The organism is Streptomyces sp. NBC_00223 (assembly GCF_036199905.1).
GTDB lineage: Bacteria > Actinomycetota > Actinomycetes > Streptomycetales > Streptomycetaceae > Actinacidiphila.
Genome location: NZ_CP108109.1, coordinates 1 through 57,671, shown reverse-complemented (window position 1 = coordinate 57,671; position 57,671 = coordinate 1). Strand labels below are relative to the sequence as shown.

The 57,671-nt window shown below is 72.7% G+C and carries 49 protein-coding genes (1 of these 49 running past the window's edge); 24 read left to right on the top strand and 25 right to left on the bottom strand.

Annotated features, from left to right (window positions below):
• The 4 genes from OHA30_RS00245 to OHA30_RS00230 form a co-directional block, all read right to left on the bottom strand.
• Positions 1 to 104, bottom strand: partial view of a NeuD/PglB/VioB family sugar acetyltransferase gene (locus tag OHA30_RS00245; protein WP_328911701.1) — the 5' portion only. It extends 790 nt beyond the left edge of the window; only the first 104 of its 894 coding nucleotides appear in the window; it begins with the start codon at positions 102 to 104; its stop codon lies off the left edge, out of view.
• On the bottom strand, positions 101 to 1,270 hold the full coding sequence (locus OHA30_RS00240) for a DegT/DnrJ/EryC1/StrS family aminotransferase (RefSeq protein WP_328911700.1): 1,170 nt from the start codon (positions 1,268 to 1,270) through the stop codon (positions 101 to 103). Before OHA30_RS00240 ends, OHA30_RS00245 begins: the two co-directional genes overlap by 4 nt.
• On the bottom strand, positions 1,267 to 2,301 hold the full coding sequence (locus OHA30_RS00235; RefSeq protein WP_328911699.1) for an NAD-dependent epimerase/dehydratase family protein: 1,035 nt from the start codon (positions 2,299 to 2,301) through the stop codon (positions 1,267 to 1,269). Before OHA30_RS00235 ends, OHA30_RS00240 begins: the two co-directional genes overlap by 4 nt.
• Positions 2,302 to 2,380: 79 nt before the next feature.
• The gene (locus OHA30_RS00230) at positions 2,381 to 3,457 is read right to left on the bottom strand and encodes a Gfo/Idh/MocA family protein (RefSeq protein ID WP_328911698.1); all 1,077 of its coding nucleotides are present in this window, start codon (positions 3,455 to 3,457) and stop codon (positions 2,381 to 2,383) included.
• 468 nt (positions 3,458 to 3,925) lie between these two features.
• Here OHA30_RS00230 and OHA30_RS00225 point away from each other — a divergent pair, with 468 nt between their 5' ends.
• The 5 genes from OHA30_RS00225 (at position 3,926) to OHA30_RS00205 (ending at position 8,621) form a co-directional block, all read left to right on the top strand.
• Complete coding sequence (locus tag OHA30_RS00225) at positions 3,926 to 4,819, top strand: glycosyltransferase family 2 protein (protein WP_328911697.1); 894 nt, start codon at positions 3,926 to 3,928, stop codon at positions 4,817 to 4,819.
• 343 nt (positions 4,820 to 5,162) lie between these two features.
• Entirely contained in the window at positions 5,163 to 6,470 is a 1,308-nt protein-coding gene (locus tag OHA30_RS00220; RefSeq protein WP_328911696.1) for an MFS transporter, read from the top strand.
• A 41-nt stretch (positions 6,471 to 6,511) separates the two neighbouring features.
• On the top strand, positions 6,512 to 7,534 hold the full coding sequence (locus OHA30_RS00215) for a TolB-like translocation protein (RefSeq protein ID WP_328911695.1): 1,023 nt from the start codon (positions 6,512 to 6,514) through the stop codon (positions 7,532 to 7,534).
• Positions 7,535 to 7,674: 140 nt separating this feature from the next.
• Positions 7,675 to 8,166 (top strand): peptidylprolyl isomerase, encoded by a 492-nt coding sequence (locus OHA30_RS00210; protein WP_328911694.1) that lies wholly within the window; start codon positions 7,675 to 7,677, stop codon positions 8,164 to 8,166.
• Between the two features lie 170 nt (positions 8,167 to 8,336).
• Positions 8,337 to 8,621: a hypothetical protein gene (locus OHA30_RS00205; RefSeq protein WP_328911693.1), complete on the top strand. Its 285-nt coding sequence runs from the start codon at positions 8,337 to 8,339 to the stop codon at positions 8,619 to 8,621.
• 35 nt (positions 8,622 to 8,656) lie between these two features.
• On the opposite strand, the gene OHA30_RS00200 is transcribed toward OHA30_RS00205, so the two are convergent.
• Complete coding sequence (locus tag OHA30_RS00200) at positions 8,657 to 9,913, bottom strand: MFS transporter (protein ID WP_405786014.1); 1,257 nt, start codon at positions 9,911 to 9,913, stop codon at positions 8,657 to 8,659.
• Positions 9,914 to 9,984: 71 nt separating this feature from the next.
• Here OHA30_RS00200 and OHA30_RS00195 point away from each other — a divergent pair, with 71 nt between their 5' ends.
• A complete protein-coding gene (locus tag OHA30_RS00195) occupies positions 9,985 to 10,755 on the top strand; it encodes a DeoR/GlpR family DNA-binding transcription regulator (protein WP_328911692.1) in 771 nt (256 codons plus the stop codon).
• A 21-nt stretch (positions 10,756 to 10,776) separates the two neighbouring features.
• Here the strand turns inward: OHA30_RS00195 and OHA30_RS00190 are convergent, their stop codons facing one another.
• Together OHA30_RS00190 and OHA30_RS00185 are read right to left on the bottom strand one after the other, a co-directional pair.
• The gene (locus tag OHA30_RS00190; protein WP_328911691.1) at positions 10,777 to 12,045 is read right to left on the bottom strand and encodes a hypothetical protein; all 1,269 of its coding nucleotides are present in this window, start codon (positions 12,043 to 12,045) and stop codon (positions 10,777 to 10,779) included.
• A complete protein-coding gene (locus OHA30_RS00185) occupies positions 12,035 to 14,020 on the bottom strand; it encodes a hypothetical protein (RefSeq protein ID WP_328911690.1) in 1,986 nt (661 codons plus the stop codon). Before OHA30_RS00185 ends, OHA30_RS00190 begins: the two co-directional genes overlap by 11 nt.
• Before the next feature lie 1,622 nt (positions 14,021 to 15,642).
• Between OHA30_RS00185 and OHA30_RS00180 the strand changes: the two genes are divergently transcribed.
• From OHA30_RS00180 to OHA30_RS00155, 6 genes are all read left to right on the top strand, one after another.
• Positions 15,643 to 16,632: an ABC transporter substrate-binding protein gene (locus OHA30_RS00180; protein ID WP_328911689.1), complete on the top strand. Its 990-nt coding sequence runs from the start codon at positions 15,643 to 15,645 to the stop codon at positions 16,630 to 16,632.
• A gap of 204 nt (positions 16,633 to 16,836) precedes the next feature.
• On the top strand, positions 16,837 to 17,772 hold the full coding sequence (locus tag OHA30_RS00175) for an ABC transporter permease (protein ID WP_405786182.1): 936 nt from the start codon (positions 16,837 to 16,839) through the stop codon (positions 17,770 to 17,772).
• Positions 17,769 to 18,557 (top strand): ABC transporter permease, encoded by a 789-nt coding sequence (locus tag OHA30_RS00170; protein ID WP_328911687.1) that lies wholly within the window; start codon positions 17,769 to 17,771, stop codon positions 18,555 to 18,557. Before OHA30_RS00175 ends, OHA30_RS00170 begins: the two co-directional genes overlap by 4 nt.
• A complete protein-coding gene (locus OHA30_RS00165; protein ID WP_328911686.1) occupies positions 18,554 to 19,411 on the top strand; it encodes an ABC transporter ATP-binding protein in 858 nt (285 codons plus the stop codon). Before OHA30_RS00170 ends, OHA30_RS00165 begins: the two co-directional genes overlap by 4 nt.
• Positions 19,408 to 20,283, top strand: coding sequence for a creatininase family protein (locus OHA30_RS00160; protein ID WP_328911685.1), 876 nt, complete (start codon positions 19,408 to 19,410; stop codon positions 20,281 to 20,283). Before OHA30_RS00165 ends, OHA30_RS00160 begins: the two co-directional genes overlap by 4 nt.
• Before the next feature lie 120 nt (positions 20,284 to 20,403).
• Positions 20,404 to 21,141 (top strand): FadR/GntR family transcriptional regulator, encoded by a 738-nt coding sequence (locus OHA30_RS00155; protein WP_328911684.1) that lies wholly within the window; start codon positions 20,404 to 20,406, stop codon positions 21,139 to 21,141.
• Positions 21,142 to 21,229: 88 nt separating this feature from the next.
• Here OHA30_RS00155 and OHA30_RS00150 read toward each other — a convergent pair whose 3' ends face one another.
• Positions 21,230 to 21,415 carry an e9imm peptide gene (locus OHA30_RS00150; RefSeq protein WP_328911683.1) on the bottom strand — a complete coding sequence of 62 codons (186 nt, stop codon included), beginning with the start codon at positions 21,413 to 21,415 and terminating at the stop codon, positions 21,230 to 21,232.
• 224 nt (positions 21,416 to 21,639) lie between these two features.
• Between OHA30_RS00150 and OHA30_RS00145 the strand changes: the two genes are divergently transcribed.
• Both OHA30_RS00145 and OHA30_RS00140 read left to right on the top strand, forming a co-directional pair.
• Positions 21,640 to 22,281, top strand: coding sequence for a YoaK family protein (locus OHA30_RS00145; protein ID WP_328911682.1), 642 nt, complete (start codon positions 21,640 to 21,642; stop codon positions 22,279 to 22,281).
• A 174-nt stretch (positions 22,282 to 22,455) separates the two neighbouring features.
• Positions 22,456 to 23,916 (top strand): hypothetical protein, encoded by a 1,461-nt coding sequence (locus OHA30_RS00140; protein ID WP_328911681.1) that lies wholly within the window; start codon positions 22,456 to 22,458, stop codon positions 23,914 to 23,916.
• A gap of 76 nt (positions 23,917 to 23,992) precedes the next feature.
• Here the strand turns inward: OHA30_RS00140 and OHA30_RS00135 are convergent, their stop codons facing one another.
• Positions 23,993 to 24,148, bottom strand: coding sequence for a hypothetical protein (locus OHA30_RS00135; protein WP_328911680.1), 156 nt, complete (start codon positions 24,146 to 24,148; stop codon positions 23,993 to 23,995).
• A 54-nt stretch (positions 24,149 to 24,202) separates the two neighbouring features.
• Between OHA30_RS00135 and OHA30_RS00130 the strand changes: the two genes are divergently transcribed.
• On the top strand, positions 24,203 to 25,330 hold the full coding sequence (locus OHA30_RS00130; protein WP_328911679.1) for a PP2C family protein-serine/threonine phosphatase: 1,128 nt from the start codon (positions 24,203 to 24,205) through the stop codon (positions 25,328 to 25,330).
• A gap of 174 nt (positions 25,331 to 25,504) precedes the next feature.
• Here OHA30_RS00130 and OHA30_RS00125 read toward each other — a convergent pair whose 3' ends face one another.
• The 8 genes from OHA30_RS00125 to OHA30_RS00090 all read right to left on the bottom strand — a co-directional run bounded on the left by OHA30_RS00125 (position 25,505) and on the right by OHA30_RS00090 (position 32,052).
• Entirely contained in the window at positions 25,505 to 26,059 is a 555-nt protein-coding gene (locus OHA30_RS00125; protein WP_328911678.1) for a hypothetical protein, read from the bottom strand.
• Positions 26,060 to 26,486: 427 nt separating this feature from the next.
• On the bottom strand, positions 26,487 to 27,080 hold the full coding sequence (locus tag OHA30_RS00120; protein ID WP_328911677.1) for an isochorismatase family protein: 594 nt from the start codon (positions 27,078 to 27,080) through the stop codon (positions 26,487 to 26,489).
• A 17-nt stretch (positions 27,081 to 27,097) separates the two neighbouring features.
• The gene (locus OHA30_RS00115) at positions 27,098 to 27,355 is read right to left on the bottom strand and encodes a hypothetical protein (protein ID WP_328911676.1); all 258 of its coding nucleotides are present in this window, start codon (positions 27,353 to 27,355) and stop codon (positions 27,098 to 27,100) included.
• 349 nt (positions 27,356 to 27,704) lie between these two features.
• The gene (locus tag OHA30_RS00110) at positions 27,705 to 28,142 is read right to left on the bottom strand and encodes a hypothetical protein (protein WP_328911675.1); all 438 of its coding nucleotides are present in this window, start codon (positions 28,140 to 28,142) and stop codon (positions 27,705 to 27,707) included.
• Positions 28,143 to 28,263: 121 nt separating this feature from the next.
• Complete coding sequence (locus OHA30_RS00105; protein ID WP_328911674.1) at positions 28,264 to 29,364, bottom strand: FAD-dependent oxidoreductase; 1,101 nt, start codon at positions 29,362 to 29,364, stop codon at positions 28,264 to 28,266.
• Positions 29,365 to 29,519: 155 nt separating this feature from the next.
• Entirely contained in the window at positions 29,520 to 29,765 is a 246-nt protein-coding gene (locus tag OHA30_RS00100; protein ID WP_328911673.1) for a hypothetical protein, read from the bottom strand.
• Complete coding sequence (locus tag OHA30_RS00095; RefSeq protein ID WP_328911672.1) at positions 29,749 to 30,003, bottom strand: DUF6400 family protein; 255 nt, start codon at positions 30,001 to 30,003, stop codon at positions 29,749 to 29,751. Before OHA30_RS00095 ends, OHA30_RS00100 begins: the two co-directional genes overlap by 17 nt.
• A 471-nt stretch (positions 30,004 to 30,474) precedes the next feature.
• Positions 30,475 to 32,052: an SDR family oxidoreductase gene (locus OHA30_RS00090; RefSeq protein WP_328911671.1), complete on the bottom strand. Its 1,578-nt coding sequence runs from the start codon at positions 32,050 to 32,052 to the stop codon at positions 30,475 to 30,477.
• Positions 32,053 to 32,212: 160 nt separating this feature from the next.
• Between OHA30_RS00090 and OHA30_RS00085 the strand changes: the two genes are divergently transcribed.
• The 3 genes from OHA30_RS00085 to OHA30_RS00075 all read left to right on the top strand — a co-directional run bounded on the left by OHA30_RS00085 (position 32,213) and on the right by OHA30_RS00075 (position 35,622).
• Positions 32,213 to 32,890 (top strand): class I SAM-dependent DNA methyltransferase, encoded by a 678-nt coding sequence (locus OHA30_RS00085; RefSeq protein ID WP_328911670.1) that lies wholly within the window; start codon positions 32,213 to 32,215, stop codon positions 32,888 to 32,890.
• Between the two features lie 441 nt (positions 32,891 to 33,331).
• Positions 33,332 to 33,976: a hypothetical protein gene (locus OHA30_RS00080; RefSeq protein ID WP_328911669.1), complete on the top strand. Its 645-nt coding sequence runs from the start codon at positions 33,332 to 33,334 to the stop codon at positions 33,974 to 33,976.
• A gap of 399 nt (positions 33,977 to 34,375) precedes the next feature.
• Positions 34,376 to 35,622 (top strand): IS3 family transposase gene (locus OHA30_RS00075; protein ID WP_328911668.1). Its coding sequence is split into 2 segments (ribosomal slippage): positions 34,376 to 34,658 and positions 34,658 to 35,622, totalling 1,248 coding nucleotides; the frame shifts between segments, so codons are not numbered across the junction.
• 312 nt (positions 35,623 to 35,934) lie between these two features.
• Here OHA30_RS00075 and OHA30_RS00070 read toward each other — a convergent pair.
• From OHA30_RS00070 to OHA30_RS00050, 5 genes are all read right to left on the bottom strand, one after another.
• On the bottom strand, positions 35,935 to 37,065 hold the full coding sequence (locus OHA30_RS00070; protein ID WP_328911667.1) for an endonuclease domain-containing protein: 1,131 nt from the start codon (positions 37,063 to 37,065) through the stop codon (positions 35,935 to 35,937).
• Positions 37,066 to 37,154: 89 nt separating this feature from the next.
• Positions 37,155 to 37,898: a hypothetical protein gene (locus OHA30_RS00065; protein ID WP_328911666.1), complete on the bottom strand. Its 744-nt coding sequence runs from the start codon at positions 37,896 to 37,898 to the stop codon at positions 37,155 to 37,157.
• A 523-nt stretch (positions 37,899 to 38,421) separates the two neighbouring features.
• Positions 38,422 to 38,577, bottom strand: coding sequence for a hypothetical protein (locus tag OHA30_RS00060; RefSeq protein WP_328911665.1), 156 nt, complete (start codon positions 38,575 to 38,577; stop codon positions 38,422 to 38,424).
• Positions 38,578 to 38,614: 37 nt separating this feature from the next.
• Positions 38,615 to 39,559, bottom strand: coding sequence for a DDE-type integrase/transposase/recombinase (locus OHA30_RS00055; RefSeq protein ID WP_328911664.1), 945 nt, complete (start codon positions 39,557 to 39,559; stop codon positions 38,615 to 38,617).
• 62 nt (positions 39,560 to 39,621) lie between these two features.
• A complete protein-coding gene (locus tag OHA30_RS00050; RefSeq protein WP_328911663.1) occupies positions 39,622 to 40,002 on the bottom strand; it encodes a hypothetical protein in 381 nt (126 codons plus the stop codon).
• A gap of 508 nt (positions 40,003 to 40,510) precedes the next feature.
• Between OHA30_RS00050 and OHA30_RS00045 the strand changes: the two genes are divergently transcribed.
• The 3 genes from OHA30_RS00045 (at position 40,511) to OHA30_RS00035 (ending at position 45,894) form a co-directional block, all read left to right on the top strand.
• Positions 40,511 to 41,008: a hypothetical protein gene (locus tag OHA30_RS00045; RefSeq protein ID WP_328911662.1), complete on the top strand. Its 498-nt coding sequence runs from the start codon at positions 40,511 to 40,513 to the stop codon at positions 41,006 to 41,008.
• A 329-nt stretch (positions 41,009 to 41,337) separates the two neighbouring features.
• Positions 41,338 to 44,886 carry a DEAD/DEAH box helicase gene (locus tag OHA30_RS00040; RefSeq protein ID WP_328911661.1) on the top strand — a complete coding sequence of 1,183 codons (3,549 nt, stop codon included), beginning with the start codon at positions 41,338 to 41,340 and terminating at the stop codon, positions 44,884 to 44,886.
• 354 nt (positions 44,887 to 45,240) lie between these two features.
• The gene (locus OHA30_RS00035; RefSeq protein WP_328911660.1) at positions 45,241 to 45,894 is read left to right on the top strand and encodes an ATP-binding protein; all 654 of its coding nucleotides are present in this window, start codon (positions 45,241 to 45,243) and stop codon (positions 45,892 to 45,894) included.
• A 65-nt stretch (positions 45,895 to 45,959) separates the two neighbouring features.
• Here the strand turns inward: OHA30_RS00035 and OHA30_RS00030 are convergent, their stop codons facing one another.
• Positions 45,960 to 46,565: a hypothetical protein gene (locus tag OHA30_RS00030; RefSeq protein ID WP_328911659.1), complete on the bottom strand. Its 606-nt coding sequence runs from the start codon at positions 46,563 to 46,565 to the stop codon at positions 45,960 to 45,962.
• Positions 46,566 to 47,538: 973 nt separating this feature from the next.
• On the opposite strand from OHA30_RS00030, the gene OHA30_RS00025 reads away from it, so the two are divergent.
• From OHA30_RS00025 to OHA30_RS00015, 3 genes are read left to right on the top strand one after another with little or no spacing between them, the layout of a single operon-like run.
• Positions 47,539 to 48,174 (top strand): hypothetical protein, encoded by a 636-nt coding sequence (locus tag OHA30_RS00025; RefSeq protein ID WP_328911658.1) that lies wholly within the window; start codon positions 47,539 to 47,541, stop codon positions 48,172 to 48,174.
• A 14-nt stretch (positions 48,175 to 48,188) separates the two neighbouring features.
• The gene (locus OHA30_RS00020; protein WP_328911657.1) at positions 48,189 to 50,657 is read left to right on the top strand and encodes a helix-turn-helix domain-containing protein; all 2,469 of its coding nucleotides are present in this window, start codon (positions 48,189 to 48,191) and stop codon (positions 50,655 to 50,657) included.
• The gene (locus OHA30_RS00015) at positions 50,657 to 51,205 is read left to right on the top strand and encodes a hypothetical protein (RefSeq protein WP_328911656.1); all 549 of its coding nucleotides are present in this window, start codon (positions 50,657 to 50,659) and stop codon (positions 51,203 to 51,205) included. Before OHA30_RS00020 ends, OHA30_RS00015 begins: the two co-directional genes overlap by 1 nt.
• Before the next feature lie 856 nt (positions 51,206 to 52,061).
• On the opposite strand, the gene OHA30_RS00010 is transcribed toward OHA30_RS00015, so the two are convergent.
• Positions 52,062 to 54,179, bottom strand: a complete 2,118-nt coding sequence (locus OHA30_RS00010; RefSeq protein ID WP_328911655.1) for a hypothetical protein — start codon at positions 54,177 to 54,179, stop codon at positions 52,062 to 52,064.
• A gap of 528 nt (positions 54,180 to 54,707) precedes the next feature.
• The gene (locus OHA30_RS00005) at positions 54,708 to 57,173 is read right to left on the bottom strand and encodes a Helicase associated domain protein (protein WP_328911654.1); all 2,466 of its coding nucleotides are present in this window, start codon (positions 57,171 to 57,173) and stop codon (positions 54,708 to 54,710) included.
• Between the last annotated feature and the right edge of the window lie 498 nt (positions 57,174 to 57,671).

The following is a 57,671-nucleotide window of genomic DNA, read 5'->3' as shown; positions in this document are numbered from 1 at the left end:
GCGGCGGCCGCGGCCCGTACCGCCTGCGCGGTCTCGCGGGCGAAGCCGCCCGCGCCCACGATCACCAGGTCCCGGCCCGCGCCTGGTCTGCCGGAGCCGGTCACCGCGCCGCCTCTTCGCGCAGCGCGGCCACCACCCGGTCCTGCTGCGCCTCGATCATCGTGTGGAACAGCGGCAGGATCAGCGAGTCCCGGCTGATCCGCCCGGTCACCGGCAGCGGCGCGTGCGGATGCCCCCGGTAGGCCGGCTCCAGATGCGCGGCCATGATCCCGCGCCGCGCCGAGATCCCGGCCCGCGCCAGCGCGGCCAGCAACTCGTCCCTGCCCAGCGGGAAGTCCTCGGCGAGCAGCACCCAGTAGGACTGGAAGTTGCCCTGCCCGTACGCCGGGTCGCGCACCGGACGCAGTCCGGGTACGTCCCGCAGCAGGGCGTCGTAACGCGCCGCCAGCGCCCGGCGCCTGGCCACCATCTCGTCCAGCTTGCCCAACTGCACCAGACCGACGGCCGCCTGAATGTCCGTCATCCGGTAGTTGAAGCCGACCTCCAGATAGCTCTCCAGGACCGGCGTCGCGCTGGCGTGCCGCTGGGCCGCCGACGCGTTCATCCCGTGCTCGCGCAGTCTGCGCAGCCGCAGCGCCCAGTCGGCGTCGTCGGTGGTGAGCATCCCGCCCTCGCCGGTGGTGACGATCTTGCGGGGGTGGAAGGACCAGGCCGCGAGCAGCGCGCCCTGCCCGACCGACTTGCCGCCGACCGTGGCGCCGATCGCGCAGGCCGCGTCCTCGACCAGGGCCGTTCCCCAGTCGTCGCAGGCGGCCCGCAGCGCGTGCACGTCGGCGGGGACCCCGCCCTGGTGGACGGCGATCACCGCCTTCGTCCGCTCGGTCCGCACCGCGTCGACGGTCCGTACCGTCACATTGCCGGTCTCCTCGTCCACGTCCGCGAACACCGGCTCGGCGCCGACGTACCGTACGGCGTTGGCGGTCGCGATGAACGACAGCGAGGGGACCACCACCTCGTCGCCCGGCCCGAGGTCCAGCGCCACCAGCGCCAGGTGCAGCGCGGTGGTGCACGAACTGACCGCGATCGCGTGCCCGGCGCCCACCCGCTCGGCGAAGGCCCGCTCGAAGGCGGCGACCCGCGGCCCCTGCGCGACCCACCCGGACAGCACCGCGTCGGCCGCCGCCCGGGCCTCCTCCTCGCCCAGCCAGGGGATCATCACGGGGATACGGTCGGCGGGGTCGGCGGCGGGTGTCGTCTCCGGGGCGCTCATCGCGCGGCCCCCGCGTCCGTGACCTTCGGCCCGTCGGTCGCCTTCGCCGCTTCAGCCGCGTCCGCCGCCCGCTCGGCCCGCCACCAGTCGACCAGGTCCCGCAGCCCCGTCTCCAGGTCGATCTCCGCCCGGAAACCGAGGAGTTCGGCCGCCCGGCCGGTCTCCGCGAGCCGCCGGGTCACCCCGTTGACCGCCCGGGCCGGACCGTGCTCGGGGACCAGATCCGCGTCCATCGCCGCCAGCAGACCGAGCGCCAGATCGCGCAGCGAGGTCTCCGTACCGCTGGCGACGTTGAACACCTCGTCGGTCAGCTCCGACTCGGCGGCCAGCACATTGGCCCGCGCGATGTCCCGGACGTGCACGAAGTCCATGGTCTGGGTGCCGTCGCCGAGGATCAGCGGCGGCTGCCCGGCCGTGATCCGCTCCATCCAGCGGATCAGCACCTCCGTGTACAGACCGTGGATGTCCATCCGGGGCCCGTACACGTTGAAGTACCGCAGCGCCACGTAGTCCAGCCCGTACATGGCGTGGAAACTGCGCAGCATCCCTTCGTTGAATGCCTTCGCGGCCCCGTAGAACGTGTCGTTGTTGTACGGGTGGTGGCGCTCGGTGGTGGGGAAGGTCTCGGCCAGGCCGTAGACCGACGCCGACGAGGACGCGATCACCTTGCCCACGCCCTCGGCGGCCGCCGCCTCCAGCACGTTGAACGTGCCGTCGACCATCACCTCGTTGGCCAGCCGAGGTTCCTCCGCGCACTGGGTGATCCGGATCGCGGCGAGGTGGAAGACCAGCTCGGCCCCCTCGGTGACCTTCCGTACGGTGGCCGCGTCGCGGATGTCGCCCTCGACCACCTCCACCACACCGGGGCCGCGCTCCAGGGCCCGGGCCAGATTGGCCATCCGCCCCCGCACGAAGTTGTCCAGCACCACGATCCGGTGCGCGCCGCCGTCCACCAGCTGGTCGACCAGATTGGAGCCGATGGTGCCCGCCCCACCGGTGACCAGGATCTTCTTGCCTCGTACCGTGCTCAACGCCTCTGCCCCCACACCATCCGTCGTGATGTCCCGCACCTTCGGCCCACACCCTGCCGGTGAGCCGCCGCCCCGGCCGCTAACGGGCCGCGCGCAGCCCCACCACCGCGCCCCGGAACTCCAGGCTCCGCGACGCCGCCTCCAGAATGTCCAGCACCCGCAGCCCCGCCCGGCCGTCGGTCAGCGGCGCCCGCCGTTCGGTGATCGCGCTCGCGAACTCGTCGACCATGGAGGCCAGCGCCTCCTTCTCGCGCAGCGCGGGCGCCACCATGTCGCCGGACCGGTAGGAGATCAGCATCTCCCGCCGCTCGTTCGCGCCGATCTCCTGCGGCGCCGACAGGTCCACCCCGCGGTCGAAGACCGACAGCCGCTGCGCCGGGTTGAGGTCGTCCCAGATCAGCGTCCGCTTCGAGCCGCCGACCATCGTGGTGCGGACCTTCGTCGGGGACAGCCAGTTGACGTGCACGTGCGCGATGGCGCCCGTGTTGAGCTGGAGCGTCAGATACGACACACAGGCCCGCCCGGCGCCGATCGGGTCCGCGCCGTGCGCGGCCACGGCGACCGGCTCGACGCCCTCGGGCAGGATGAAGTCCAGGATCGACAGATCGTGGGGCGCCAGGTCCCACATCACGTCGATGTCCTTCTGCACCAGGCCCAGGTTGATCCGCACCGAGTCCACGAAGTGGATCTCCCCGAGCTCCCCGGAGTGCACCAGTTCCCTGATCCTGGCCACCGCAGGGGTGTAGCAGTAGGTGTGGTCGCACATCAGGGTCAGACCGCGCTCCTCGGCCTCGGCCACCAGCCGGGCGCCGTCCGCGTAGGACGCCGCCAGCGGCTTCTCGACCAGGACGTGCTTGCCCGCCCGTACCGCGGCCAGCGCCACCTCCAGATGCGTACCGGCCGGTGTCGCCACCGCCACCGCGTCCACCTCCGGGTCGGCGAGCACGGACGCGTAGTCCGAGGTCGCCTCGACCGTGGAGTAGGCGCCGAGGACCCGCCGGGCCCGCGCCTCGTCCAGGTCGCACAGCCGGCGCAGCCGGAACCGCGGGCTGGCCTGGAAGTTGCGGACGAGATTGGGCCCCCAGTAACCGGCCCCCACCACGGCGACCCCCAGGGTCTCCGCCGATCCCCCCTCAAGGGTGCTGCTCTGCGTCACGGTGTACGTCTCCCCTTCGCGTACGTCGGCCGGCCTGTCCGCACCTGGCGGAAGGCAGCCGCGCATCGCGCGGGCGTGACGACCCGTGCCATGACCATGCTTCCCCCCACCCCGGTGTCCCGCACGCCCCGCCCGGCCTTTCGGCGTTCCCCAACGCCCGGTTCCGGAGGAGCGGATGACTCGTCTGCGGTCCGCCCGGGCGGGTGTGCCGCCCGGACTCGCGCACACCGCGGCGCTCGCGCCGCGGTGCTGTGGTGCAGTGATCGTGCTTGCGGTACCGCCTGCGCTCGCGGCGGTCGGCCGTCGTGCCCCTGCTTCCCCTTGCCGTGTCAACTGGCCCTGGGAAGTGAGGCATTGCTCCGCGCAAACCGGTTCCGCGACGCCCAATCTAGACCACCGCGACCAGCCGGGGGGAGAGTTGGACGAAACACTCGGCGACGGCACCGTTTCCGGCCGCATACTCACCACGTGACGAGCATCGTGATACCGGCGCACAACGAGGAACGGGTCCTCGGCCGCCTCCTCGACGCCCTGTCGGCCGGGCCGCCGGACGGCGAGGACGCCCCCGACGTCGTGGTGGTGTGCAACGGCTGCACCGACGGCACCGCCCGGATCGCCCGCGCACACCCGGGAGTTCGGGTGGTGGAGATCCCCACCCCGTCCAAGCACCTCGCGATGCGCACCGGCGACGAGCACGCCCGCGGCTTCCCCCGGCTGTACGTGGACGCCGATGTCGTCCTCGGCCCGGCCGACGTACGGGCGCTGGCCGCCGCGGTCGACGGCCCCGGCCCGGTCCTCGCCGCCGCCCCCGCCCGTGAGCTGCCGCTGAAGGGCTGCGGCCGGCGGGTCCGCGCGTACTACCGGGTGTGGACGCGGCTGCCGGCCGTACGCGAGGGGCTGTTCGGCCGGGGCGTCATCGCGCTGTCCGAGGAGGGCCACGCCCGGATCGCCGCCCTGCCGCCGCTGATGGCCGACGACCTCGCCGCGTCGCTGGCCTTCGCGCCCGGCGAGCGGCGGGTGGTGGAGACGGCCCGGGTGGTCGTCCATCCGCCGCGCACCTGGCGGGATCTGATGAAGCGTCGGATACGGGCGGCCGTGTCGTCCGCGCAGGTCGAGCAGCACCAGGCGGCGCGGCCCCCGGCGTCGCCGGCGTCCGCGGCGTCCCCGGCGGGGGAGTTGCCGCCCTCGGCCCGTACCAGCACCGCCGACCTGCGGGCACTGCTGCGCCGGGAGCCCTGGCTGCTCCCGCACCTGGTGCTCTTCCTGGCCGCCGCCGTCCTCGCGCGCCGGGCCGCCGCGAAGGCCATCCGCGCCCAGGACTACGGGACGTGGCTGCGCGACGAGAGCAGCCGCGCGGACTGAGGACACCGGCCGTACGGGAGAGCACGGACCGCCCCGGCCCGTATCAACGCCGTCCCGTACGGCCCGAGTCGCGTGCCCGCTTGCTGCGGTCGGTGGGCGGGCGGCCCGCCGCACGGTGCCAACTGATCCCCGTTCAGCGCCAGTTGGTCCCGCCCCTTCGCCGCCGCATCCGGCCGATTGCAGCGGAAAGCGGCCGCGCCGCCGCTTATGCCCGCTACAGTGGCCCGCGCCCGATCGCGCACCTGTACGCACCCGGTCGCCGCCGCGCCGGCCCGTACCCCGACACCCCCGCCGTCAACTCCCGCGCCCTGTCCGGCGCGACCGGCCACTGGAGTCGCCGACCATGTACCTCGCGGACCGCGCCGCTCCCGACGGAGCCGGCACCCTCCCGGGCGCCGCGCGCGGACGGACCCGGGCGGTCTCCTCGGTCGTGCTGGCCCTGGGCGCGGTCAGCCTGATCACCGACATCTCCTCGGAGATGGTCACCGCCGTCCTGCCGCTCTACCTCGTCATCTCGCTCGGCCTCAGCCCGCTGGGGTTCGGCACCCTCGACGGCGTCTACAACGGCGTCAGCGCCCTGGTCCAGCTCACCGGCGGCCACCTCGCCGACCGGGTGCGCAACCACAAGCTCGTCGCCGGGCTCGGCTACGGCCTGTCCGCGCTCTGCAAACCCCTGCTGATGATCGTGCACAGCCTCGGCCCGCTCGGCGTGGTCCTCGCGCTGGAACGCACCGGCAAGGGACTGCGCACCTCCCCGCGCGACGCGCTGATATCCCTGTCCTCGCCGCCCGGGACCCGCGGCCGCGCCTTCGGCGTCCACCGGGCGATGGACACCACCGGCGCCGTACTCGGGCCGGTCACCGCCTTCCTGATCCTGCGGGCGGCCGCCGACGGCTACGACGCCGTCTTCGGCGTCAGCGCCTGCTTCGCCGTGCTCGGTGTGCTCGTCCTGGTGCTCTTCGTCCCCGGCAAGGCGCTCGTCGCCCAGCAGCGCCGGGCCGCGGCGGAAGGCGCCACCTCCGCCTCCGCCCCCGCCGAACCGGCCGCGGCCGAGCGCCCGGTCGACCTGCGCCAGGCGTTCGGGCTGCTGAGGCTGCCCCGGCTGCGCGCGCTCACCGCCTGCGCGGTGCTGCTCGGCCTGACCACCGTCAGCGACGCCTTCGTCTACCTGCTGCTCCAGCGCCGCGCGGACATCGGCGAGGAGTGGTTCCCGCTGCTGCCGCTGGGCACCGCCGCCGTCTTCCTGCTGCTGGCCGTGCCCGCGGGCGTACTGGCCGACCGGGTGGGGCGCCGCTGGGTGTTCCTGGCCGGCCACGCCGGACTGCTCGCGGCCTACGCCCTGCTGCTGTGGGGCCCGCGGACCGCCGCCCTGCCCTATCTGGTGCTGGCCCTGCACGGTGTCTTCTACGCCGCCACCGACGGGGTGCTGCCCGCCGCGGTCGCCGACGTCGTCCCGGAGAACCTGCGCGGCAGCGGCCTCGCCCTGGTCGGCACCGGGCAGGCGCTGGCCCGCTTCTGCTGCTCGCTCGCCTTCGGCGCCGCCTGGACGGTCTGGGGCGACGGCCGCGCCCTGTTCGGCTCCGCGGTCGGACTGCTGCTGTGCGCGGCGGCCGCCGGGATCGTGCTGCGGCCGGGCGGCGGCACCCGTTGACCCCGACCGGCACACCACCGCCCGACCCCGTGAGGACCCCGATGACACCCAAGCACCGCCTGCTCGTTCTCGTCGTGGCGGTCCTGCTGCTCGCGGGCGTGGGCACCGGATTCGTGCTCCACGCCGCCTACCGGGCCGCCGACAAGGACAAGCCCCGGGCCGGCGGCCCCGCGGTCGGCGCCGGACCGGTCACCCTCACCAGGACCGGGCAGCTCGCCTTCGTCAACTCGGCCCCCGGCCCGCACCGCACCGAGGTCGCCGCCGTGCCCGCCGCCGACCCCGGCGGCGCCCGGACCGCCGCCGACCTCAAGTGCGCCCGCTTCTACACCGCTTCGGGCACCGGAGTCTGCCTCCAGACCGGCCTCGGGGTCGTCTCCCAGACCAACCGGGCCGTCGTCCTCGACAAGGACCTGCGCGTCCTGCGCACCTTCCCGCTGGCAGGCACCCCCAGCCGCGCCCGGGTCTCGCCGAGCGGGCACCTCGCCGCCTGGACGGTGTTCGTCGGCGGCGAGTCGTACGGCGCCGCGTTCTTCTCCACCCGCACCTCGATCGTCGACACCCGCACCTGGAAGATCCTGCCCAACCTGGAGGACTTCGCCATCACCCTGGACGGCCGCCCCTACCACGCGGTGGACGACAACTTCTGGGGCGTCACCTTCGCGGACGACGACGACACCTTCTACGCCACCCTCGGCACCGCGGGCCGCACCTACCTCGTCCGCGGCTCCGTCGCCCACCGCAGCGTCACCTCACTCGGCGTACAGAACGTCGAATGCCCCTCGCTGTCCCCGGACGGCACGCGTATCGCCTTCAAGAAGCGCGTCCTGCACGGCGCCTCGCTCTGGCACGAGTACGTCCTCGACCTGCGGACCCTGCGCCAGACACCGCTGGCCGAGCACCGCAGCGTGGACGACCAGGCCGCCTGGATCGACAACCGCACCGTCGCCTACGCGCTGCCCAAGGAGGGCGACACCAAGAGCACCGACCTGTGGAGCGTGCCCGCCGACGGCTCGGGCGCCGCGCATCTGCTGATCCCCGACGCCTCCTCGCCCGCGCCGCTGTGAGCGCCCGGCCGGTGTGCCCGCCGCTGTGGGCGTCCCGCCGGTGCGCCCGCCGCCGTGCGGACCGGCTCCCGGCACCGTGACACGGCCCGAGGGGGAGGGGGTGCGGCGCGCGGCCCGGCGGGGGATGCCAGGATGGGTCCATGAGCAATGTGTATTTCGACATCACCATCGACGGCGCACCCGCCGGGCGGATCGTCTTCCGCCTGTTCGACGACGTGGTCCCCGAGACGGCGCGCAACTTCCGCGAGCTGGCCACCGGGGAGCAGGGCTTCGGCTACGCGGGTTCGGCGTTCCACCGGATCATCCCCGAGTTCATGCTCCAGGGCGGCGACTTCACCAGCGGCGACGGCCGCGGCGGCAAGAGCATCTACGGCAACAAGTTCAAGGACGAGAACTTCACGCTCAAGCACGACCGTCCGTTCCTGCTGTCCATGGCGAACGCGGGGCCGAACACCAACGGCTCGCAGTTCTTCATCACCACCGTGCTCACCCCGTGGCTCAACGGCAAGCACGTCGTGTTCGGCGAGGTCATCGAGGGCCAGGACCTGGTCAGGCAGATCGAGAGCAAGGGCTCCCACTCGGGCACGCCCGCCGCCAAGGTCGTCATCGCCGAGTCCGGCACCGTGAAGTAGCCACCCGCGCGACCGCTGTCCCGGGCCCTCCGCCGCACCCGCGGCGGGGGGCCCAGCGCGTTCCCGGCCGCCCTCCGCGGGCCGACACGCCGAGTAAATCGTGTGCCCGTTCGATCCCTCTCGGGCGAATCGTGCCCCCGTGGGAGACGGGAGAACGTAGGCTGATCTTTGTGATCAGTGGTGTTGCCGAGGGCCAGGAATGCGGCCGCTGTGCCGAGTTGGAGAACCGGTTCAGGGATCCCGCCACGCCCAATCCCGGCGCCTCACTGTATGTGTGGGCGACCCACCATCTGAACGATCACGGCACCGTCCCCGAACCGCGCCCGGGCTGCCCCGAGTGCGCGCGCTACTCGGCGAACCCCGGGGCCGTCCACGCCCGGGTGTGGGAACGCTGGGCGCGCGCCCACTTCATGTCCTGCCGGCTGGCCCCGGACTGGAAGCCGGGCGACACATAAGGGACGACGTCGCGGACGCGGCCGCGCGGTGGGCCCTACGGCGCCGCGTCGGCCGGGACCTCGCCGGCCGCGACCCCGTCCGCCGGTACGGCGCCGACCGCCGACGGGTCCGCCGCGGCGGGCGCGGCCAGCAGCCCGGTCGCGGTGACGGCGGTGATGACGCACAGCACGAGCGGCAGCAGGAAGGCCACATTGAGCGGGACCCCGCGGGTGAGCGCGCCGATGACGGCGGGCCCGGCGAGCATCCCCAGGTAGCCGAGCCCCGCCACCCGCGAGACATTGGCCCCCGCGCTGTCGGGGTCGGCGTGCCCGGCCGCGCTGAACAGCTGCGGCACCGTGCCGGAAAGACCGATGCCGAAGAGCGTCCACCCGGCCAGGGCGAGCGGAATCCACGGCGAGGCCACCACGGCCGCCATACCGACCGCCGCCACCGTGGTGCCCCAGCGGACCACGGCCGCCGGGCCGATCCGGGCCGCGATCCGGTCGGTGAGCAGCCGCCCGACGGTCATCGCGGTGGCGAAGGCGCCGTAGGCCAGCGCGGCGGTGGCGGCGGGCGCGTGCAGCACGTCCTTGAGCGCCAGCACACTCCAGTCGTTGGCGGTGCCCTCGCAGAGCATGACCATCATCGCCAGCGCGGCCAGCGCCCAGATCCGGCCGGGAGTACGCCGCCGGACCCGCTTGTGCGCCGCCGCCTCCGGTACGGGGTCCGCCGCGGCGGCCGGCTCGGGCCGCAGCAGCGCGGGCGCGGCCAGCGCGGCGACGGCGAGCCCGGCCAGCGCGGTGCCGCCCAGCGTCGCGGGCGCGCTCCACCCCCAGCTCAGGGTCCGGGCGCCGACCAGCGCGGCGGCCACCCCGCCGAGCGAGAACACGGCGTGGAAGGCGGACATCACCGGCCGCCGGTAGCCGCGTTCGACCTGCACGGCGTGGGCGTTCATACTCACGTCCAGGCAGCCGTTGCCGAAGCCCAGCACCAGCAGGGCCGCGCCCAGCGCCCACCCGCCGGTGGCCAGCCCCGGCAGCACCACGGCCGCCGCGCACAGCGCCGCGCTGACCGGGACGACCCGGGCCGGGCCGAAGCGGTCGGTGAGCGGCCCGGCCAGCTGCATGCCGGCGAAGGCACCTCCGCCCAGGAGCAGCAGCAGCGAGCCGAGGACGGCGTGGCTGACCCCGGCGCGCTGCTCGACGGTGGGGATGTGGACGATCCACATGCCCAGCACAAAGCCGTTGAGGGCGAAGTAGGCGAACGTGGCGGCCCGGGCGGCCCTCAGCGAGGTGAGCATGGGGTCGAACATAACAAACATCTTTACTGTTCGATATGGCCCTTCCTGAACAGCGCGGGTGCGCTGTGGTGTTCAATGGCGCCATGGTGAGCATCGAACGACACCGGCGGATCGCGGATGCCGTGCAGTCGGCGGGACGGATCGGGGTCGCCGAACTGGCGTCCCTGACCGGCGCCTCGGAGATGACCGTCCGCCGCGACCTGGAGACCCTGGCCGCGCAGGGCGTGCTCGAACGCTACCGGGGCGGCGCCCGCAGCCTGCTGCTGCGCGGCGAGGAACCGCCGTTCGCGCTGCGGGCGGGGGAGGGCCAGGAGGTCAAACGGCGGATCGCGGCCGAGGTCGCGGCGCTGATCGCGGACGGCGAGACGGTCGTCCTCGACGGCGGCACCACCTGCCTGGAGGTCGCCCGGCTGCTCGCCGACCGCAGGCTGACCGTCATGCCGCTGTCGCTGCACGCGGTCAACGCCCTGTCCGCCGCCGGCCCCCGGCTGCGGCTGCTGCTGCCCGGCGGCGAGGTCCGGCCCGGCGAACTGGGCGTGACCGGCCCGCTCGCCGAGGCGTCGCTGGGCGCGCTGCGCTTCGACACCGCCGTCGTGGGCTGCTGCGGCCTGACCGCCCAGGACGGGCTGACCGCCTACGACCTGGCCGAGGCGTCCGTCAAGCGCGCCGCGATCGCCTCGTCCCGCCGGGTGATCGCGGTGGCCGAGGCCGCGAAGCTCACCCGTACGGCACTGGCCTACGTCGCCGCGCCCACCGCGCTGCACACCGTGGTCACCGACACGGACGCCCCCGCGGAGCAGACCGGCGCCCTGGCGGCACTCGGCGTGCGGGTGATCCGGGCACCGGCGGAATGACCGTACGGCGGCCCGCCCCGGTCACAGCGCCCTGTTGCCGCGCAGCACCCGGTCGGCGAGCGTGTCCGCGTCACCGGGCCTGAGCAGCGAGCCGTAACCGGTGTCCGCCCACGGGCTGTGGCCCGGCGGCAGCTCGTAGTACGGGACCGGGTGGCCGCCGGGACCGCTGTCGGTGAGCGTTTCCGGCGCGCGGCGCGCACGAACGGCCTGCCCGCAGGCGGCGCAGACCGCCACGTCGAGCTGGTCGCGGCGGCCCAGCGGCCGCCAGGAGACCCGGCGGGCGGCCCGGCCGTGCAGCGGGTCGAAGAAGCACAGCGGCAGCGCGCCGGCCCGCCCGTCCAGCGCGTCCCGGCCCTCCACCACCAGCGCCAGCACCCCGGCCAGGTCCGGGATCTCGCGCGCGGTGTCCAGCACCTTGCCCGCCGCCGCGTAGGCGTCCAGCGCCCGGCCGAGCCCGGGCGTGGCCTTCACCTCGGCGTTCTCGATCGCCTCGCCCAGCGCGATGACCTGCGCCTGCGCCCGGTGCCGCAGTTCACCGAGGTCGGCGGTCCTGGCGGCGGCGAACACGGCCTGCGGGAAGACGAACGGCGACGGCGCACGCCTGCGCCGCACCAGCCAGGTGCCGCCCGCGGCCAGCACCACCACACCCGCCGCGACGCCCGCCAGGACCGGCCACAGCGCCGAGCCGCCGGAGGACGCCGCCCGCTCCGTGGCGGGCGTGACGCCGGAGTGCAGGTCGGCCGTCGCGTCCTGGTAGACCTTCGACCCGTCGCCCTCGGCGATCAGGTCGACCGCCTTGTCGGCCCGGTCGGCCAGACCGGCGTCCTTCATCGAGTCCAGGAACTCCACCGCCGCCACCGCGTCGCGCGCCTGGTGCTCCTCGCCCGGCCACTCGTGCCCGTAGAGCCCGTCGCCCCACTCGGCCATGGTGACCACGATCAGGTCGTGCAGACCGCTGCGCTCGTGGACGATGTCGGCGAGCACCGCCGGGTCCCCGTCGAACGCGTCGCCCTTGACCAGCGGGACCAGCGCCACCTCGATCGGCAGCCCGGTCCGCCCGATCCGCCGCGCCAGCTCCTTCTGCCGGGCGGCGGGCAGAGCGCCCGCGTAGGCCGGGTCGACATAGACCGGCGAGGTCCGCAGCGCGTCGGCGATCTTCCGGCCCGCGCTCGCGGCGGGACCGGTGACGGGGCTGTCGGCGGCGGCGGGCAGCGCCGCCAGGGCGGTGAGGACGAGTGCGGCGACCAGCGCGGCCGCCGCGGCGATCGGAGCCTTGCGGTCACTGGACACGGGCGTTTTCCCTTGTAGCGGTGATGAGCCGGGTGATTCCGTCGCGCACGGCCGGCAGCGGTCCCGCGGCCTTCTCGTACGGGATCGCGCCGCCGCCCGGGCCCGGCAGCACCAGGCGCAGCGCGTCGGCCTGCCCGGGGGCGCGGCGGATCTCCGACCGGCAGGAGGCGCAGACGTGTTCACGGCGTACGGACCCCACGTCGCGCCGGGCGGTCGCGGGTCCGTGCAGCGGGTTGAGCCCGCAGCAGTCCTCGTAGCCATGACCGGACAGCGCCGCCAGGCCCGCCTGGGCCAGTACGATCGCGGCCGCCAGATCGGCCGCCGTCACCGCCTCGCCCGGCCGGCCGTCGGGTCCGCGGTCGACGAGCAGCATCGCGGTGTCCAGACAGTCCCAGACCCGCAGCCGGGTGGCCTCGTCCGGCGTCGCCTCGGCGAACCGGGCGCCCAGGGTGTCCAGTTCGTGCTGCGCGCCGCGCCGCAGCCGGCCCAGGCCCGGGTCCGGCGGGGCGTGACCGGGTTCCCGGGCACGCCGCCTGCCGTTCCCGACCAGGGCCGCACAGCCCAGCACGGCGGCCAGCAGGCCCCACAGCACGCCCGCCGCCAGCGCGCCGATCAGCAGTCCGGGCCAGAAGTCCCCGCTGTACAGGGCCGGCAGCCGGTGGTCGTCCAGGGCCTCGGGCGCGGTCCGCGGGCCCTGGGCGGGCGTCTGCGCGGTCGGCACCGACTTCAGATACGTCATCAGGTCGTCGAGCCGTGCGCCGAGGCGGCGGTCGTCGGCGGGGTGGGAGGTGTCGTCGTCGCGTATCGCGGCGGGCAGACCGAACGTCAGCCGGCTGTCGTCCAGCCGTACCCCGTAGCCGAACAGATCGACGGAACCGGTCAGCGGGTCGGCGATCACATAGACGCCGTCCTCGCCGAGCCTGTGGTGCAGCGCGGTGACGAAGGCGCCGGTGTCGCCCGCCGACTCGTCGTCGCTCAGCTGCGGGACGACCGCGATCCGCACCGGGCCGGGGGCGAAGGCGGCGATCCTGCCGCCCAGTTCGGCCACCCGGGCCGCGTCCAGGCGCTGGGGGCTCTCCGGGTCGGTGTAGATGTCGGTGCGCGCCAGCCCGGCCGCCACCCGGTCGACACGGGTGGTCAGATCCGCGCGGGTGGGTACGGGCGCGGCGCTGTCCAGCTTCTGGTCGAAGACGCGGGGCGCGCCGACCGCGATCACGGCGGCCAGCACCACGGCTGCGCCGATCTCGACCGGCCGCAGCAGGGGCGGCCGCGGCGGGACCTTGCCGGTGTCCGCGCGGGGGCGGGCGCGCCGGCGCCGCACGTACGGGCTGACCAGCAGGAGCAGCAGCGGCGTGCCCAGTAGCAGGATCCCGGTCAGGAACGACTGGTTCTCCCGGTCGGTGGACGACGGATAGAACGCGGCGGGGCCGTCGCCGCTGTACCCGTACTTCTTGCGCAGGGCGTCGGCGCGCGCGGCGGCCTTCTCCGCGCCCCCGGCGACGGCGTCGACGAACTCCTGGAAGGCGCGGACCGGGCCCGCGTCGTAGGGCAGCGCGTACAGCGCGACGGCCTTGGCGTCCTCGGCGGGCGCGCGGACCCCGAAGGCCCGCGCGTCCACGACGCCGATCGCCCCCACCAGCACATACAGCCCGTCGCGCCCGAGCCGGTCGTGGACCGCGCCGAGCAGCGTGCCGCCCGGCACGCCCTGGTCGGGCAGCACGAGCACGTACGTGGGCACACCCGTCCGCTTCGCCAGCGCGGCGAACCGCGACGCGGTGGAGCGCGGGACGGTACGGGGCAGCTGGTCGGTCACGTACACCGGGTCGTGCCGCAGGAAGTCGGCCAACCGCGCCGACTGCGGCGCCGGCCCGGGCTCGTCCGCGGCGGCGGGCCCGGCGAGCAGCAGGATCGCCACGAGGGCGGTGAGTACGGCGGCGGTACGCCGACGCCGGCCGCGCGCGATGTTCACGTCCATGTGGTGCCTCCCCGTGCCGGACGTCCCCGCACGGGACTCTACTGCTCCGCTTCCCCCCACCCGCGGCGGGTGCGGCCGTCTGTGACACAGGGGGCCGCCGCACGCAGCGGCTGCCCCCGAGCACGGGAGCCACCCGGCGTACGCGTCCGCCCGCCCACACGCCGAACTCCGGCGCGGGAGCCCGCGCCTGGGCCTTCGGCCGAACTCCGGCCGTGGCGCGACGTGCGGCCGCCCGGGCGTGGGATGTCGGCGGCTCCAGCGGTGAGCGCGTCCGCTCCGGCCGACGGTCGCGGGGCCGTGCCGCCGCCGGCGGAGTCGCGCGAGGCCGCCCGTTCACGGGATCGTCGCCAGTCGGCCGGGGAGCCCGCACTCCGGCACTCGGTTCGCCCAACAGCCTTCGGCCGTGCCCCCATTCGCGGAGGGTCGCGCGGTGGCCGCCCGTGCGGGGGGCGCTGCCGGTCGGGACTCGGAGCTTGGGGTGCCGGGCCTGTTGTCCGCGCAGGTGCGCGTCTGTCGGCCGGTGGCGATATGCCGCCCCGCCGCTCGGGGACCGCCCGATTGCGGGACCGTTTCCGTTCGGCCGGGGGAGCCCAACGGCCTTCGGCCGTGCCCCGGTTGGCGGGCTCGGGCGTGGCCACGCGGCGCGGAAAGTCGGTGGTCCGGCGCGGGCGTGGGGGCGAGCCGCCCGTAATCCAGTAGGTGCGCCTGCGGTCCGGTTGCGGGCGCGGGACATCGGCGGCGCGGGGCTGGGGTGTTCTGCCGGGGGGACCGTACTCGTGGGCCCGGCGCGGGCAACGGGCTTGGTGCGTACGGCTGTTCGTCAGTGGCGCGGGGGCGCTCGGCCTCGGGTCCGTGCGCGTCGGCCGGCGCAGCCGGGAAGTGTGGCTTGTTTCCCCCCGTTTGCGGGGCCGTGCGTGGCCGCCCGCTGCGGGACACTTCCGGTCCGGCGGAGGGATTCGGCCGCCCCCGGCCGCGCGGGCCGACCGGGGCCGAGGGGCAACTCGGCGTCGGCGGGAGGGAATTAGTTGCTATCAATGTATTGATTACAACCGTTCGCGTGTTCCATACTCCAACCACCGGCGCACCGCGCCGGGTCAGGACGTACTGGAACGAACGCGTCGCACCGCCACGCCGCGGGCCGTCAGGCCGGCCCGAGCGGGGCGCGGCCGTCGCCCGGCCGCGGTGAGCCAGGAGGGGAAGCGCCATGGGCGCGTGGACGATCGGGACGGCCGTGGGCGCACTGCCGGGCAGAGCGCGGCGCCGCCGCCACGGCGGCCGGCTCACGGGCGCGGCGACCGTACGCCCGCCCGGAGGTTCACCCCGGCGACGCTGACCGGCCCCGGCTGACGGTCCGCCGGGCCCCACCCCGGCCACTCCGACCCGCCCGGCGCCCGCCGCCGCACCACCCCCACGGGCACGGCCACGGCCCGTACCGCCACCGCTCCACCACCGCCGGCGCCCCCACCCGGCGCCGTACCCCCGCGCTGCCCCAGGGCCCGCGGGCCCGCGGGCCCGCGCACCCGCCGACCCCACCCGCCGGGACGGCACCCCGCACCGCCCGGCCGCGCCAAGAGGCCGGAAACCCACCCCACTTCACGAACGCACCAGCACAGGGAGTCGACATGCCGTTCTTACGCAGCCGCAGGAGATTCACCGCCTACGCGGCCGTGGCCACCCTCGCCCTCACCGCCGTCACCGCCTGCGGGTCGAACGGCAGCGGTAGCGGCAGCGGGGACGAGGGCTCCGGGCCGGTCAAGATCAAGCTCGGCGTCATCCCCATCATCGACATCGCCCCGGTGCAACTCGGCATCAAGAAGGGCTTCTTCGCCAAGCAGGGCCTCCAGGTCACCACCCAGAACTCGCAGGGCGGCGCCGCCATCGTGCCCGCCGTCGTCAGCGGCGACTTCCAGTTCGGGTACTCCAACCTCGTCAGCCTGCTGATCGCCAAGAGCAAGGGCGTCCCGGTCCGTATGGTCTCGGTGGGCGCCCGCGCGTCGGACAACGAACTGCAGGACGGTTCGGGCCAGTTGCTGACCGACGACCCGAAGATCAAGACCGTCGCGGACCTGGCGGGCAAGAAGATCGCCGTCAACACCCTGCGCGGCATCAACGAGGTGGCCGTCCGCTCGACCCTCAAGGCCCACGGCGTCTCCGACGACGGCCTGAAGCTGGTCGAGGTGCCCATCCCCGACATGCCGGCCGCGCTGCACTCCGGCCAGGTCGACGCCGCCATGCTCAGCGAGCCGTTCATCTCCGTCGCCAAGGACCAGGGCGCGCACCCGCTGCCGGTCAGCTACGCGAGCATGGGCCCGAAGATCCCGTTCGCCGCGTGGTTCGCGTCCGAGTCGTACGCCGCCAAACACCCCAAGGTCGTCAAGGAGTTCACCGCCGCGCTCCAGGAGTCGCTGCGGTACGGCGAGGCGCACCCCGACGAGGCCCGGGCCGCGCTGGACACCTACCTCACCCTGGACAAGGGCGTCAGCGCCCATGTGACGCTGCCCGGCTGGGACCCGACGACGACCCGGGACCAGATCGAGCCCCTGGCCAAACTCGCCGTCGACACGGGCCTGATCGACAATCTCGACCCGCTCGACAAGCTGATGAAGGGCTGACCCGCAGCGACGCCCGGCCCTGCGGAGCCCCGGCCCCGCGGAGCCCGGCCGCGTACCTCCCCGGCCCCGCGGAGCCGCGAGCCCCCGGGGCCCGGGAAGCCCCAACAGCCCGTAAGCCACCCGCAATCGGCCCGGACGCGGCCAAGCCGCAGCCCACCTCGGCCCTGCGCACCCCCGAGAAGCCCCGAGAAGTCGGAGATGGATGTGAAACTTCAGCAACGCGGCGGCCCCGGGCGGGCGGGCGCGCCACAGCCGGCCGAAGAGAGCCCGCCGGGGTCCGCCACACCCACCGGCCCCCGCGACGGCGAAGGCACCGGCCCCGCCCCGCTGCCCGACCGCCCCGCCTCCCGCCCCGCCGACTGGGCCCGATCCGTCCCGGACCCGGTCCTCGGAGTCGTCGGCATCCTGCTGCTGGCCGGCGCGCTGGAGGCGCTGCCCCGCCTGGGCGTGGTCTCGCCCGACTACCTGCCGCCGTTCAGCGACATGGCCTCCGCGCTGGCCGACGAAGCCGGCCGGGGCTCCTTCTGGCAGGCCCTGCTCGACACCGCCAAGGGCTGGGCGTACGGGCTGGCCATCGCCGTGGCCGCCGGCGTCGTCCTCGGCCTGCTGATCGGCAGCGTCGGCTTCCTGCGCAGGGCCACCGCCTCGACCATCGAGTTCCTGCGCCCGATCCCCTCGGTCGCACTGGTCCCGCTGGCCGTCCTGGTCTACGGCACCGGCCTCCAGTCCAAGCTGCTGCTCGTCGTGTACGCCTCGTTCTGGCCGGTGCTGCTCCAGGTGCTGCACGGCGTCCAGGACGTCGACCCGGTCGCCCGCGACACCGCCGCCAGCTACCGGTTCACCGTATGGACCCGGCTGCGCCACCTGGTGTGGCCGACCACCCTTCCCTATCTGATGACGGGCGTCCGGCTGTCCGCCTCGGTGGCGCTGATCCTGTCCATCAGCGCCGAACTGCTCATCGGCAGCCCGGGCCTGGGCAGCCGGATCGCGCTCGCCCAGGCCGGCAACGCGATCGCCACGATGTACGCCCTCGTCATCGTGACCGGCGCGCTCGGCGTGCTGGTGAACGTACTGGCCCGGGCGCTGGAGCGGCGGGTGCTGTCCTGGCACACCTCGGTACGGACGGAGGCCGTGACATGAGGACACTCAAGAACGCCGGCCGGAGCCTGCTCTTCCTGTTCGGGCTGCCCGCGGCGCTGCTGGCGCTGTGGTGGTGGATGGCCGCCAGGAGCGACAGCTTCTACTACCCGACGCTGGACAAGATCCTCACCGCCTTCGGCGACACCTGGCTCTCCCGGCGGATCACCGACGACGTCCTGCCCAGCCTCGCCCGGCTGGCGGCCGGCTACGCCGGCGCGGTCGTGATCGGCGTCGGTCTGGGCGTACTGCTCGGCTCCCACCGCCGGATCAGGGCGCTGTTCGAACCGGTCCTGGAGTTCTTCCGGGCGATCCCGCCCCCCGTGCTGATCCCGGTGCTCATGCTCGTGAGCGGCATCGGCGACCGGATGAAGATCGTCGTGATCATCTCCGGCTCGGTCTGGCCGATCCTGCTCAACACCATCGAGGGCGTCCGCGCGATCGACGAGGTGCTCGCCGACACCGCGCGCTGCTACGGCCTGACCGGCACCGCCCGGCTGCGCCGTCTGGTGCTGCCGGCCGCCGGCCCGCAAATCGTCGTCGGCATGCGGCAGGCGCTGTCGCTCTCGCTGATCCTCATGGTGATCAGCGAGATGTTCGCCAGCTCCAACGGACTCGGCTTCGCGATCGTGGAGTTCCAGCGGAGCTTCGCCATCCCGGAGATGTGGAGCGGCATCCTGCTCCTCGGCCTGATCGGCTTCGCCCTGTCCCTACTGTTCCACCTGTTCGAGTCCCGGGTCCTCGGCTGGTACCACGGGCTCCACCGTTCCCAGAGGGGAGAGCGATGAGCGGCACCGACGCGGCCCCCGCCGCGACCAAGGACACGGCCCCTGCTCTGCTGGAGGTCCAGGGCGTCCGCAAGACCTACCAGGGCGCCGGGCGGACCGTGGAGGCGGTGCGCGACCTGACGTTCGGTGTCGCCGCCGGCGACCTGGCCTGCATCGTCGGCCCCTCGGGAGCCGGCAAGACGACGCTGCTCAAGTGCGTCGCCGGCCTGCTGGCACCCTCCGGCGGTGAGGTACGGCTGGCCGGCCGCCCGGTGCACGAGCCGCCCAAGGACATGGCCGTGGTCTTCCAGGAGTACGGCCGCAGCCTGTTCCCCTGGATGACCGTCGAGCAGAACATCGCCCTGCCGCTCAAGCAGAAGAAGGTGCCCAGGCCCGAACGCGACCGGCTCGTCGCCGACGCGCTCGAGGCCGTCGGCCTCACCGACGTGCCCGCCGCCTACCCCTGGCAGCTGTCCGGCGGCATGCAGCAGCGGGTGGCCATCGCCCGCGCGGTCGCCTACCAGCCCGCCGTCCTGCTGATGGACGAGCCCTTCGCCGCGGTCGACGCCCAGACCCGCGCCGAACTGGAGGACCTCACCCGCTCGTTGTGGCGCGACCTGGGCATGACCGTCCTCTTCGTCACCCACGACATCGACGAGGCGGTCTACCTCGGGCAGCGGGTGCTGGTGCTCTCCGCGTCGCCGACCGTGGTCATGGAGGACATCGCGGTCGATCTGCCCGCCGAGCGCGAGCAGTTGGCCACCCGCGCGCTGCCGCGCTTCGCCGCGCTGCGGGCGCAGGTCTACGAACAGGTGCAGCACGCCAAGGTGTTCCACACCCAAGGCGCCGGGGCGACGGCCGGAGCCGCGGTGTGAGCGGGGAACACGGTACGGGTGCCGGCGAGGCGCCGGGAACGGACGTCCTCGCCGGCACCATGGCCGAGCTGACCTGGTACGAGGTCGAACGCGCGGCCCGCGACGGCGCCGTACTGCTGTGGGCGTTCGGCGTCATCGAGCAGCACGGCCCCCACCTCCCGGCCGGCACCGACGTGTACCTGCCCAGCGCCCGGCTGCGCGCGGTCCGCCAACTGCTCGCCGCACACGGGGTCGAGGCGCTGATCGTGCCCCCGTACTACTGGGGGATCAACGTCGTCTCCGGCAGCTTCCCCGCCTCCTACGGCGTCCGCCCCGAGCTGATGCGGGAGATCACCGCCGATCTGCTGGCGGGAATGGCCCGCGACGGCTTCCGGCACGTCTTCTGCTTCTCCGGCCACGGCGACGCGCTGCACAACCGGACGCTGTACGAGGGCGTACGGGCCGGCCGGGAGCGTTCCGGCGTCGACGCCAGCTTCGTCCTGGAACCCGCCCTGGCCCACCGCCTCGGCCTCGACCCCGGCGACCCGTGCCTGACCGTGCACGGCGACGACCCCGACGCGGCCGCCGCTCAGGGGCCGTACGCCGATGTGCACGCCGGGCGGTGGGAGACGTCGGTGATGATGCACGCGCACCCGGAGCTGGTCCGCGAGGACGTCCGCGCCGCGCTGGCCGCCACCGACCTCGGACCGGCCGAACTCGCCGTCTGGCGGCGGGGGTTCGACGACGCCCGGCACACCACACCGCTCGGCTACTTCGGCGACCCCGCCGCGGCCGGCCGCGCCGAGGGCCGGCGCGCCCACACGGTGTCCGCCCTCCTGGCCGCGGACGCCATCGAGGCCCGGCTCGGCGCGGGCGGCCGAGCGGACAGGTGAGCGCACGGCACGAAACGCGTCAGGGCCGGGCCGATGCCCCACGCCCCCACCGGGCGGACCGGCCGCCGAACCGCTCGCTACTCTCGCGGTCTCACCCCAACCAGCCGAAGGGCACCAGCCATGAGCATCGAGGACACCCGAGACGAGCTGCGCCAGGTGTCGCGGGCCGAGGCGGTGGCCAAGCGGATCGAGGCGAGGATCGCGCAGCAGGAACTGCCCAGCGGCCACCGTCTGGGCACCAAGCAGAGCCTGCGCCGGGAGTTCGACGTGGCGGTCGCGACGTTCAACGAGTCGGTACGGCTGCTGCTGTCGCGCGGCACGATCTCGGTCCGGCCGGGGGTCAAGGGCGGCGTGTTCGTCGCCTCGCCGCCGGCGCTGGTCCGCCTCGGCCGCAAGATGCTCGAACTCAGCGGTGACTCGGTGTCGGTCCCGGACTGCCTGACGGTCCGTGACGCGCTGGAGCCGCTGGTGGCCAGGGAGGCGATGCGGTACCGCACGGCCGCGGACGTGGCCGAACTGCGGGGGCTCGCGGACGCGCTGGCCTCGCGGGAACCGGACACGGCCGACTGCCTGGCCGCGAGCTGGGCGCTGCACCGCCGGATCGCGGAGATCACCCCGAACCAGATCCTGCGTCACACCTATGTGTCACTGCTGGAGTTCGTGCAGAGCCGGCTCAAGGACATCACAGCCGAGGCATCGGCGGAGGCCGCGACGGACACTGCGGCCGGGAGCCCGGCGGCGGGCCCCGAGATCCACCGGGAGCTGGTGGAGGCGATCGCCGAGGACGACGCGGACCGCCTGGCGCGGGCCCTGGACGCGCACGCGGCCCTGACGGCCACACACCGGGAGACCACGTGACCGCGCTGCCGCCGGGCTGTACGAGAACGTCCGGCGGCCGGCCGGCGGTCCACCCGCTCGGGGCGCGGGGGTGGTGGCGCCGCCGCGCTCACAGGGCCGTCGGCCGGTAGGCCATCGCCTGCTCGACCACCTCCTCGGCCGAGGGCGCGGGCCCCTTCGGCCAGAAGATCGGATCGCCGAGGTGCCCCGCCGGACAGGCGAGGGCGCCGCCGAGCCGGTCGAGCCGACCGCTCGGCTCGTCGTCGACGTAGTCCGCCGCGATGATCCGACCCACCAGCGCGACAGCTCCCTCACCCCCCACCTCTCCGTACGGGCCTCGACGTAGCGACGTCCCCTGCTTGCGCGCGTCCTGCCGCGGCGCCGATGTCGGCGAACGTACCGCGGACGACCCGCCCCCTGGTGTGTTGCCGGGCGGAGCGCGGGAGCGATGTGGTGGGGTGGGCGGAGGTACGGAGGAGGTGGGCGGTGGGTCCGGGGCGTGGTGAGTGGGCTGCGCTGGTGTTGTTCGCGGGGGTGGCGGGCGCGGTGGACGTACTGGCCTTCACCGCGCTGGGGCGGGTCTTCGCGGGGGTGATGACCGGGAATCTGGTGCTGCTGGGGCTCGCGTTGACCAGGGCGGGCGGCGACAGCGGACTGTCGGCGCCGCTGCTGGCGCTGGCCGGTTACGTCGTGGGCGCCGTGGTGGTGGGACGGTTCTGCCGGCGGCTGCCGGGGGAACCGGAGTCGCGGTGGCCGGCGGCGGTGGTGCGCTGGCTCGCCGTGGAGACGGCGCTGCTGGCGGCCGTGACCGTGGGCTGGGCGGTGGCGGGTGGGGCGCCGGGACAGCCGTGGCGCGATGTCGTACTGACCGTGCTCGCGGCGGCGATGGGGGTGCAGTCGGCCGCGCTGGTGGGAGCGGGCCGGGCCGGCGGCCCGGGAACGTACTTCACGGGCACGCTCACGACCCTGGCCGTCCGCGCCGCGGGCCCCGACGCCGGCCGCCCGGCTCTGGGCGACGTACTGCGGCTGATCGCGCTGACCTCGGGCGCGGCAGCGGCGGCCGGCGTACGGGCGGCCTCCCCGGCCTGGGCCATGGCCGTACCCCTCTTCGCAGCGGTCGCGGCACTGGTGTGCGTGACCGCCTGGGGCCGCAGGCCCTGACGTCCGCCGCCACAAGGCACCGAATCGCGCCTCCTTCCCACCGAAGCCGCCCCCGCGGCGCGCGGGCGAGGAGAATCAGCCCGAGGCCGGGGCCGTATCGGGGGCCGATACCTCGGACGGACTGATAGCACGGAGGACATCCGGCGCCGACACAGCCGGGGGCGGGGGAGCGACGTGGACGATCTGAGAGCCCGGGCCCGGCACGGCGCGGCCCTGGAAGACCTCGCCGGACCGGCGCTGTGCCTGCTGGACCGGCCGGGCACGGCAGCGCGGAACGTGGTCTTCGACGACGACGTGCGCGTCATGGCCGCGCGGGTCGCGGGCGGCACGGTCGTCCACGGCGGCCGGGCGGCCGGCCCCGACCGAATGCGGGGTACGCGGCTGCTGGCCGCGCTGCTGCTCTCCCTGTCCGGCGAGGGCGTTCACATGATCTGCCCGGACGAGGAAGCGGCGGAGGCCGAAGCCGCGGCGGCACGGGCGGTGTACGGCCCACTGGGCGTCGTCGCCGCCACCGTACGGTCGGGCATGGACGCGGCCGGACGCAGATCTGCCTACGCCGCCGATGTCACCTTCGGCGCCCTGAGCCGCTTCGGACCCGACGCCCTTGCCGACGCACGGGTCATGGACCGCGCGGCCCGGGTCGGCCGGGGTACGCCCGCCGCGGTGGTCTCCGACCCCGGTCAGGTCATGATCGCCTTCAACCGTCGGATCACGCTGCTGGAGAAGGACGTCACGCCGGCCGGCGAGCTGCGGCGTATCGCCGGTTTCGCGGCGGGCCTGCGCGAGGGCGCGGACGTCACCGTCGACGCGGAGAGCGCCGTGCCGCGGCTGACTCCCCGCGGCCGGGAGCGGCTGCACGACGCCTACGGGGTGGTCGTCCCCGTGAGCACGGCGGCCCTGCTACTGGAGAAACGGGCGGTCGAGGCGGTGCTCGCGCGCCGGTCCCGGCGAGGGGAGGAGTACGAACTGGCCGGCGGCGAGGTGCTGCGCCTCCCCTCGGGAACGCTGCCGGACGGCCTCGGCTTCACCGGCGGTCTCCGTCAGGCGATCGAGGTCAGGGAGGGTGTGGCGGTCAGCGATACGGACTGGCCTGTCGCGGTCGGTTCGGTCCCGGCCCATTTCCGCGGATACCGTGTGGTGGGCGGTACGTCACAGGCGGAACTCCTGTTTACCGCCGAGTTGGAGGAACTCTTCGGCCTTCGGGTGTGGGACCGCCGCACCGAGGGGGAGCGGGAGGCCGAACGCGTGCACGCCGCCGATCTCGGCCGGTATCTGGAGCTGAACCGGAAGCTGGCCCGGTGGGACGCCGTCGGGTGCCGGCACCGGGCCGGGTTCGGGGACCTGCGGGAGAGCCTCTGGGAGCCGTCAGGGACCGCCCTCGCCGTACGGTCCCTGACGGGGGACGCCGTACCGGCGGACGCGGATACGGACGCGCTGCGGGCGGGCCTGCGGTCGGTGCTCGATCAGGCGCTGGTCCACTACAACGTGGCCGAGGGTTACGGGCGCGGCGCCCACTGGCCCGACGGTCTGCCGGCCTACGAACGGTCCCTGACCGAGATCCGCGACAGCCTCTGGCACGACGTGCGCGGAGCCGTGGCCCGCTGGTTGCGGAAGGGGCCCTCTGCGGGCGCGTAGGACCGGCGGGGCGAGCGGGCCGGGCGGGCCGGGCGCCCGGCCCCGCGAACCTGCTTCCGCACCGGCCGTACGGGGTTCAGGGGGCGGCGGCGAGGGCGTCGGCGTACCGCTCGTCGGTCACCGGCTCCGGCCAGGTGGTGCCGCCGTCGCTGTCGCCGTCGCCGCCTATGAGCGGGGCCCGGGGCCCGGCCGTCCGGGAGGAACTTCGACCGTGGCCACGTGTAATTGTCACCAAAAGGGATATAAGCCCCGAATGAGTGATCGGCGGAGGTCGGTGGACCAGTTCATGACGCAGCCATCGGGCCGCAGCCGACTGGTGATCATTCCGTTCGCGCTGATCGCGATGATCACCGTGGCGGATTCGCTGGCCCCGGAGAACATCCACCTGAGTCCGCTGCTGGCGGTCGCGCCCGCCCTCACCGCGGCGGTGTCCGGGCCGCGGGTGACCGCACTGTCGGGGGTCCTGGCCGTAGGGGCCCAGGCTTTCATCGGACAGTTCGGCAGCGAGCCGGGTACGGCCAACCACGTGTCGCAGCTCATCGCGCTGACCGTCCTGTCCACGCTGGTGTTCTTCGTATGCCTGGTGCGGGAGCGGCGCAGCCGCGAGCTGAACCAGGCACGGTCCGTCGCCGAGACGGCGCAGCGCGTACTGCTGAGACCCCCGCCCCGCCGGATCGGGCCGCTGCGGGTGGCCTGGCTGTATCTGTCCGCCGAGGACGAGACCGAGATCGGAGGCGACCTGTTCGCGGTCGCGCGCGGGCCCGACTGCGGTACACGGGCGATCATCGGGGACGTACGCGGCCATGGCCTGGCCTCCATCGGTGAGGCGTCGGTGGTGCTGGGCGCGTTCCGCGAGGGCGCCCACCGGCATGCCGCCCTGCCCGGGCTCGTGACCGCCCTGGACGAGAGCGTCTGCCGGAACCTGGAGGACGTCGCCGACACCCGGTACGACCCCGGCGAGCACTTCATCACTGCACTCGTTCTCGACCTCCCCGACGACGGCTCGCAGGCCGAAATGATCAACTGCGGCCACCCGCCACCGCTGCTCGTACGCGACCGCGAGGTCACGGTCCTGTCCGCCAGCCGTCCGGCGCCCCCGCTGGGCCTGTACGGCGGCCTGTCCGGCTCCGGTCCCGGTCCCGGCCCCGGCCTCGGTGCCGATCTGCGCACGGACCAGTTCGCGCTCGAACCCGGCGACATACTCGTCCTGTACACCGACGGGGTCATCGAAGCCCGCTCGCCGGAGGGCGTCTTCTACCCGCTCGCCGAACGGGTCGCCACCTTCCCCGCGACCCACCCCGCCGATCTGCTCAACCGCATTCACCACGACCTGATCGACCACATCGGCGGTGAGCCCGTCGACGACGCGGCCCTCCTGGTCATAGAACGCACCCAGGCCCACTACCCCTATTAGCCCCGCACCACCGCCGCCGATCGCCCTCATGAGCGGATCCGCGAATGCCCCGAGCCCTGCGCGGGCCCCCGCACGTCATGGCCGCCGACTTCGTCGGCCACACGACAACGGACCGCCGCCTCCACCGTAGAGGTGGGGCGGCGGTCCGGTCGGCCTCGGGGCACTGCTGTTGCGCTACCTACCGACGCGCGGAAGGTTGTTGAGCTGACCGGGCAGCGCCGTGCCGGTCTGCTGGGCCCGCATGAGCGCGATGACCGCGCCCCCGCCCGCGAGGATCAGGCTGACCCAGAAGCTGAAGCCGTGGCCGCCGGCCGGGCCGAAGTCGGAGTGGGCGAAGATCGCGATGAGGTAGAGCACGAAGCCGACCGTGAAGGCGAGGAAGGTCAACACCCGTGCCGGCGCGGGCAGGTTGATCGCGGGGGAGAACAGGCTGATCGCCAGCGCGACGGCACCCAGCACGGTGATGACCATCGCGAGCCAGGCTATGAACAGCCCGTGGTCGAAGTGCCAGGCGCTCCAACTCACACTGGCGACGTTGATGCCGTACCCCCGGCCGAAATCCCAGGAGTAGTAGTCGAAGAACGAGAAGATGAACACGATGAACCCGATACCGAGAATCGCCCAGTCGAGGCGATTGACCGATGCCGGATCGAAAGAACCCCCGGACGGGCCGCCGGCGTTCGGCGGCGGAACCGGCGGACCGGGTGGCGGCGGAACATCGTGCGTCATGGTGTCTTTCTCCCTGCTGACGTTGCCAACGAACACTTGGGGGCCGAGAATAGCGGCACGCCGCCCCATGCCGTAAGCGTGGTGGCCCAGCATGTATCGCGTGAGTTCAATTGGTCTTATTGGTACGCGTGGGATTCTCGGCGGCAAGAGGTGACTCCCGGACGGGAGGGGCCGACGGGAAGCCAAAATGGGACGGACAGGGACGCGTACCACGTTCAAGCGGCGGCAAAATTGGTGCAATTGGGCCAGGGGCGGCAGACGTTGGAGCCTGAAACCCGGGGCGCCCCGGCGACGGCACCCTATGCCGGGGTCGACGGGTATTCGCAACCCGTAGGCGGGGAAAGGCCGTTGCCCATGCGGGGCTGATCTCGGCGCCCGGGTCCGGCTGTTGGCGGAGCCCGGGCACCATGTGTACGCGGTGTGCCGGTTATCCGGCGGCCGCCGGTTGGCCGGACACGCCCACACCGGCCTGCTGGAAGTCGTCCAGGGCCGAGGCGACGGTGTCCGGGGCCACGCCGACCGAGTAATCGAGACGTACGCGTGCGCGGAAACCGGCTTTGACCGCGTCCAGAGCCGTGGCCCGTACGCAGTGATCCGTCGCGATACCCACCACGTCGACGTCCTCCACACCGCGGGCCCGCAACCAGTCCGCCAGGGAGGTCCCCTCCGCGTCCGCGCCCTCGAAGCCGCTCTTCGAAGCGCTGTGGGCGCCCTTGAAGAACACGGCGTCGACAGAGCCGGACGTCACGGCGGGAGCGAAGCCCGGATGGAACTCGCTTCCGGACGTCCCGGCGACACAGTGGACGGGGAAGCTGTCCCGGAAGTCCGGGCTCTCGGAGAAGTGGGCCCCGGGATCGATGTGCCGGTCCCGGGTGGCGACGACATAGTCGTACTCACGTCCCGCGCTTCCGTCCAGCAGGTCGGTGATCGCCGCGGCGATCCGCGCCCCGCCCTTGACCGGAACACTGCCGCCTTCGCAGAAGTCGTTCTGCACATCCACCACGATCAAGCCTCGGGCCATGGCCAACACCTTTCAGATCAAGGGACGGAGAGGGAAGAAGCGCGTCCGAATCCGGGGCCGGCCGACCGGCGGGCCGATCCGGCGGGGTTCGCCGACCGGGCGGGCACATGCCGCATTCCTTGCGGGCGCGGGCGCCCTTCCACCCCGTCGCGGGTCCGGCGAACGGCGTTCTCCACGCCGTAGCCCTCATCGACCCACTCCTGCCCGTCGAAAGCCTTGCGGATCGCCGCTTCCGCATTGGCCCACCGCTTCCGGATGTATTCGACGCCGATCACCTCAATCGCATACTCGCCGTTGTCCGGTGCGGTACCCGTCTCACGACTGCCTTTCGCACGAGGAGAATACACAGATGACCTATTCTGTCACTCTGAGTGAGGAAAGGTGTGAAGAAAGAAGCCGGGATTCGCCGATATGCGCGGGCGTGCGGAGGCAGCCGCGGGGGCGAAGCCGTGGGGTTGTCCGGGCGCTCAGGAGGCGACGGGCCGGCCGCTGCCGGCCGGCCCGTGCCGCGGGCTCCGCGAGCCGACAACGGCGCTGTCGTCCTCCAGCGGTTTCCGCCGCACCGGGCATCCGGAGATCACCGTGGACGCCGTGCCCGTCGGCCCCGCTGTCGATGGCCAGGTGCTATGCGGGTGGGGGCAGTTGTGCGCGTACCCATTGGGGGCGGGGGTTGGTGTGGGGCCGGCCCGCGACGACGACGGTGGGTACGGTCTCGTCGCCGTTGTTGGCCGCTCGTACCACCGTCGATCCGGCCGGGTCGCGTCGGATGTCGACCCAGTGGAGCTGACGGGCGCTGCGGCCCAGCCGGATCCGCAGGCGCAGGCAGTACGTGCAGCCCGCCCGCCAGTAGACGATCGGCCGGCCGTCGGCGGCGCTGCGGCGTTGCGCCTCCGCCGCGCTGATCGAGCGTGGAAATGCCAGTGGTGAGTTCAGCGCGGCGAACAGGACGAATATCAGCAGTGGCGGAACCGCGGCGGCGGGCGATCCCCGGAAGGCGAGCGTGGTGGCGATGAGCGTGCCGCAGGCGACGAGCAGTACGGGCAGGATCCAGGCGCGGGTCATGGTCACGCAGGCTATCGCCGGCGCGGGTCCGGCGGGGTCGGCGGCCCGCGTGTCCGGGCCGTATCGCGCGCGGTCTTTCTTGGTGGTGGCCGCGATACGGCTCCGACCAGACCCCTGCGGGTCAGCCGGTGAGGCGGTTGAGCGTGAAGCGGTCCGGTCCGGGGCGGCCCGTGGCGAGGTCGGCGGCGAGTTCGCCGATGACCGAGGCGAATTTGAAGCCGTGTCCGGAGAATCCCGCGAGGACGGTGAGGGGTCCTTCGCGGTCGATGACGAAGTCGTGGTCGGGTGTGGTGGTGTAGAGGCAGGTCGTGATGGTGGGATTCTGGGCGTCGGCGCCGGGGAGCCAGCGTTCGGCGTACTCCTGGAGGGCGCGTGTGACGGCGGGGTCGGGGGTGCGCTCGGACCGGTCGGGGTCGATGACGGGGCCGATGCCGTGGAATCCGGCCTTGACGCCGTCGATGCTGCCGAGCCCGTAGATCCCGGAGTCCTGGGGGAGGGCGGCTCCGCCGTGGTGGATGAACGAGGGCCAGGACAGGGCGTCCTCGGCGGGGAAGTGCGCGGGCTGTTCGAGGGTGACGCGCAGGGAGGGTGTGCGGGTCACGAGGGGGGCCAGGGCAGTGGGGGCCCAGCCGCCGACCGCGACGACGACGGCGTCCGCGCGGGTCGCCGTCCCGTCGGAGGTGATGACTTCGGCGCCGGTGCTTGTGCGGGTGATGGTGACGGCCTTGAGCCCGTGCCGGATCTCCGCGCCGTGCTTGGCGGCGGCTTGCTGGAACGCGATGACGGCGTTGTCCGCGTGGAGGCGTCCGGCTTCGGGGTGGACCAGGGCGGTGGTGTCGGCCCGCAGCCCGGGCCAGCGTTCCGCGACCTGGTCGGGCGTCAGGCGTTCGGCGGGGCGGCCGGCCGCGGTCAGGGCGTTCCACAGGGCTTCGGTCGCGGCCGCGGGGCCGTGGTCGAGGGCGCCGGTCAGGGTCAGGACCTCGGTGCCGGTCTCCTCCTCCAGCTGCCGCCACAGGGGCAGGGCGCGCACGGCGAGGGAGACGTAGAAGGGGTCGGCGTAGGCGAGCCGGAAGATCCGGGAGGTGCCGTGGGAACTGCCGCGGGTGTGGCCCGGCGCGAACTGCTCGAAGAGGGTGACCTCTGTGCCGCGGGAGGCGAGGTGCCAGGCCGCGGACGAGCCCATCACCCCGCCGCCGACGACGATTACTCGGCGTGGTGTCATGGCCCGACCTTCTCACGCCCCGCGCCCCGACGGACCTGGCGTGGCTGGTGAATAGGGGTAGGAGGACGCGGGACCGGTGAAGAGGGGCAGCGGAACGCGGGGCCGGGCGGTGCTTGTCGGACCGGCGTGGCGACGGGGTCTGTTCGCGCTGTCCGTCAGGGCCGGGGAGTGCCGCCGCCGGGGCCGGCGACGCCGGGGCGGGTGTTCAGCGACCACATGTGGGTGCACCGCGGGCACTGGAGGTGGATGACCGGCCCGCTGTTGGAGATCAGATAGCGCCAGTGCTCGTCGCAGTTGCTCCGGCCGGCGCAGGTCGCGCAGTGGCGGGCGTCGTCGCAGACGGGGCAGGCCACCCAGGCGCGGCGGGAGGAGTCCGCCTGCGGGTCAATGGGCGACCGCACGGCCCGGCTCTTCCCCCGGCAGGACACCCGCGGCCACCAGCATGTCGTAGGTGCGCTGCTGCTCGTCGTCCAGGCCCGAGTACAGGAGGGCGTACGCCTCCTCCTCGCCCCGCATGGCGGCCACCGGGTCCCAGTCGGGCCCGAGCGCGGCCACGACCTCGGCCCGTCGCCGGGCTTCCTCGAGGGTCAGGTCGATCGTGAAGGGTATGAGGCCGTTGGCGCTGTCGTCCTGGTTCATGGCGAGTCTTCCGGAGTGCTGGCGGAACCCCACCATCTCTACCAGGTGCCCGCGGCTGCGGGGAAGGGTGACCTAAGTCGTCCCGAGGCGTCCCGGGGCGCCCCTCCGGCCCGCCGGTCGTCGGTGTGGTTCCGGATTGGTGGGTGGGGGTGGGTTGTTGTCGGTGTCAGGTCTGTAACGGTGGAGTCGGTCTGTTCGCGGCACTATGACGTATTTCACGGCTTTCCCCGCTTGATGGGTTGTGTCCTGCTGTGTGGGGGTGGGGTTGCCGGGTGTTCTCCGGGGTGTAACCCGAAAGGTGTCGCGGCCGGCCGGCGCGGCTGCCTCCGTACGGTCGCCTTCGTGCGGTGTCTCCGTGCGGTGTCTCCGGGCGGTGCCGGCAGGGCACGCGGCTGCTCCGGATGCGGCTGCGGCCGGGATCCACTCTGCACGTGATCACTTTCGAGGGCGTCCGGCGTCTGCCGGATGGGTTCAGGTCTTGTTCGCGGCTGTGTTCGCGGCCGGTTCGTCGGCTGTGTCCCGGGCGGGTTGTGTGGTGGGTTGTTTGGCGGCGGCTTTGGCGATGTTGCGTGCCATGCCGCCGAACAGGGCGGTGTGGAAGGGGGAGATGGTCCACCAGTAGGCGTGGCCGAGGAGTCCGTGGGGGTGGAATACGGCGCGCTGGCGGTAGCGGGTGCGGCCTTGTTCGTCGGTTCCGGCGTGCATTTCCAGCCAGGCCAGGCCGGGGAGCCGCATTTCGGCGCGCAGGCGCAGCAGCCGGCCGGGCATGATTTCCTCGACCCGCCAGAAGTCGAGGGAGTCGCCGGCCCGTAGGCGGGCCGGATCGCGGCGGCCGCGGCGCAGTCCTGCCCCGCCTGCCAGCCGGTCGAGCCAGCCGCGGGCCGCCCAGGCCAGGGGGAAGGAGTACCAGCCGTTGTCGCCGCCGATGCCCTCGATGACCCGCCACAGGGCGGCGGGTGAGGCGTCGACCAGTTGTTGTCTGCGGTCGGTGTAGAGGCTGCCGCCCGCCCATTGCGGGTCGGAGGGCAGCGGGTCGCTGGGCGCGCCCGGTACGGAGGCCGATGACCAGCGGGTGGTGACCTCGGCGTCCCGTACCCGGCGCAGTGCCAGCGACACCGCTGTCTCGAAGCCGTTCGGGCGGCCCGGCGGATCGGGGACGTACCGGGCGATGTCGTGTTCGTGGCAGACGACCTCGTGGCGCAGCGACTCGGTCAGCGGCCGGGCGATCGACGGGGGCACGGGTGTGACCAGCCCGACCCAGTGGCTGGACAGCCGGGGTGTGAGGGCCGGTACGGTCACGATGATCCGCCGCGGCAGCCCGGCGACCGCGGCGTACCGCGTCATCATCTCCCGGTAGGTCAGCACGTCGGGGCCGCCGATGTCGAAGGCGCGGCTGACGTCGGCGGGCATCGCGGCGCTGCCGGCCAGTACCCGCAGGACGTCGCCCACCGCGATGGGCTGGATACGGGTGTGAACCCATCTGGGGGCGACCATCACCGGGAGCCGCTCGGTGAGGTAGCGGAGCATCTCGAACGACGCCGACCCCGATCCGATGATCACCGCGGCCCGCAGTACGGTCGTGGGCACGCCCGAGTCCAGCAGGATACGGCCGACCTCGGCGCGCGAGCGCAGATGCGGTGACAGTTCGCTGTCCGGTACCCCGGCCGGGGTGAGCGCGCCGAGGTAGACGATCCGCCGTACGCCCGCGGCACGTGCCTGCTCGGCGAAGTTCCGCGCCGCCCGGCGGTCGGTGGCCTCGAAGTCCTTCCCGCTGCCCAGGGCGTGCACCAGGTAGTACGCCACGTCCGTCCCGCGCATCGCCGCACCGAGCGACACGGGGTCGGTGACGTCGCCGCGCACCACCTCGGCGTCCCCGGCCCAGGGGTAGTCCCGCAGCTTCGCGGGGGTCCGGGCCAGGCAGCGCACCCGGTACCCCAGCGCCAGCAGCTCGGGCACCAGTCTTCCGCCGATGTAGCCCGTCGCGCCGGCCACCAGGCACCGTGCGGTGCCGGGCCCGCCCGCCGCGCGGACCGTGTCGTCACCGCTCATCGGGACCTCCGTCCTGTGCCGGTTCGCTGTCCCTCCCCTTTGGTGACTACTACCGCGGCGGACGTGTTTTCCCTCCGGCCGGTGGGCCGGGGTGAACGGGCCGGAGGGCAGGTCGCGGTTGTCCCGGCCGGTGTCAGTGCCGGGGGCTACGGTCGCGGGCATGATCGAAGACGATGCCCTCGGTTTCACCCGCGAGGCGTACGACGCCGTCGCGTCCGTGTACGCGGACCGGTTCGCCGACTCGTTGCGTGACGAGCCCCTCGAACGCGCGTTCTTGAGCGCTTTCGCCGAGGTCTCACGTGCGAGTGGGAGCGGTCGGGTCGCGGACCTGGGATGCGGGCCCGGTCATATCACCGCGCACTTGAACGGACTGGGGCTCGCGGTGTCCGGCGTCGACGCCTCTCCTGCGATGATCGGGTTGGCCCGTCAGGCGTATCCGGGCCTGCGGTTCGACGTGGGCTCGATGGCCGCGCTGACCTTCGGTGACGGTGAGCTGGGCGGCGTGCTGTCGCGTTGGTCCATCATCCATACTCGGCCGCGGGAACTTCCCGTGATCCTGTCGGAGTTCCACCGTGTGCTGGCACCTGGCGGCTACCTTCTGCTCGGCTTCTGGGCCGGCGATGATCCGTCCCGCCCGGCGCAGGTCTTCGATCACACGGTCGCGCCGGCCTATCGGTGGTCGCCTGACCACCTGGCCGCGATGCTGCTGGAATCAGGGCTGGCCGAGGTGGCCCGGATGGTGAGTGAGCCCCGGCCCGCGGACCGACGGCAGTTCCGTTCGATCCACCTGCTCGCCCGCAAGGCCCGGACGGGCCGTCAGATCGAGCACGTGACCTGACGTGACGTGATCTGCGGGGCGGGGAGTTGTCGGGCGCCAGGTGTCGGCTGGTCAGTACGTATGGTGCGGCCGGTGGTTCCGTCGAAAGCGGGGACGCGGTTTCGGCCGGGCGGGGTCTGCGTGGCGGGAGGGGGCCGGATTCCGCCGGTCGGGCCGGTGGTGGTCGCTCACCGGAGCGGGCACTTCAGGCCGGACGTGTCTGCCCGGCAGATCTCCGGGAGCGTTTTCGCGAAGGCCGGAATGGGGGTGGCCTTGGTCGGCGGCCTCAGGGAGCGAGAGATGTCTGCGGCTGATCCCCGCCCCCGGCGGCCACGGCCGGGGGCAGTGCCCGGAGGGCGAGCGGACCGTCATGCCGTTACCTGACCCGGCAACCAGGATCCCGGTGATCCGGTGATCCGGTGATCCGTGGGCTGGTCCGCTCGCCGGGAGCCGGTCTGGACCGTGACCGGTGGGCTGGGGCTGATCTGCGAGTGCGGCGCTTTCCTCGCGTCCGTCGGTTCCGCACGGGACGAGTACGCGGGGGAATGGGCCACGATGTTCCTGGAGGTCCTTGAGACCGCCCAGGAACTCCGGGCGCTCCCCTTCCACGCGCAGATCCTGCCGCACCGCGTCCTCGCGCACCAGGTGTCCGTCCACCTGTCCGGCACCCGGCAGGACGACCCGCTCACCGCCCCTGCGCTCATCGGCCGTTGGTTCCTGGACGGCGTGGGGCGCGGCCCCGCCGACTGCCGGTGCCGGAGGTCCACAAGGTCGTACGTCGGATTGCGCGCGCCACCTTGTTCTTCAATCTCTGACCTGCTCGCTTTCCGTATGGGCCTGCGGGGGTCCGGCGCGGTATGGGAGCGTTTCGGTATGCGCCTGATTGCTGACGGGGCCACGCCGGCCTCGCGGTTGGTACTGGTGGACGATCTTGAGACCGACGACGGCTACGTCTTTGAGTTGGCGCGCCCGCTTTTCCTGGCCGCTGGTGATCGGATCAGTTTCGAGGAGGGCGGGCTTGTCGTTGCGCGGGAGAGCGGCGAGCTGCTGCTGCCCGCTGGCGACTGGTCTACCCGCTGCTGGATGAGGCGTGGCCGCCACGGCTGACACGAGCGGCAATGCCTGCCTTGGGGCCGCCTGTTGCAACGCTGATGCTGCACGGGGTGCGGATTCTGCCCGTTCTGTAGACACCGGTGAGTGGTCCTGTGGTGAGTGGGGTGTGGGCGGGTTGGAGGGCAGGTCGTTGTGGGGGGGTGTTTCGTGACTGGTTCTGGGGTGGGACGGATTTTTGGGTGTGTGTTTTCCCGGGTGGTCGGGGTCAGGGAGATTCCGAGGCTGTTGATGGATGCGGTGGGGGCGGTGAGCCGGGTGCGGCCGGGCAGTCTGTGGGCGGGGGGGTGTGCTGCGAGCGCGTCCCGGGTCCGGCCGTTGCGCAGTGGGCGGCGGATTACGGTTGTGAACCGTTCCGGGTTCAGTGGAGGCTCGATTCTTTGAGAGGATCGAGTCATGGCACGTCCTTCCCCTTATCCCGCTGAGCTTCGGCGTCGTGCGGTGCGCATGGTCGCCGAGGTACGGCCGGACTACGAGACCGAGTGGGCCGCGATGAAGGCCGTCGCGGGCAAGCTCGGCATCGGCGCGGCCGAGACGGTGCGGCAGTGGGTCCGCCGGGACCAGATCGACTCCGGGACCCGGCCCGGGACGACGACGGAGGAATCCGCCCAGGTCAAAGCCCTGAAGAAAGAAGTCGCAGAGCTCAGGCGGGCGAACGAGATCCTCAAGGCGGCCTCGGCTTTCTTCGCGGCCGAGCTCGACCGGCCACATCTTCGCTCGTGACGTTCATCGACGAGCACCGCGACCGCTTCGGCGGCGTCGAGCCGATCTGCACCGTGCTCACCGAGCACGGCCTCAGCATCGCGCCCTCCACCTACTACGCCGCCAAGGTCCGCCCGCCCTCGGCGCGTGCAGTGCGCGACGCGGAACTGAAAGTCCTGGTCCAGGAGGTGTTCGAGGCCAACTACCGTGTCTACGGAGCCCGCAAGATCTGGCACCACCTTCGCCGGCAGGGCCACCAGGTCGCCCGCTGCACGGTCGAGCGGCTGATGCGCGAACTCGGCATCACCGGAGCCGTCCGCGGGAAGAGGATCGTCACCACTGTCCAGGACCGGGCGGCCGAGCGGGCCCCGGACCTGGTCGACCGCGACTTCGTCGCCAAGGCTCCGAACCGGACCTGGGTCGCGGACTTCACCCATGTCGCGGCCTGGGCCGGCACGGTCTATGTCGCTTTCGTCGTCGACACTTTCTCCCGCCGCATCGTCGGCTGGTCCGCGGCTACCACCAAACACACCGAACTCGTCCTGGCCGCGGTGGAAATGGGCCTGTGGCAGCGCGACCGGGAAGGCAGCCGCCACCAGCACGGCCAACTGGTACACCACAGCGACGCCGGGTCGCAATACACCTCTTTCGCCCTCGCTGAACACCTTCAGCGGGAGGGCATCGCCGCCTCCATCGGATCCGTCGGCGACGCATACGACAACGCCCTGATGGAATCCACGATCGGCCTGTTCAAGACCGAACTGATCAAGCCCCGCCGGCCATGGCGAACCCTGGCCGACGTCGAACTGGCCACCGCCGAATGGGTCGACTGGTACAACCACCACCGCCTGCACGGTGAAATAGGCCACATCCCGCCCGCAGAATACGAAGCCAACTACCACCAGACCGACAAGAAACACCAGGTCACAGTCAAGATCTAGAGTCTCCACCGGACCCGGAACGGTTCACATCCGCGTCGACTCGCTCTTCGCCTTCGCCCAGGTCTGACTGCTCCAAGCAGTCAGACGGCTGCGCGCGATGAACGCGGAGGTCGAAGTCGTCGCCATCCACCGCTGAACCAAGGAGAGCCTCACCGGTACGGAGGCTGTACCGGAGTCAACTGGTGTGCATGGGGGTGTGGTCGAAGAACCTCGGCACCCGTAACGGCGCTTTGGCCTCTGCGCTTGAGGCGGTCCGTCTCAGCGGGCATGTCGTCTCCGGTGGCGGCCGAGGACGACACGCCCGGCGCCCCGCTACGGCCCGGAGCCGATGGCTTCGTCGATGAACCGGCGTACCAGAAGCTTCACTCCGTCCGATGGGACGGTGACGGACCATGCAAGCTCCGGCTGATGCTGATAGCACCGGAACCGGGCCACGACCGATCCGTCGTCCTCGGCGTAGAACCACCTCCAGGACAGTTCGTGCGTACATGCCGCGTGCGGTTCGAATACGGCAAGGCGGCGGACGATGTCGGCGTGGTGCTGGAGGGGGAGGGTCCGCTGAGCGCGGCAGTCCGTGCACTGCAGAAGGTGCTCGACCCCTCCGGGACGGTCGATGAACCCATGAGCGCCCTCGGAGTTGTTGCACTTCACGCACAATGGCCCGCGGAACAGACCGTGGGAATGGCAGTGGTCCCAATACAGGGCCCGCCGGGGTTCAGGACACATCCGGCACAGGAAGACCTCGGCGGGAGAGCGTCTGGCGAACCCCTTCGTGTACTGGCGGCCTCGCAGATGGCCGGTATAGGGCCTGGAGGCCTGGGCAGCACACGACGGGCACAGGACGACGAACCCTGAGGCGCTGGAGGAACGCCACTGCTCGCGGCCGGCCGGCGTTCCGCAGCCGCTGCACACGTCGTCCTGCGCTGCGAGGCCGGCTTCGACCTCCTCGGCCCGGTCCAGCACAGCGGCATAGGCGCGAGGAACCAGCCACTCCTTCCCCGACCAGACCATCAGCGGCAGCGGCCGGGTGCTCGCGATGGTCCGCCGAGTGAAAGCTTCGGGCAGCTGCTGCCCGGCGAAATCCTTGGATAGGACACCGGGGCCCTGCATCTGAGGAAGCTCGGACTCATAGGTGGCCTGAGAGATCCACTGCCAGACGCGAGAGCGCCAGGTGTGTGGCTCGCCGGCCTCCAGGCCGGCGTCGACCAGGTCGCCGGGGTCGATCGCGAGTCCGGCGAGTCGCTTGCCGGCCTTCTGGATGTCCCGGTCGAGGAAGCGCCATTGCTGCCGGTACTTGTAGCCGGGCACGGCTGTATCACCGATGAGCACGTGGCTGGCAGCGGCGAACGTGTAGCGGTTCACATGATCCAGATACGCGGGGACTGCCGTGTGGTGGGTGAGGTCGGCAAGCCTTTGGTGTGCTGCCTGGAGTGAAAGCCACATGAGGTATAGCTCCTTGAGATCGCTGATAGGGACAACGGGCGAGTCGCCGAGCAGGCCGACGGGGCGGCACTGCCTTGACGGGGGAGATGTCACGGGCAGGGCGCAGGCCCGGGCCGCGGTGCAGGCACCGGTTCCCAGCCACCGGTCAGGAAGGCTGCCCCGGCTTCTTCGCAGATGCTGCGGGAACTGCGGTCGGTGAGGAAGCTGGCGCGGTCGCCGTACTCGGTGGGCCGTACGGCCGCCCGGTGCAGTGTCCATAGGCCGTCGCTTCCGGTGCCGTCCGCAGCGGTGAGCTGGCGCAGCCATCCGTTGAGGGGATCGGCTTGTGCGGCTGTTCTTGGCCGGGTGCGGGTGCAGGCGGTCAGCCAGTCTGCGAGCCACGGTCTGCCGGCCCGGCGGCTGATTTCCCCGAGAAGCAATTCTGTTGCGGCGTCTGCCCCTTCGACTGCGGCGGTCTCACGCAGCCGCTGCTGCCAGCGCGGAGCGCCAAGCAGCCGGGCCACGGCGATCGTCTCCGGATAGGACACCAGCGCATGCGGCACCACGGCCGTCGGCACGGATCCCGTGACCGCGGCCAGCCGGCGTACACGGTCCTGCCAGACCGGCTCGGATCTCCACCCCTGTACCTGCCACGACCGCACCACCGCCGCGGCGAGGGCCACCACGTCCGCCGCATCCGGACGGGACCGGGCGAGAACGGAGTGATGGCGGTGAGCAGTGAGGACCGCGGGCAGGGTCTCCAGCGGAATGCTCGCCGGCCTCCCGGGATGCGTGAGGAGCCAGCGGAGGTGACGCCGGCAGACGTGCCCGGCGGTTCCCGGATACACCAGCACCGGCCGTCCGGCCCGCCCGGTGCACGGGGGACAGGCCCCCACCCACGCCTCGTCCGGCATGTACCAGGCCGCCCGCAGGTTCTCGTCGTCCGTGACGCGCTCGTGCGGGGCGGCGAGAGCGGGTAGCAGGCGGGTGAGCTGAGGCAGGTGATGACCGGTGGAGCGGATAAGGGCTGTTCGTGCGGGTGTGTTGAGGAACAGTTCCAGGCCGGTGCCAGGAGTACCCGTCACCTGCACCCGGTGCGTGCCGTCCAGGATGCCCCGCAGCAAGTCCTGCGCGGGCAGACCGTAAGGGGGCGGCCGTCCTGCGGAACCAGGAGCCGGTCAGTTTCCCCGCCACGGGTGGGATTCGAACAAACGTGGAGGCGGAGGGTGGCACTGGCATCGTCCTTTGCATGTGGGGCGTTGAGGGCAGAGCAGAGCAGGGGGCGCGGCCATGGACCAGCGCCATGTCGGCACGGGAAGGGGGACTGCAAGGGCGGGCCCGCGGTGGGAGGCCCGGGCGGGCCTCCCACCGTGCCGGTCAGCTGCCGGGGCGTTGCCGCAGAGTGGCGCGCGCCGCGTTCGTGGCCTGGACGTCGAGGAGTACCTGCGACAGATGTTTCTTCGTGATCGCGAGGCTTCCGTCCAGGATGGAGCGGATCGCTGCCTCCCTGACGAGGAGGGAGAGACTGGCCATCACGCTACCTGCCAAGTCAAATGAGACGAATGTAGTGCTATGAACTTTGATGCTTGGGTTGCTGGCGTTTGGCAGGATCGTTGATCCACGCCTTCGCGGGGATCTCTGGCGGTACCGGGCGCCGGTTGAACCGCTCCGGGTGTCGGGCGTACGCCGCGGTGAGGGTGGCGGCGCGCTGCTCACGGACCAGTCCGGTGGTGGCGAAGTGCACGCCGGCCGGGGTGTGGTAGCCGATCCCGGAGTGCTGGTGGGTGTGGTTGTAGTAGGTGATGAATCCCTCCGTCCATTCCCGCGCGTGCGTCAGTGAATCGAACCTCGGCGGGAAGTCCGGCTGGTACTTGGCGGTCTTGAAGTAGCTTTCGATGCAGGGGTTGTCGTTGGAGATGCCGGGGCGGGAGTGGCTCCTGGTCACCCCGAGGTCTATCAGGAGCTGGGAGACCTTCTTGGACGCCATCGACGTGCCGCGGTCGGCGTGCACGGTCTGTGGGACTATGCCGTTGCGCTCGATGGTGTCGCGGATCAGTTCCTCGGCCCGCTCCACCGTCCAGCCGGCGATGTAACGGCTGTAGATGTCGATGATCACATAGGCGTGGAACCAGATGCCCTTGGCCGGGCCCGCGAGTTTGGTGATGTCCCAGGTGAGTACCTGCGACGGCCCGTCAGCCACCAGTTCGGGCACGGTCCTGGCCGGGTGGGTGGTCTGCCGGCGCCGCTCCCCGTTCTGCCCGGCCGACTCCAGGATGCGGTACATGGTGCGCTCGGAGCAGTGGTAGCGGCCCTCGTCCAGCTCGCGGGCGTAGATCTGGGCGGGCGGCAGCCCGGCGTACTCCGGGGTGTCCATCAGCGCCAGCACCACCTCCCGCTCGGCGGCGGACAAGGCGGTGGCCGGGGCCGGGCGCGGCTTCTTCTCCCGCCGCGGCGCGGGGTTCAGGCGCCGGTGGTGGGTGGCACGCGAGCGGCCCGTCAGGCGACAGGCGTCCACGATGCCGGTGTGGGCCTTCAACTCCTCAACCGCCTGGTGCAGATGGGTGTCCAGGACGTCGGTCAGTCCGCGCTGCCGGACAACTGCTCCAACAGCGCGTGTGTTTTTCCCAGCACCTCCAGAGCCGCGTCCTTCCTGGCCACCTCCCGGCGCAGCCGCTCATTCCCCGCGCGCAGTTTCGCGGCCCCCGCCCCGGCGGGGTGCTTCCTTGGGGCGGAACTGGTGCGCCGGTCCACAAGCCCCTTCAGAGCGCCGCCGTCGCGGGCCTGGCGCCACTCGATGACATGGGAGGAGTACAGGCGCTCACGGCGCAGGACCGCACCCTTCTCCCCAGCGGGGGCAGCGTCGTACTCGGCGACGATCCGCAGCTTGTACTCCGCGGAGAACGCCCGCCGCTTCGGCCTCGGCGCGGGACCGGCGCCAGGACGGTTGGTACTGGACATACGGGTGAGACTCCATTCGTGCCCTCTCAGACCAGCTGATCGTTTCAGGGCGTCTCACACAACGATGACAGAGAGGGCCACCCGAGCCCGACCATGCGACGGTCCTGCTCGCCCACCGGCTTCACACACGCGTCGCCCACCCGCTGCACGCCGCCGCGCTGGCACAGCGGATTGTCACCGGACGCTCCGACGCGCCGCTTCGGCTGTCCGCCGCCCGCACCGACGGCGGCGGCGATCTTCCCGTACCGCCCTGGGCAGTCGACCTGATCTCCGCAGCCGGCCGCTTCGCGGAGCTGGACGGGAGGCCGCCCGGCCGCCCAAGCGTGCAACTCGCCCCTGGGACAGGAGAGCCGTGGACGAAGCAGCCCACATATGCGGCCTGTTCGAGCGTCAGGTTCTCAACAGGAGCCAAGCGCGTTCCAGCCCGCCGCGTACACGGGCCCACCCGAAAGAATGAATGACCCTGACACAGTCCCCCGCGCCACCCCGCCTACCCGATGCTGGGGGCATGGCAGAACGTCCCCGGGACTTGTGGGCTCAGCTCAACATGGCGGTCACGCACATCGGCCTGTCAGCGCCCGGCGCGGTGAGCGCCCGAGCCCAAGGCAGGACAACCGTCATCACGGGAAATCAGGTGCGCACCGTCACCCTGGTGCTGTCCGGGCACACATCCGCAACGACCACCGCTGTGCAGGACCACTTCGGCTGGCCCGTGTGGGACGCGCCCGCTGTACTCGCCCAGGACCACGGCTGGAAGGCCGTCTTCAACTCGGCCAACCGTACCTTCGAAGGCTTCTACGACGAGTCGAAGCACAGCACCGACCCGGAGATCGTCCGCATCGCAGTGCCCGTCCGCCTCACCGACGACATGTGGCACATGCTCGAGAAAACCGGAGCCGTCGTCATGTGTATCGGCCTGACAGGGGATCCGACCACGCAGGCCATCGCCACTGGAGTCCGGCAGCGCCGGTTCCGCGCAGCCCTGGTCGAAGCACTGTTCCACTGAGCAACCCCAGCCGTGACGTAGCCCAGCAGTACTTTTCCGCGCCACGTTGAGCGGGCCGCGTCCGCGATCTCAACCCCAGTGCGGTTCCAACTCTCACACCGGTGAACAACAAGGGCTCCCAGGCCCTCGGCGGCCCGCCGGAACACCAGCGGGAGAGCACCACGGCCTTGAATCGCGCCGGCCGCATCCCGCCCGGCAGCGAAGGCGGCCAAATCGGCGCTGAGCACGAAGGTTCGGCCCCTGCCGCTGACGGCGCCACCGGCACGGGGCCGCGACACTGTCCGAGTGCCTCTGGTACGGGCGGCTACCCGGCTGCCACAGTGAGCACCGTGCACGAAACAGACACCGAGGCCAGCGATCTGACGGTCGAGCAGCTCGTCCGTGACAGGTGGGGGAGCGACCTGCCGGCCGCAGGGCTGCAGCAGCGGTTCACCGAGCCGGGCTGGACCTACCAGGAGCAGGTGCCCCGCCCGTGCCCGCAGTGCGACGGCGTACTGCACTCGCTTCGCCGCCCGTACGAGTCCGCAGGGCGCAAGTACCGGTACGTCGCCGTCGTCTGCCCCGCCTGCCCGGCTGCGTTCACGCTCGCCGACCTCGGCGTGAAGACCTACGACAGGCTCCTGCGCCCCACTACCCCGGCCACGCCTGCGGCGGCCGCCGCCCCCGGACCGCAGCGTACAAAGGCCGCTCCTGCGGTGACCGCCCGCGCCGCGGCACGGCTGGTGGCCGGACCCGACACGGGCCCGTGTCCGAGCGGGCCCGGCGTGAGCGTCACGGCGATCCGCCTGCCCCACCCCTCCCGCGAACCCGCACCCACCACCGCCCCCGTGGGCCCGGCGTGGCCCGAAGACCTGCCCCTGCCGGCCCAGAAGGAGACGCGGGCTCTGTGGTGGGGCAAGATCACCGACCCCGCCTGGAACGTGCCCGAGCCCGCACTGCGCGCCGCCACCGACCTGAGGGTCATCATCCCGGCGGGGGAGCGCTTCGACACCCTGCGCGACGCTCTCGCTGGTCTCGGCGCCCAGGTGCGCACCGCCGCGCACTGGGTGGAGGACGAGGTGGTCACCACGGTGTCCGACCTCGGCGCGCCCGTCGAGCTGGCCGCCTGGCCCGGCGGCGTGGCGACGCCGGCCGCAGGGCCCGCCGCATACGCGGCCCGGGACGCGTTCGCCGCCCAGTGGGACGCCCTGGACGAGCTCCCCGCCGGCGACACCGAGGCGTTCGTGCCCGTCGAGGACCTCGTCCCCGAGGTGTGGAAGGCGCTGCTGCCGCACCCGGCGTTCAACCCGGTCCAGGCCGCCGCCATCCCCGCCGTCACCGACGGCGACGAGCACGCCATGGTCGTTGCCCCGACCGGAGCCGGGAAGACCGCGATCGGCATGGTCGCCGCCCTCACCGCTCACCAACGCGGCCGCAAAGCCGCCTGGCTCGTTCCCCAGCGCTCCCTCACCGACGAACTCGACCGCGACCTCGCCGCCTGGCGCCGCGCCGGGCTGCGGGTGGTCCGCCTGACCGGCGAAGCCGCCGTCGACACCGACCTCATCCGCGAAGCCGATCTGTGGGTCGCCACCACCGAGAAGTTCGAGGCGATCTGCCGCGCCGGCTCCCTACGCGCCGCGCTCGCCGAAGTCGGCTGCCTGGTCGTGGACGAGATCCACCTGCTCGGCGACCCCGTCCGGGGCCCGGTCCTGGAGGCGCTCCTGGCCCGGGTCCGCGAGGACGCCACCCGGGTACGGATCGTGGGCCTGTCCGCGACCGTCGCCAACGCCGACCAACTCGCCGGATGGCTCGGCGCCCGTCTCATCCGCTCGCCCTGGCGCCCGACCCGCCTGACCTGGCAGCTGCCGGCCATGCCACCGGACGCCGACGCAGCCGACTGGGCGACCCGCAACAACACCCGCACCCGCCGCACCGTCGACCTCGCGCGCCACCACACCGCCGGCGGCGGCAGTGTCCTGGTGTTCTGCGGCAGCAAACGCTCGGTCCGTACCACTGCCCTCGCCCTGGCCCATGACCGCGGCGTCGACACCACCGGCGCCGACGCGGACGACAGCGATCTCGTGGAGCGCCTGTGCACCAAGGCCGGCGTGCGCCTGCACTACCGCGACTGGCCTCACAAGCGCGAAGCCGAACAGGCCTTCCGTACCCGTCAGGCCGACATCCTCGTCGCCACCTCCACCGTGGCCGCCGGCGTCAACCTGCCCGCCCGTGCCGTCATCGTCCGCGACACCCAGATCGGCATGAGCCGTATCGAAGTGTCCATGGTCCAGCAGATGTTCGGCCGTGCAGGCCGCATCGGCGCCGGCGAACGCGAAGGCCACGCCTACCTGCTCACCGCCCCCAGCGAACGCCACCACTGGCAGGCACGCCTCGCCGCCGGATACACCGTCACCTCCCGCATCCGCGACCGCCTGCCCGACCACCTCCTCGCCGAAGCCGTCCAGAACCGCCTCGCCACCACCACCCAGGCCGAGAACTGGTGGAAGAGCACCCTCGCCTTCCACCAAGGCCACCACCCCCTCGACCCCCTCCACGACGCCACCGACTTCCTCACCGACACCGCCTACCTCACCCGCACCCCCGACCCCGACGGCGGCGACGACCGCATCGAAGCCACCGAACTCGGCCGCCTCACCAGCCGCTTCATGGTCGACGCCGACCTCGCCTCCACCCTCGCCGACGCCACCGCCCACCTCCCCGTCCCCGACAACCCGGACACCGCGGAAGACGCCCTCATCGCCACCCTCGCCACCCGCCTGCCCGCGCTCGAACAAGCGCCGTTCACCGACCGCGCCAAAGCCGAGCTCTACAACGTCCTGCGCACCCTCGGCCAACCCGGCCAGGCCACCACAGACGCGGACCAGGACGAGGAGGAGGACTGGCAGCCGGTCGCCGGCGACCTCGCCCGCGCCGTCCTGCTCCTCGTCGCCCGCGCACCCCGCGCCTTCCGCGGCCGGCCCGCATACATCCGCGGCATCCCGGCGGACTCCATGGCCCCCGTCCTCGACGACGCACAGCGCTACCTCGCCTGGCTCGGCGCCCAAGGCCCCCTCGCCACCGTCCACCCCTGGATCGCCATCACCGCCGCCGACCTCGCCCAGCGCATCCGCTGGCGCACCCTCGGTCCTTCCCGTGGGGCCGGCCGACTGCTGTGGATGTGCGAACAGATGGCCACCCCCGCCCACACCCACGCCCTGGTCCCCACCATGTGGCAGGCCGCCCGCGCCCGAGGCATCGACTCACCGGACTGGCCCGGCACCACCCCGCCCAGCACCTGCCGCCTCACCCTCGCCGAATACCAGACCCTGAGACGGACAGACCTGCACCCGCTCGTGTACGTGAGGCTCGGGGGACCAGGGCGGGGTGTGGCGCAGCGCGACGACGGACTTCACCTTGAGGCTGCCGTGGGACTGGGCGAGGGCGCCGACCGTGCTGGCCGCGGCGACCGTCTCCCACGGGCGCTTCTGCCCGACCGCGAGGAGGGAGAGGCTGTCGAGTGCGCGGATCTCCAGCAGCGGGTCGCCGACCAGGCGGGCGGTGGCCAGCGCCTCCGAGCACGCGGTGCGGGCCCGGCCCCCGCTCCAGGTAGCTGCCGCTGGTCAGTGCCCGCTCCAGCTCGCCGAGGACCCGGCGGGCGGGCGGTGCGCGCGGCCCGCCCGCCGGCGGTGTGGTCGATGGCGTACAGCCCGGCCACTTCGGCGTGCAGCAGCACGACGTCCGCCGCGCCGACCTGCCGGCCCGGCCGGTGCGTGCTGCGCCGCTCGGCGGGCATCTGGAAGCCGAGCTCCTCCAGCGGCACCCCGAGCGGCGCCTCCAGTACCTCCTGCTGGCCTGGGTGCGGCAGCGGTGGGTCGGGCGCCTCCCAGCGGCGCAGCTGACGCACGCTCACCGCGGCCTGGATGCCGAGCCGGTGGCCAGCGCGGCGAACGCGACGACGAGGGTCTCCTGGGTGCAGCCGGCCGCTTTGCCCAACCCGGCTGGCGTGCTGGTGCCCACCGCCTGCTCTCCTCGGTCTGAGGAGTCGTCACACCCTGGCGCCACCGGGCGGGCGGCCGGGCTGAAGTGGCCGGTGAAACGTGCGGTCGGGGTGGCACCGCTCCCGTGGCTGCGGGCGGTGGACTGGAACTGCGCCTGTGGCGCGGGTCGGCTGGGTCGGATGCGGGCCGCCGCCGGTCGCCTCCGAACCGGTGGCCCACCCGACCGACGTGCCGTCACCACCCCTGAGGGCCCCGATGCCGCACCGTCTTCGGCGCGGGCCGCTGTACCGCCTGACCCTCACCGCGACCGCCTCCGACCCGCACCGGCGCGTGGCCTGCGTCGGCCCCGCCCGCAGGTTGGTCCACTGCGCCGCCACCGGCTGGGGCCTGGACGGCGCCGCACTGGACGACCTGGTGACCGTCGCCTCCGTACTGCTCGCCAACGCCGCCCGCTACGCGGGCCCGGCCCGGCTCACCGCGCTGCTGCGCCTGGACGCGGCCGGCGCCCGGGTGCGGTTCGAGGTCGAGGACCAGGGCGCCGCCCTGCCCCGGATCGTGGCCGGCATCGGCGACGACCAGGCCGTCACCGGCCGCGGCCTGCTGATGGTCGAGGCCCTGGCCGAAGAGCGGGGGAGCACCCGACCGGCACCGGCAAGGTCGTCTGGGCCGAGCTCGCGCCCTGCCCGTTCCGCTGGACCTGCCCGCCATCGCCGCCCAGGCCCGACAGCACCGCCCGCAGCGACTGCATGCGGGCCGCGTCTATGGGTACCGGCCCCCGCCGGATCCCGGCCGTGCCCGTGGCCCGCCATGCTCGTTGGACCCGCCGAGCGCCTTCACCAGGGCGCGTGGCTGCGCCTGCTCCGCACCGCCCGGCACGAGCACCCCCACGGTACGGGCGCCGCACGGTGAAGCCTCCGGGAGGCCGGGCCCGTACACAGCCCGGCCGCCCGTCCGAGGCCCGGCAGGTCGGCGCGCTACTTCCCGGCCGCGGCCGCGGCCCGGGCCTGCCGGAGGTGCTTGAGGAGGCCTTCAAGCAGGGCGTTCAGGGCTGCCGGGGCGGGGACGTCGTGCATGTCGATGCGGCTGCGCTGGGGGCCGATCTGCCGGTGCAGCACGTCGTCGCCCTGGGTACGGAAGTCCTGGAGCTTCTTGAGGTAGTCCTTGTCGGTCTTGGTCCGCCCCGTGACGTTGCTGGCGACCTGGGCGAACCCGGCCACGCCGAAGACCGGCGGAACGTGGTCGATGATGGCGCGCAGCAGTGCGTGACACGAGAACGGTTGCTCGTGCTGGTAGTTGAAGTTCAGCTCCCTGCACTGCCGGACCAGCTTGTCGGTGAAGAAGCGGCCGGCGCCGTCGAGCTCGACCAGCTCCTCGATCAGCGCCTCCTTGACGTAGACCGACCCGGAGGTCTCCGGCGCGGCGGGGGGCTCCGCCGCTTCCTCCCCGGCCTGGCCGGGCCGGGGCGCCGCGGCATACTCGCGGGGCAGCGGCACACCCTGCTCGGCGCGGTAATGGTGGTAGTTCTGCTCCCACATCTGTTCGGTGACGATCCGGCAGACGGTGGCGACGTATGCCTCCACGTCGGTCGCCTGCGCGTACTCCTGGATCTCGCGCTTGATCTCCTTGGCCCACGCCGGTCGTCGGGCAGGTTCGGGCCCCGTCCGCTTCCCCCCCAGGTGCTGGGCTCATCGTCGAGGATCTGCGGGAGCGCGGCGATGAACTCGGGCTTGAGGCTGGGGATGGCCTCGGCCAGCTCCGGTGAGTTCAGCCAGGTCTGCGTGACCTCGGTCGGCGACGGTACTGCGGCTCGTTGCAGGGCGATCATGTGGTGAAGCACCCGCAGGAACGGGTCTGCGAGGAGAGGGCGCAGCTCGCCGAGCGGCAGGGCGGCCGCGACCGTGAGCCTGACCGGGTCGCCGTCGCCGATCATGCGCCAGTCGTGTTTGGCGGTGAAGCCGTAGGACGGCCCGAGCGTTCCGGTGCTTCCGACGCGGGGCAGGGACGCCATGATCTTGCGGGCATCGAGCCCGCGCTCGTCCATCCGCTTGACCACGTAGTCCCAGATGGGCCAGACCCAGGTCTGCACGAAGGGCGTGGCGATCTCCAGCAGCAGCGTGAGCTGCTCGTCGGCGAGCTCGTTCGGCAGGGCGCTGGGCGGTTGGTTGGGCGAGGTGGCGCGGACAAGCCCGCTGGACAAAGGTGCCTCACTCGCTGGGAACAGGGGAGCGGAGAAGAGCAGGACCACGAAGCGGTCGGGCGCGGCCTTGCCGGCCAGCGACTCGACGGTGTGGTCGCCCCGGCGGGTGGCCAACTCGCCGTGGTGGCGAACACCCTACGCCGCTGCCCTGCCCGGTTGGCACCGTCTTCCCAGCCCCCGGTCAGGCCAGAGTGGCGTGCACCCGCGTCGCGTTGGCCGGAGGCGGCCGCGCCTGCCCTCCCCGACCCCTGGCCAGTTGCACCGGCGCACAGCAGTGCCGCGCGCCCTTTCCTCTTTGACTCCAAGAGCAGACGGGCGTAGTATTTGGTTAAATTCTACTTTTTGGGAGTTGTCTCGTGAGAATCAGCATCGGCGGCGAGCGGGTCGAGGTGCACGACGACCTCGCCCAGGCGCTGCTCGCGGCCCTGCGCGGCGAGCGGCTGGTCGAGCCGCCGCAGGCCTCCGCCTTCGACGACCTGACCGCCCTGGTCGCCTGCATCAGCCGCGTCACCCAGCACCTGAACGTGGTCAAGGAGCTGGCCATGTCCCGCGCGGACGCCAGCGACAGCTACTCCAACCGGCGCGCCCTGGGCATCGCGGCCGCCATGGCTCCCTCGCAGCTGGGCCGTGTCCTGGAGGGCCACGGGCTCCCGCGCGACCGCCGAGCCGGCGGCGTGGACCTGGCCGTGGCGTTCCGCACCACCGACGACGGCGTGCTGCACCTGGCCGCCGAGGAGGACGTGGCCGGCCTGCCCTCGTTCACCCTGCCGTTCAACCCCGCGCAGGGCGTGGTCGAGCCCACGGAGTTCGCCGGCCGCGAGCTCGAGTTCTACTACCGCCGCCAGGTCCCGATCGCGGTGGCCGATCTCGGGCGCACCGCCGGCTACACGCTGCGCCCCGAGCAGGGCCCGATCGCCTGCCTCACCGAGCGGGTCTTCGACGCCCTGTTCGGCGACCCGCGGATCGACCCGACCCGACCCAACGGACGCTGAGGAGACCGGCCCTGATGTCGGATGACCTGTTCAACTCCGTCGACGCTCTGCTGGCGGCCGTGAACACCGGCCTGCCGCTTCCGGCGGAGCGGCAGCGGCTGCGCCTGGCGGCTGGGCTGACGCCTACGCAGATCGCCGCGGTTCTGCGGGTGGACTCGGCCCTGGTGTTGGGCTGGGAGGACGGATCAGCCGTTCCGGGCCCGGACATCGCCCCGGCCTACGCGCGGCTGCTCGCGGGCCTGGCGGAGCGCTTCCCTGCGCCTGAACAGCCCACCGCTCCGGTCTCGGTCGTGCCGCAGGCGTTCACCGCCCCGGCGCCCGCCCAGGACACGGGTGACGGCCTAGTGGTTCCGCTGCTCGACCAGAACCCGGACGGCTCGCTGGTGATGGGCGAGTCGGCGCCGTGCGTGCAGTGCTGCCAGCCCTCCGTCTATCGCGCGCAGGGCCGCCCGATGCACCTGGGCGGGTTCTGCCGCCCCGCCGCCCAGGCGCCCCAGGCCGCCGCACCGGCCGCCCAGCAGCCGGCCCCGGCTCCGGCGGGCCAGGCTCTGCCCGCCCCGGTGGCCCTGGCGCCCGTCGCCGCCCCGGCCGCGCCCGCTGCTCCTGCTCCTGTTTCCTCGTCGCCGGTGCGGCCCGCGCCCACCGCTTCCCCGGCCCCGTCGGCCAGGCCGCGCCCGGCGACGTCCCGTCCCGCTACCCGTCCGGCTGCGCCGCGTCCGGCCGCCACGGCTGCCGCTGCGCGCTGGTGGTCGGCGGTCGCGCTGGACGTCGCCGAGGGCGGCGGCTGGGTGCTGGACGTCCCGCAGATCCCGGCTCCGGCCGGGCCGAAGCTGGGCGACTGGTTCGCGTGGCTGGGAACGGGGCTGCCGCTGCGCGTCGAGCGCGCCCACCCGGCCGGACGCGGTGGCGACGGCATGGTCTGTCTGACCGCCGCCGCGCTCAAGCAGCTCGGCCTGCCCGCCATGCTGCCCGGCACGGAGAAGGCCCTGGCCGCGCTCCAGGCCAAGCTGGCCAAGGCCGCCGCCACGGTGGGCATGGAGATCTCCGAGGCGATCGGCCCGTCCTTCCACGCCTTCCGCCGTGCCGGGTCGGCCGGCGGCCCGAAGACCTCGGTGCGGGTCACCATCGCGCCGTGGCTGGGCCAGGGCGACGGCCGCCAGCAGGCCGTCAGCTCCCTCGCCGCCCCGCTGGCCACCGCCCCCGACGGCACCCGGGACGGGCTTGTCCTGGCTCGCCGCTACCGGGCCTTCACCACCGACCTCGGCGTCGCCCCCGGCGCGACCACGGCCTCGACCGCGATGTTGCTCCTGGACGCGGTGCGCCCCCGCGTGGAGTGGACCAAGGACCAGGCGATGGGGGAGTGGTCCTCGTACATGCGCGAGGGCGCACTGCCCTCGGGAGACCTGTGCGTGCCGCCGGCCGCCGGGGCCCGCCACCCGCTCACCCGCGAACTCCTCTCCAAGGGAGAGACGGTGTGCGAAGAGGAGGACTACAAGTGGTGGGCCCGCGAACTCACCACCGAGGAGGCCGGCCGCCAGTTCGCGGTCGCAGTCGACGTGTGCGCGAGCTACCTGTCCGTCACCGACTCCCTGCGCCTGCCCATCGGCCCGTACGCGTACGTGGAGCACCCGGCCTGGGACGGCAAGACCGCCGGCCTGTGGTGGTGCGACTTCACCGGCACCGAGGTTGACTCCCTGCTGCCGCACCCGGCCACCTTCCACGGCCAGCCGCCGACCGGGCCCGGCTGGTACGCCACCGTCACGGTCGCCTACATGGCCACCACCTACGGCTTCGACCAGGCCACCATCACCGCCGCCTACCTGGCCGCCCACACCGCACCGCTGCTCAAAGAGTGGACCGGCCGGATCAGGGGCGGCTACAAGCGGACCTACGCCGAGCTGGGTCTGTTCGACGGCCAGAGCCCGGAGGAGTTCCTGGCCGCCTACGCCGTCCACAGGGACGTCGGCACCGACCCGGTCCGCGCGGACGCCCTGGTCCTCGCGGAGACCTACAAGAACGTCTACAAGGGCGGGATCGGCAAGTGGGCCGACTCCGCCCGCCACCTGGACGACCAGGTGTGGCTGGAGAAGGTCGCCGCCTCCTGGTCCTACGACCCCGCGCTGCGCTTCCAGGTCATCGCCGCCGCCCGCATCGCCGCCCACCGCCGCCTGCGCAAGACCCTGCTGCTCACCGGCCGGGCCCCCTTCGCGGTCAACGTGGACAGCTACCTGTACGCCGCCGCCGCCCCGTCCCCGCTGGAGCTGCTCCCGGTCAAGGACGACGGCACCCCGGTCCCCGGCGCACTGCGCCTGGGCATCGCCCCGGGCAGCCACAAGCACGAAGCCTCGATCCCCCTGGAGGCCGTGGTCGAGGCGATGGAGCGCCGGGAGCACCCCTCCAAGCTGGTCCACCACTACACCACTGACGGCACCCCGATCGCCCCGGAGCAGACCGACAACGACGACGAGGAAGGCGGCAACTGATGGCGGCCAAGGGGCTGTTCGGCCGGGTGCGCGAGGCGCTGTTCCCCTCCAGGAAGGCGCCGGTGCAGTCCACCACGCAGGCCGGCCAGGTGCGGGAGCGCAAGTATAGCGGGAACACCAAGGCCATGGCCGCCGCCTACGGCGTCGCCCCGCGCACCGTGCTCCGCTGGATCGACGGCACCCGCCACCCCAAGGGAGAAGCCGCCGAGCGACTGCAGCGCGAGGCGGTCGACGTGCAGACCACCGAGCGCGGCCGGGAGCGCAAGGCCAAGCAACTGGCCCAGCGCGGCACCGTCTCCGGGATCGGGGCCCGGGTCGGCCGCACCATGACCTTCGAGATCCGCGGCTCGGACGCGGTCCGCGCCCGCGACATCCACCTGAACCTGACGGGCGAGCAGGCCGCCGCCCTGGCCCTCGCCGAGAACGAGGGCGAGGTGCGACAGATCGTCGGCCAGGCCCTCGCGGAATACTTCAACGGCGGCCCCGGCTACGGCGGCTTCGGCCCGGACGACTTCGACTTCGACCCCAACGACTTCGACCTGACCTGACCCGGATCAGCACACAGCCTCCTTGCAGGAAAGCCTGATTGGCGGTGAGAGCCCTGTGGGACCACGAACTCCGCGCCGCCGGCGCCACCTCACCCGTCGTCCTGGCGAACAGCGGCGTCCCGCGGCGGGTGGTCGCACTCGTTGCCGTACCGGCTGACCCCGGGGGCCGTCTCGCCGCCGTCCTGCCGCAGCAACCCTGCCGCTGGGCCCGGGACGGCATCCTGCGCGCCGAGCAGCGAGGAACTGCTGGTCTCCGAGCACCCGGCCGATGCCTCACCCCGCTACGCCTCGCCGTCGGGCGGCTGACCGGAGAGCCGACGGGTGGGTGGTCGTAGTCACGACCACCCACCCGCCCGCGCCCGGTACCAGGCTCAGGGGCCGTGCGGGGTGGGGATCGCGCGGCTATCGCGTCGGGCGGGAGCATCAGATCGATCACCGGGTGCGCGCCGCCGTCGAGCGAGACGAGCAGTCGCGCCGCCCATCCCTCGGCGGCGAGGACGGCCCCGTGCGGCGCGTCCGCCCGGATCGGCAGGACGGTCAGCAGCACCCAGTCGCGGCGGCGGGCCGGCCCGTGCCGCGGGTGCTGGTGGTGTTCGGCGAGCCGGTCGCCGACCGCGGTTGCTTGTCGGCGGTTCACGCTGCCGATGTAGCGGCACCAGCCCCGGGCATCCCAGGCCACGTACACCGCGCGCGGCACGGTGATCTCGCTCCGGGCGGCCTCGACGGTCGCCCGGCAGGCCAAGGCCGGAGGCCGGGTCGTCGGCGCGGGCGAGGGCACCGGTGTCCAGGAGCGGCGCCAGGGTGCGGACGGCGGGGGCGAGCCGCCGACGGATCTGACGGGGGATCGTTACCGAGGTCACGCGCCGTCACCGTCCTCGTACTCGTCCTCCGGGTCCGGCATCACGTTGGCCACGGGGCCGAACTTGATGAGAGTCTCGGTGATGCTGCCCAACTGAACCCGCAGGGCGTCCACACTGGTGACGAGGCCGAACACCTCACGGCCACGGGCGTGGGTCTGGGTCATCTTGGCGAGCGTGAACGCGGCCCGGCTGGCGGCCTTGATCGAGTTCTGCAGGATCCGGCGCTGCCGTGCGTCCTCGGTCTCCGTAGTGCTGCCGCTCCCGGTCTTGCCGTCGAGCTTCTTCTTGAGCTCGGCGATCGACGCCTCGGCCTCCACCGGGCTGGCGGCGTAGACCAGGTCCCACTCGTAGTCGATGGAGACCACCGCGCCGGCCTTGTCGACGACCGGCTCGCCATCCCGCATCACCGCACCGTCGATCTCCCGCGCGGCGGTGTGGAACTGCTTGGGCAGGATGCTGGGGTCGGCCGCGACGTGCGCGTAGGCGATGGAGTGGAGCATCCGCAGCCCGCCCTGGGTGCCGGCCAGCAACGCCAGCAGGGCGTTGGGGGTGTGCCGCAGCGGCGCGGTGCGCACCTCACGGGCCGCGGCGAGCTTGGAGCCGCGGTCACGGGTGATGAAGCCGGAGACGATCGCGGCGGTGCCGCCGAGCACGGTCAGCTCGGCCACCGCGTTGGTCTCGTCCAGCAGCGCCCGCTCGAGGATGCCGTCGAGGACCTTCAGGGCGTCGGTGCCGCGGGTCAGCGTCCAGTTCCGCTTCCACACCGTGTCGGTGATGGTGCCGCCGTTGCCGAGGGCGCGGGCGTACTGGTCGATGGCCGGGGAGCTGCGGTAGGCGGACAGCGCCATCGACGCGATCCGCTCGCTCACCTTCTGGCGGTCGGCCCTGCCGATGCCGAACTCCTGCTTGAGGAGCCGGTTCATCCTCTCAGCCTGACCGGCGAGCATGCCCTGCTGGTGCAGGGCCACCGACCACAGGCGGTGCGGCGGCAGGCCGAGGAGCTTGTGCATCGTGGCCGGGCTGACCTCGCCGAGCAGCACCTTGTACGTGTCGGCGTCGACCAAGTGCTCGCGCAGGGCGTGCCGGTAGACGCGCTGCATGCCCTGGGTGTACTGCGCGCCTTCGTCCCACGGGGTGACGTGGACGTGCAGGTTGGCCACCAGGTCGTCGCGGGCGGCGACCAGGTCGGGCAGCGGGGTGCCGTCCTCCGTGACGGCGCCGACCACCACGATGGCCGGGAAGGTCAGGGTGTGGCCCTCGCGGCGGGTCGCCTCGGTGAGGACCTTCTCGGCCAGGCCGCGGCGTACGCGGGCGGCCATCTCGGTCACCTTTGCGCGGGCCGAGCGCTGGTCGGCCGGCCGGCGCGGGCCGGAGCGGTCCACCGGGCCGATCACGGCGGCGACGCACGCCGCCGCCGCCTCGTCGATGTTGCCGCCAGTGCGCGCCAGCCACATGCTGACGAGCCGGCTGTTGCCGTCGCCAGCGACGGTGTAGGTCTCCTCGACGCCGTCGTCGTAGACGACCCGGACCAGGAACAGCGTCATCGGCTCCTTGATGCCGTGCTGCAGCACGCTCTCGGTGTAGACGTTTCGCTGGCCCTGGGCCCCGTACGTCTGGCGCATGCTCTCGGTGACCGCGTCGGCCAGGGCCTGACGGTCCGCCACCCGCACTACGAACAGCGCCCTCGGCTGCCCGGTCGCCTCGTCGATGAAGGTCCTGTAGACGACCGGGGCGTTGTTCTCCTGCTTGTCGTCCATCGCGGTGTGCAGCTTGTGCACCCACCGCTGGTTGAGGAAGTCGGGCAGTACGTCCAGGTCGGTGAACCGCCGGTGCGGCGGGATGGCGTACAGGGTGCCGCCGACGACCGGCTTGGCCATCAGCAGGCCGGCGTCGGCGGTCTCCCCGGCCGCCTCGACCAGCTTGCGCAGCAGCACGGGGTCCACGGCACCGCCGGTGACCACGGTGGCCGCGTCCTCGTCCAGCGAGTTCACCGGGTTGTCGAGCAGGGTCTTGCGGAAGCCGCGCAACTGCGTGACCGGCGCCGGGTCCGGCACCTCGTCGGGGCGCCGCAGCAGCGGGGGAAGACTGTCGTTCTCGAACGCGTCGATACTCATGAAAAAACGCCCTTTGGGGACTGGCGCGCCGCAGGCTGAACCTGCCATCCCCGGCATCGGGCCAGAGACTCCACTGCGCGCCGTCCAAAGGGCGGCGGGCGTCGTCACAGCTCCCCACCGGCTCACGGTCCGGTACGTCACCATGCCGACCGGCGTTCCACGAAACTAGGCGAGCCACTGGTCGGTCCCGAAGGCGCTAGCCGCTCTTCACCTCGCAGGTCCAACCCTGCGAGGTGCAGTTCCGTATAACCGGAGCGGTACGCGGCCGACACTCGACGCACCGGCACCTGCCAGTCTAACCCCCCTCAGCTCGACCGGCCGACTCCGTTGTGCGCAACGTGGTGAGACGACCCGTGCACTACGGCCGGGCACGTCCTCGGCCTGCCTCGCTCCGACACGGCTCCACAACGCGGGGTACGGGCGCTCCGGCGCACGCGATGGCGGCCAACGAGACCGTGCTCGCCCACCCTGCGCGTTGTTGGGGCGCGACAGATCGGTACCCGCCACCGGCCCGTCTCCGGCACACGCCTACTCCCAGCGCATGCCGAGTTCGGCGAGGCGCTCGGCGCGGGCGGCCGGGATGTCGGCGCGCCTGCTGCGGCTGTTGGCGATGAACATGCCGAGGCCGATCTCGATGGTGGTGCCGTCGGCCAGCTCCAACGGCTCCTTGTGCTTGCGCGGGACGGTGAGGTGCCCTTCGCGCTCCCGGTACTGCGCGGCGGCCGCCAGGTTCCGCTGCTCCTTCTCCGCGTGGGTCACCTTTGGGGCCGGCCGCTGCTCGGCGGTCAGCGGCGCCAGGCCGAGGACGTGCTCCAAGGCCCACTGCTGGGCGGGGCCGAGCTTGTCCCAGCCGATCTGCTGCGTGCGGGCCCATCCGGCGAGGTCCTCGCCCTGGACGACGACGCCGTCGGGCTCGGTGCCGGCGAGGGTCCCGCCGACCTTCGCGTGGCGCCAGGCGAGGGTGAAGCTGCGCTGCCAGTCCACCGACCATCCGGTGGGGCACCAGGCGGGGTCGATGGCGTCGTAGGCGGCCTTGCGGTCGGCGGCCAGTGCCCCGGTCCAGTCCAGGCCCTGTTCGCCGGCCGCGGCGCGGCGCTCCAGGGCCTCGGTGCGGCGCTGGGCGGTGCGCAGGTTCTTCATGATGACGCCGACCGGGCGCCCGCCCCACACGGCGTCGGCAGGCGGGCAAGCATGTCCGTGCTCGGCGGCGTAGCCGGCGACCGCGGTCAGGTTGTCGGTGAAGGCGGTATCGAACGCGGACCAGACCATGCCGAGCTCGTCCAGCAGGGCGATTCGCTCGGCGTCCAGGACCCCGGCGGCCTTGTAGCGGCGCTGGTCGGCCACCCACGCCCCGACCCGGTGCCCCGAGGTCGCCCGGTAGGCGTAGGGCACCTTCACGTCGCCGAACTTCTCCCGGTAGGCGAGCAGCTCCTCCAGACCGCGCCGGAACTCCTCCCGCTCGGGCTCCAGCACCCGGGTCCGCACGAACGCCGCGATGACCGCCGGGTCGCGTCGGCTGGAGAACTGCAGCAGCTGCGCCTCGCCACCGGCGGAGCTGAACTCCTCCGGAGCCCCCGCGTGCCGCGACTCCTGCGGGGGCCGGGCCTCGGACTGCGGCAGCGCCAGGCGTTCGACGGAGGCTGCGTCGTGCGACCGCAGCGCCATCAGAACCTTCGCTAGCCCGTCGTACGCCTTCGAGGTGAGCAGCTGCTCGCCGTCCTCGTCGGCCCCCAGCAGCACGGGCACTACGATGGTGGCTACCTTCCCGCTGCCCGGGTGCATCCGCAGAGCGCGCCCGACGGCCTGGACCAAGTCGACCATCGACCCGCGCACGTCCGCGAAGAACACGCTGTCGCAGTCGAAGGTGTCCACCCCCTCGGAGAGCACTTTCACCGACGACAGGATGTACCGCAGCAGCTGCCACCCGTCCTCGCCGACCAGCGAGGAGAACGTGCCCAGCGCGGCCCGTCGCTCCGCCGGGGTGTGCTCGGCCTCCAGCCAGCTCGTGCCGACCAGCTCCGGCCGCGGGTGCAGCGCCGGATCCCGCTCCCACAGCACCCGCGCCACCTCTCGCAGACCGGTGCTCAGCGCCCGCGCCTCCGCCACCATGTGGTGGAACGACAGCACCCGCGACAGGTCCCACTCCGTACACGCCGTCAGCAGCGCCGTCTGCAACGCGGCCAGCCGAGCCCCCCGGTACTCCACCGACCGGTCACTCGCACCGCGCTGCTCCAGGCCCTGCAGCACTGGGTCTGCGACGTCGACGCACAGGATGCGGTACGGGGCGATCACCCCGTCCGAGATCGCCCTCCCGAGCGGGTAGTCGTGCGCGACGGGCCCGAACAGCGCCTCGTCGTCCATACTTGCGATCAGCTCCGCCGCCTCGATCCCCACCGCGGCGGCCCGCTCCCGATCGTCCTCCTTCACCGCCCACAGCCTTGGCGTCGCCGTCATGAACAACCGCCGGTCACACGGGATCCGGGCATTGTCCAAGATCGCCGCCCACGGCCGCCCTGCCTGCCCGGACACCCGGTGCGCCTCGTCCACCACCGCCAGCGACCACGCTGGCAACCCGGCCCGGTGGGCCCCCTCCAGGTGCCCCAGCCCCACACTCGCGTACGTGGCGAACACCGTCACCAGCCCCGGCCCGGCGGTCCACTTCACCAGCTCCGCAGGATCCGTGGTGCACTTGATCCCCGGCTGCTCGCCGGCCCTCAACGAGCAGAGCCCGAACATCCGCCAGCCGCGCCTCTCCCGCTGCCACACCCCGACCGACTGCTCTAGCAGCGGTAACGAGGGGACCAGCACCAGTGCCCGCTCCGCGTGGAGGCGGGAGGCGACGTGAACAGCCGTCAGCGACTTGCCCGCCCCCGTCGCGGCCCTGATCTGACACCGAAGCCCCTCCGGCGGCACCGCCCCCGACGCGGGCAGCGTCAGGAGCCGGACCGATGCCCCGCACGCCTCCTCCTGGTTCGGCCGCAGCTTCCTCGCCATGACGGATGCCTCCTCTTTCCGGAACGAGCGAGGAACGACAGGAAGTGGATCACGACACTGATCGAGTCCGCGATCTTGAGCCCTCCCCGGAGCCTCCCTAACACCACAGAGTTTAGCGGGATTGCGTCTTTGAATCAGGAGGGCGGGCGAAGCCCGCCCCCGGGCCACCCGAACGAGTGAACTCGCGACAGGACCATCCAGCACCACCCGCCCGAGATCGCGAAGCGCCCACCCACCGCCATCTCATCGGGCGAAGCCCGGCCCCAGCCAACCCACCGTCAGGGCCGCAGGCCCACACCTCCTCGACTCACGCTCACTTCTCCTGCTCCGCAGGAGAAGTGAGCCACCATCTACCGAACACCCCACACTCGCCCCCACCGATCGGGCGCAGCCCGATCACGCCCGGCGCAGCCGGGCCACGCACCGCGGCGCCGCCGCGGTGCCCCCGGCCGAAGGCCGGGTAGTCGGCGGGCGAAGCCCGCGCGCAGGGCCGAAGGC

Coding starts and splice junctions, on each gene's coding strand:
- OHA30_RS00240 (WP_328911700.1), bottom strand. CDS start 1,270: ATGAGCGCCCCGGAGACGACACCCGCCGCCGACCCCGCCGACCGTATC.
- OHA30_RS00220 (WP_328911696.1), top strand. CDS start 5,163: ATGTACCTCGCGGACCGCGCCGCTCCCGACGGAGCCGGCACCCTCCCG.
- OHA30_RS00215 (WP_328911695.1), top strand. CDS start 6,512: ATGACACCCAAGCACCGCCTGCTCGTTCTCGTCGTGGCGGTCCTGCTG.
- OHA30_RS00210 (WP_328911694.1), top strand. CDS start 7,675: ATGAGCAATGTGTATTTCGACATCACCATCGACGGCGCACCCGCCGGG.
- OHA30_RS00200 (WP_405786014.1), bottom strand. CDS start 9,913: ATGTTCGACCCCATGCTCACCTCGCTGAGGGCCGCCCGGGCCGCCACG.
- OHA30_RS00195 (WP_328911692.1), top strand. CDS start 9,985: ATGGTGAGCATCGAACGACACCGGCGGATCGCGGATGCCGTGCAGTCG.
- OHA30_RS00185 (WP_328911690.1), bottom strand. CDS start 14,020: ATGGACGTGAACATCGCGCGCGGCCGGCGTCGGCGTACCGCCGCCGTA.
- OHA30_RS00180 (WP_328911689.1), top strand. CDS start 15,643: ATGCCGTTCTTACGCAGCCGCAGGAGATTCACCGCCTACGCGGCCGTG.
- OHA30_RS00170 (WP_328911687.1), top strand. CDS start 17,769: ATGAGGACACTCAAGAACGCCGGCCGGAGCCTGCTCTTCCTGTTCGGG.
- OHA30_RS00165 (WP_328911686.1), top strand. CDS start 18,554: ATGAGCGGCACCGACGCGGCCCCCGCCGCGACCAAGGACACGGCCCCT.
- OHA30_RS00155 (WP_328911684.1), top strand. CDS start 20,404: ATGAGCATCGAGGACACCCGAGACGAGCTGCGCCAGGTGTCGCGGGCC.
- OHA30_RS00130 (WP_328911679.1), top strand. CDS start 24,203: ATGACGCAGCCATCGGGCCGCAGCCGACTGGTGATCATTCCGTTCGCG.
- OHA30_RS00125 (WP_328911678.1), bottom strand. CDS start 26,059: ATGACGCACGATGTTCCGCCGCCACCCGGTCCGCCGGTTCCGCCGCCG.
- OHA30_RS00120 (WP_328911677.1), bottom strand. CDS start 27,080: ATGGCCCGAGGCTTGATCGTGGTGGATGTGCAGAACGACTTCTGCGAA.
- OHA30_RS00110 (WP_328911675.1), bottom strand. CDS start 28,142: ATGACCCGCGCCTGGATCCTGCCCGTACTGCTCGTCGCCTGCGGCACG.
- OHA30_RS00105 (WP_328911674.1), bottom strand. CDS start 29,364: ATGACACCACGCCGAGTAATCGTCGTCGGCGGCGGGGTGATGGGCTCG.
- OHA30_RS00095 (WP_328911672.1), bottom strand. CDS start 30,003: ATGAACCAGGACGACAGCGCCAACGGCCTCATACCCTTCACGATCGAC.
- OHA30_RS00090 (WP_328911671.1), bottom strand. CDS start 32,052: ATGAGCGGTGACGACACGGTCCGCGCGGCGGGCGGGCCCGGCACCGCA.
- OHA30_RS00085 (WP_328911670.1), top strand. CDS start 32,213: ATGATCGAAGACGATGCCCTCGGTTTCACCCGCGAGGCGTACGACGCC.
- OHA30_RS00070 (WP_328911667.1), bottom strand. CDS start 37,065: ATGTGGCTTTCACTCCAGGCAGCACACCAAAGGCTTGCCGACCTCACC.
- OHA30_RS00060 (WP_328911665.1), bottom strand. CDS start 38,577: ATGGCCAGTCTCTCCCTCCTCGTCAGGGAGGCAGCGATCCGCTCCATC.
- OHA30_RS00050 (WP_328911663.1), bottom strand. CDS start 40,002: ATGTCCAGTACCAACCGTCCTGGCGCCGGTCCCGCGCCGAGGCCGAAG.
- OHA30_RS00045 (WP_328911662.1), top strand. CDS start 40,511: ATGGCAGAACGTCCCCGGGACTTGTGGGCTCAGCTCAACATGGCGGTC.
- OHA30_RS00035 (WP_328911660.1), top strand. CDS start 45,241: ATGCCGCACCGTCTTCGGCGCGGGCCGCTGTACCGCCTGACCCTCACC.
- OHA30_RS00020 (WP_328911657.1), top strand. CDS start 48,189: ATGTCGGATGACCTGTTCAACTCCGTCGACGCTCTGCTGGCGGCCGTG.
- OHA30_RS00015 (WP_328911656.1), top strand. CDS start 50,657: ATGGCGGCCAAGGGGCTGTTCGGCCGGGTGCGCGAGGCGCTGTTCCCC.
- OHA30_RS00010 (WP_328911655.1), bottom strand. CDS start 54,179: ATGAGTATCGACGCGTTCGAGAACGACAGTCTTCCCCCGCTGCTGCGG.
- OHA30_RS00005 (WP_328911654.1), bottom strand. CDS start 57,173: ATGGCGAGGAAGCTGCGGCCGAACCAGGAGGAGGCGTGCGGGGCATCG.